We start from the raw sequence: 57,671 nt of genomic DNA, 5'->3' as shown, positions 1-57,671 counted from the left end.
CAACAAAATATAAAATGCATTAAAACACATCTCATACAAACCGTCAAGCGCTACCCCCGAAATAAATCCAAAAAAACCAAACTTTTTACAAAAGAATAATAGTTTATTTCCAAATTAATATAGCATCGTATTTCACCTCTATTAGGAACAGCACCTTTTCATAAAAAAATAAAGATTAACTTTATTCAAGTAAAATTGAAAACGGGTTATCTAAAATGAGCAATATTCTATCCATAATAAAAGATATCATTATATATGCCGTTATTGCCGTTATTGCCGTTTTAACTTCGGGGCTTTTTGAGGTTTCCAACATGGTTTATCAATCCATTATTACCGTTCTTATTTTGGTCATTTTTTTTTGGTTTTAAGGCGTATTGATAAAAAGGCGAAACGGCTAGAAATCCTCTCCATACATTATGTTGAGCAATTTTTAATGCCGTTTACCAAATCCATAGAAAATGTGGGAAACATTACGTCCAATAACAACGAAAAGTTTTCAAAAGTTAAGGTGTTTATTATGTTGCCCACAAGTATTGTCGAAATTGAGGATATAAAAGAGAGCATGACCTATTTGGATAAATTTTCAGTTAATAATCCGGTAAACAAGTTTCGTTCTTACTATGTTTCGGGTAAGTCAATAGGGCAAAACCAACTTTTACTTTTCGATACGCCAAGTGCTTGAGTGGCTGGTTTAGAGCATTTAAAGCAAGTGAAAGGCATGAACAACAAAAAAATTTCGCAACTGTTGGTAAAAATGACGGATGACATTAAAACATATGCTAAAAAAATAACGAAGGAAACCAATGCGCTACAAAATTTAAACTTCATTTCTTTCGCTGATTTTAAAAACTACTATAATTGAGTAAAACGGAATGCATTCGGTTAATAAGAAACGTGGTTATTTGTAATAACAATTCCCAACCCAATATTTGAATGCTTGACGCAAAACTTTATCTTTGCGCTTTTATAAGAATATCTATTCATGAAAATTTCATATAACTGGTTAAAGCAATTTTTAAAAACAGATTGGACACCAGAACAAACCAGCGAATTACTTACCGATTTAGGCCTTGAAGTTGAGGGCTTGGAAACCTACCAATCGGTAAAAGGCGGTTTGCAAGGCGTGGTTATTGGCGAGGTACTAACCTGCACCCAACACCCAAATGCCGATAAGTTAAAAATAACCACCGTAAACATTGGTGTTGACAAACCGTTGCAAATTGTATGTGGCGCACCCAACGTTGCTGCGGGCCAAAAAGTGCCCGTGGCCACTATTGGCACAACCCTTTATACTGCAGAAGGCGAAGCATGGACCATTAAAAAAGGAAAGATTAGAGGCGAGGAAAGCCACGGTATGATTTGTGCCGAGGATGAACTTGGTTTGGGCACATCGCACGATGGCATCATGGTTTTGGATGAAGATATTAAGGTCGGCACATTGGCGGCCGATATCTTTGATGTTGAAGATGACCATGTTTTTGAAATCGGCCTAACTCCAAACCGCGCCGATGCCATGAGCCATTTGGGAACGGCCCGCGATTTAAAAGCGGGGCTTATCCAAAAAGACATCAATTTGGAGTTAATTACACCATCTGTGAGTGCATTTCGTGTGGATAACCGCACCCTAAAAATAGATGTGGATGTAAAAAATAAAGATTTGGCCCCACGCTATTGCGGGGTTACCATTTCTAAATTAAAGGTTAAGGAATCACCAGCTTGGTTGCAACACCGCTTAAAAGCTATTGGTTTAAGCCCAATAAACAATATTGTGGATGCCACAAATTACGTGTTGCACGATTTAGGCCAGCCATTACACGCCTTTGATGCCGTTAAAATTGCAGGCAACAAAATAGAAGTTAAAACCTTGAAAGCGGGTACAAAGTTCACCACTTTAGATGGTGTTGAACGCGAACTCCACGAAGACGATTTAATGATTTGTGATGCTGAAAAACCGATGTGCATTGCTGGGGTTTTTGGTGGTATTCACTCCGGAGTTACCGAAAACACAACGAGCATTTTCTTAGAGAGTGCCTATTTCAATCCTGTAAGTGTGCGCAAAACAGCCAAACGCCACGCCCTTAATACCGATGCATCCTTTAGGTTTGAACGTGGTATTGACCCGAGCATTACAGAATATGCTTTAAAACGTGCTGCCTTATTGATTCAGGAAATTGCCGGAGGCGAAATCACGAGTGATATTATTGATGTTTACTCAACTAAGATTAAGGATTTTGAGATTCGTTTAAGTTTTGAAAATGCCAAAAAGCTGATTGGAGAAGAAATCCCCAGGGAAATCATCAAGCGTATTTTAACATCATTGGAAATAAAAGTGAACAACGTTACTGAGGCTGGTGTTGGTTTAACCGTGCCTGCTTACAGAAACGATGTGCAACGCGAAGCTGATGTGATTGAGGAAATTTTGCGTGTGTACGGTTATAACAACATTAAAACCACCGAAAAGCTAAACGCTTCCATTTCGGCAACCACTCGTTTTGAGGATTATAAAATCCAAAACATTGTGGGCAACCAATTGGTGGCACAAGGTTTTTTCGAAATGCTTTCAAACTCCCTAACAACACCAAATTATTTAAAGTTAAGCGAGCAATTAAAGGACGAGCATAACATTACCATGCTCAACCCTTTGAGCAACGATTTGTCCGTTTTAAGACAATCTTTATTGTTCTCTGGTTTAGAAGCTGTGTCTTTTAACATTAATAGAAAACGTTCCGATTTAAAATTGTTTGAATTCGGAAAAACCTATCATGGTTACAACGACAAAAGAGAGGAATTTAAGCATTTATCGGTCTTTATAACAGGAAATAAAACCATAGAAAACTGGTATTCGGCCAACGGAAAAAGTGATTTCTTTTTAATGAAAGGAACCATTATTTCCATTCTTGAACGCTTGGGTATCTCAAGATTTAATGAAACCCCAATTGTGAACGATTTGTTTTCGGAAGGCTTAACCTTAAGTTTAGGAAAAAACAAACTTGTGGATTTCGGTTTGGTTAAAAAACCGATTTTAAAGTATTTTGACATTGCCCAAGAAGTGATTTATGCCGATTTTAATTGGGATACCGTTTTGGATATGGTAAAACACAACAAGATTAAATTCAAGGATATTCCGAAATACCCTGAGGTACGTCGGGATTTTGCCCTTTTATTGGATGATAATGTAACCTTTGAATCCATTTATAAAATAGCCAGACAAAGCGAAAAGCAATTGTTGAAAGACGTTAATCTTTTTGACGTGTACCAAGGTAAAAATCTGCCAAAAGGCAAAAAGAGCTATGCGGTTAGCTTTACACTTCAAGACGAAAACAAAACGCTTAACGACAAGCAAATTGATAAAATAATGAGTAAGCTGCAAAGCAATTTTGAACAGCAGCTTGGCGCTGAATTGAGATAGAAAAAGACTAAAAAAAGTAAGAGGTTGAATTGTTGGCAAAAGCCATATAATTCAACCTTTTTTATTTTACCAAAATCTTGAGAATAGTAACAATCCCGATGAACAGGATTAATATGAGTGAAAATCTTTTAAAATTTTCGTGTGAAATTTTCTTCAAAAGAAGCTTGCCCAAATAGCTTCCAAAAATTCCAATAAAAAAGAGAAAAGGGATATAAATCAAGATGTCCTTGGTTATAAATCCGTTGAGGAAATACACCACGGTTCGGCTAAAATCAACACCAAAATCGATAACTGCCGACGTAGCTATAAACACATTTTTCTCTAGGTTGAATGCTGCCATGGTCAATCCACGAATGGCACCACCTGTTCCCAAAATCCCAGCAATAAACCCTGACAAAGATCCACCAAGTAAGGCTTCTTTTTTTTCTGGTTTTACAATTAAGTTCTTCTTGATTAAAAAGAGCAAACTCAGTGATATTAAAAAGACACCCAAAATAGTTTCCAGAAATTGGGTATTGAGGTACTTACTTAAAATACCACCTACAATCACAAATAATACCGCGGGAATGCCAATATAGAGAATGAGTTTTTTATCAATTCCCTTTCTAAAAAGAGCTATTTTGCTCAAATTACTCACCACATGAAAAAGCGCTGTAATTCCCAAAACCGTTTGAAAATTAAAGTAAAAATTAGCAATAGGAACAAAAAACACCGAAGAACCAAAGCCCCCAACTGTGCCAATAATTTCGGCCAAAAGGGCAAGAATTAAAAAAATGGGCTCGACATTCTTCAAAACAGGAATTATAGAATAAAGATACTGAAATCTGCAACGGAAATAACCACTTAAAAGCACTTTTACTTCCCTTAAACTTTATAAAAAATTAATTTTTTTCGTAAATTTAGAAGACTTAACTTCAAAATTCAAAGCTATGCCACACTCAAACTACACTAAGGTTTATACAGGAGATTATATATCGGCTCAGCGTATTGTCGCCGCATTGGAAAATGAAGACATTATTGCCGTGGTTAAAGAACAAACCGATTCTGGTTTAACATCACTATTTGGAGGTGAAAGTGGAGGTATTCAGCAAGTCTTGGTTCACAATGATGAACTCGAAAAAGCCTTGCCAATAGTAGAAAATATTAGTTCTGAATTGGAAATTTAATTAAGCCGTAACGGCATACATTTTATCACGTAGCTCCTTAATTTTTTTATCCTGCATGTACTCGTCAAAAGTGGTATAGCGATCTATGACGCCATTTGGTGTTAGCTCCACTACTCTATTGGCAACGGTTTGTGCAAACTCATGGTCATGTGTTGTAAACAAAACGGTGCCTTTAAAATTTTTCAATGAGTTATTGAACGCCGTAATACTTTCCAAGTCCAAATGGTTTGTTGGCTCGTCTAATTGCAATACATTAGCACGCATCATCATCATACGTGAAAGCATGCACCTCACCTTTTCACCACCAGATAGCACAGACGATTTTTTAAAGGCCTCTTCCCCGCTAAAAATCATTTTACCTAAGAATCCACGAATATTTACTTCTTCGCGCTCTTCTTCGGTTTTTGCCCATTGGCGCAACCAATCAATTAAGTTCAGGTTGTTATTAAAAAACTCACTGTTATCCAATGGCAAATAAGATTGGGTGGTCGTAACACCCCAAGCAAATTTTCCAGCATCCGCTTTTTCTTTACCGTTTAAGATTTGATAAAAAGCAGTTGTTGCTCTTGAATCGCGTGAAAACACAACCACTTTATCGCCTTTAGCCAGGTTTAAATCAATATCCTTAAACAGAACATCGCCATCAATGGAAGCTGCCAAACCTTCAATATTCAATATTTGGTCACCCGCTTCTCGCTCACGCTCAAAAATAATGGCCGGATAACGACGGCTGGTTGGCCTGATATCTGCAATATTAAGCTTGTCAATCATTTTCTTTCTACTAGTAGCCTGCTTACTTTTAGCCACGTTAGCAGAGAAACGACGAATAAATTCTTCAAGTTCCTTTTTCTTTTCCTCAGCTTTTTTGTTTTGCTGTGCACGTTGCTTGGCAGCTAGTTGAGATGACTCGTACCAAAACGAATAGTTCCCTGAATAATGGTTTATTTTTCCAAAGTCGATATCTGAAACGTGCGTACAAACAGCATCTAAAAAGTGGCGGTCGTGAGATACCACAATTACACAATTATCATAATTGGCCAAGAAATTTTCCAACCATGAAATGGTTTCGTAATCCAAATCGTTAGTAGGCTCATCCATAATCAATACATCAGGGTTTCCAAACAAGGCCTGCGCCAAAAGGACACGTACTTTTTGTTTCCCGTCCAAATCGGCCATCATGGTATAATGCAACTCTTCCTTTATGCCCAAATTTGACAGTAAAGCCGCAGCATCACTATCGGCATTCCATCCGTTCATTTCTTCAAACTCTACTTGAAGCTCACCAATTTTTTCGGCGTTTTCATCTGTATAATCAGCGTAAAGTGCATCAATCTCCGTTTTAATTTTATACAAGGGCTTGTTTCCCATCAACACGGTTTCCAAAACTGTATACTCATCGTAAAGGTTGTGGTTCTGCTCAAGAACAGACATACGCTTACCACTTTCCAGAGACACATGGCCTGAGGTTGGCTCTTGTTTTCCTGAAAGAATTTTTAAAAACGTTGATTTTCCTGAACCGTTGGCACCAATGATACCATAACAGTTCCCATTATTAAAGGTGGTATTTACTTCATCAAAAAGAACTCGTTTTCCGAACTGAACTGAAAGATTTGATACAGATAACATAAAGGGTCTTTAAATTTTTTGCAAAAGTAGACAATTACATTGGTTACACGAAAAATCTTTGGTCAAATAATCTAGAAAGGATATGCAAAGTTGTTCATTTTTAATTTATTTACTTCTATTAAGCTATTATTTGATTAGGAAACATTTAACAGCGCATTAACAGGATTTGATAAATACATGGTATACTTTTGCTTAAGAAACACTCTCAGGAAGGATTTATGAAGATATTCTATGCCTTAATATTTGTGCTTTTCACATTTTTAGGTTGTAAAAAAGAAAATAATGAAGCCATCAATTATGCCTATGTTGGTGGTGAAATTATAAACCCCAATACAAATTACGTTGTTCTATCTAAAAATGAAGCCATAATTGATACCATCAAACTTGATGGTAGAAATAGGTTTTTATATAAAGTCAACGACCTTCAACAGGGGTTGTATACATTTCGCCATGGCGGAGAATATCAAATGGTTTTGCTTGAACCGAAAGATAGTTTACTTTTTAGGCTAAATACTCTAGATTTTGATGAATCATTGGTGTTTACCGGAAATGGAGACAAAAAAAACAACTACCTCATCAATGACTTTTTGGAAAGTGAAAAAGAAGAAAAGCAAATTGTTCGTCTTTGCCAGTTAAACCCCAATACCTACCAACATCTTATTGATTCTCTAAAAAACATGAAAGCTGAAGCTTTGGAAAGTTTTAATGAAAAGTATAAACCTTCCGACCTTTTCAAAAAAATTGCTCAAGCAAACATCAATTATAATTATTATTCCGCGAAAGAAGTTTACCCGTTTGTACATTACGGCAAGGACAAAGCTGCCATTTTAAAAACTTTGCCAGACGATTTTTATGATTATAGAAAAGACGTCAATTACAACGACGAATTTCTGAGCTCTTATTACAATTACAATACTTTTTTGAGACATAATGTTAGCAATATGTCTTTAAAAATGCACGATAACCATTCGGAAGACAAATCGTTTGACAGAAAATCTTTGTGTTATAATTTAGACAGATTATATCTTATTGACAGCTTGGTTAAAAACACCACAATCAAAGATGATTTGCTGTATTATTTTACCATGGCTTATATCTCAAAAGGTAAAAATCAGGATGATAATGATGCTATTTTGAAATCCTACTTAGCCAAATGTGGCAATGAAAACTATAAAAATGTTATGGTAAGTTATGCCAAATCTTTAAACAACTTAAGAGATGGTTTAAAACTGCCAGAAATTAATGTCGTTAACTATAACAATCAGGAGCTCAACATAAATTCATTGGTGAATAAGCCCACAGCTATTAGTTTTTGGTCAAGAATTTATTACGAACACTTTAAAGAGAGCCATTTTAAGCTCAGGGAATTGAAGAAAAAATATCCTGAGGTAAACTTTATAACCATTAACATTGATGAATGTGGTATTGATAAATCCAAAAAGATGTTGGATGCCCATAAATTTGATATTGCCAACGAATATCAATTTAAAAATGCCAAGGAAGCCAAAGAAATTTTAGCGGTACACCCTATGACAAAAACCATTATTTTGGACAAGCATTCCAAAATAGTTGATAGCAACACCAATTTATTTTCTTCTTATTTTGAAGACCAACTTTTAGGTCTAATCAATAAATAGCCTGTTACAATTTATAATGGTTCATCAAAAGTTTTTCATAAACTTTATCAGGTAAAATTCGTTTCAAAACAATAGAAAACCTCTGCATAAACTCCCCGACTTTATAATGCACTTTAGGATTTGGGGTATTAATTATTTTATAAACAGCATGGGCCATTAAATTAGGATTGCTTCCGCTATCTACATGAGCATTCATTAATTTAAGGGTTTTTCCATATATCTTATTGTATGGCGAATCTTCCAAAAGCGGCGCATGATATCTACCGGCAGCAATATTGGTGGCAAAATCACCCGGAGCAACGTTGGTCATTTTTATGTTAAAATCTTTCAGTTCCATTCTAAACGCTTCTGTTAAAAGTTCCAACGCACCTTTACTCGCACTATAAATACCTCTGTAAGGCAATCCCATATAACCTGCAATAGAGGTGACATTAATAATCAAACCCGAATTTTGCTTTCGCATTTGTGGCAACACAGCTTTTATCACATTAATAGGACCAAAAAAATTGGTTTCGAAATTGTTTTTAATTTCCGCCTCAGGTAATTCTTCAATAGGGCCGGTAATTCCAGCACCAGCGTTGTTAATCAAAACATCTAATTTGGCTTCTTTCTCAATAATGGTGGCTACGGTCTTCTTTATACTGGTGTTATCCTTTACATCCATAGCTAAAATTGGAAACTTGCTCTCTTTATAATTTTCTGGTTTTCTGCTGGTTCCATAGACAAAAAACCCTTTTTCGGATAAAAACTCGCCAATAGATTTACCAATACCCGAAGAACCACCAGTGATTAAAACAACTTTAGACATAAGATTGAAATTATATATATATAGCGCCAAATTACAACATTGTAAAGTGATAAGAAAACTTAAATTTAGCGCATAAAAAAAGGCAAGCTACCTACATCACACCGCTACGACCATTTACCTTTGCTTCGTTCCCGACCTGGAGGATTCAACAGGAGCTGGTTGTGTAGGACTTGCCGGGTGCAAAGATACAACCTTTTAAAATTATCACAATGATTTTTTAAACTGATTTTAAATAAATATCTTGCTCCAAATTACAGTTACGCCATACTTATGTTCAAATACCTAACAATCGTTTTTTTAAGTAGTTTTATAGCCTCGTGCGGTTCAAATTCAGGTCAGAATAAAAATTATTTCACCATAAAAACCAATGCCGAAAAAGGCAATATTTCCAATTCAGAAACCTTAAAACTTTCTATTGAAAACAAAAAAAACTATACGATTGATTCGGTTAGTTATATGCTTTCGGGTAAAAAAGTAGAAGATGCAGTACCACTAAAAAACTTAAAATTAGGAAAACAAATGCTTGAAGCTACGGTTTATTTCAACAATGAAAAGCAATCTGTTATATCACAGGTTACTATTTTAAACAGTGAGTTGCCTAAAGTGTATGGTTTTGAGATTTTAAACGAATATCCGCACGACATAACCTCTTATACCCAAGGTCTTGAGTTTTTTAATGACACGCTTTATGAAAGCACAGGCCAATACAAAGAATCTAAGCTTAGAAAAGTAGATTACAAAACTGGGGATATCCTAAAAAACATCAATCTGGCGGATGAATATTTTGGTGAAGGACTTACAATTTTGAACAATAAAATATACCAGCTAACTTGGCAAAAAGGAACTGGGTTTGTATATGACGTAAATACCTTTGAAAAGTTGAACAGCTTCAAGTACGGAAACAGTAAAGAAGGCTGGGGCTTATGCAACGACACAAATGAGATTTACAAAAGTGATGGCACTGAAAATATTTGGCTTCTTAACCCAGAAACCTTAGTTGAGGAAGATTTTATCCAAGTTTGTACCAATAAGGGAAAAATTGTGGGCATTAATGAACTGGAGTGGATTGAAGGTAAGATCTATGCGAACCGTTACCAAAAAAATGGCGTGGCCATAATAAATCCTAAGAACGGAGCTGTAGAGAGCGTTATTGATTTTACGGCATTAAAAAATAAAGTAACCCAACACGCAGGTTTAGATGTTTTAAATGGCATTGCTTATAACCCAAAAACTAAAACCATTTTTGTAACAGGAAAACACTGGGATAAATTATTTGAAGTACGAGTTATTGAAAAATAGGCTTTTTTATTTATTCCCAATAATTCCAAATATGCTCTTAACCATTAATTGTGCACAGGGCTTTGTGTACAAGGGCAATTGCTGATGCCTTGTAAAAATTCCAAACCAATGGTAACCACATGGGTGCCAGAATTGTATCCGGCCAAGTCGTTGGTGGTGACCTGATAGGCATACCCAAAATAGAAAATGGACTTTTTAAAACCTACCATCGGCCCAATGTTCAAGGGCTTAAAAAACTGGTCATTCAAAAAACGATAGGAAATTCCTGCCCAATAATAATCCTCGTCCCTATTGTACTTTCTGAACTTAAAGTTCACGTCGGTGCTTGAACGCTTGTCACTGGTAAACATTTGGAAAAACATGGAAGGCTCAAACTCCAAACCACTTTTTTTAGGCCCCCTGAACGTATACCCTGAATAAATCTGATAGTTCAAAAGTAGGTTTGGCTCAAATACTCGTGCAGAGCTATCAAAGTCTTTATCCAATACGTTGTTTACGTTGAAACTCAAGAAATATCCCTTTAGCCTAAACAATGCACCAACATCAAAGTTATGGTTAGTCGTCCTTCTATCGTCCGTTACATAGGGGTCTATGGTTGGGTTTTCGTATGTTGTATTGAAATTATTGATGTCAAGCCTAAAATTGTTGATGTTATAAGAAATACCAAAAGACAGGTACATTTTGGAATAATAGTCCAAAATTAGATGGTGCGCGAACGAAAATTTTGCACCTGTTTGAATGGTGTTACCATTTCTATCGTTATAGAACGACAGCCCAACACCCGTACGATCGGCAATCCTGACATCACCATAAAAAGATTGGTTGTCCGGGGCTCCTTTTATTCCCACCCATTGGGTCAAGCCATTTGCCCTGAGCTTTAGGTTATCACCAATACCCGCATAGGTTGGAGAGACAACAAAATTATTGTCTGCCAAATATTGTGTAAAAACAGGCAGGTTCAATTCTTGTCCATAGCTTATTGCCATGACCAAAAGTAGTATGTTTAATATTAAAGCTCTAGTTCGCATAATTTTCCATTTAGTGGTTTATACCTCTAATTACCTATCTGTACAATGTAAAATGTCCCACAAAATCACGTTTGTCCTTGGTGTCGTTCAACTTAACAACGTACCAGTAGTCACCTGTCGGCAACTCTTTACCATTGTATTTGCCATCCCATTTTTCGTCAACACCCAATGTGGCTATTTTGCGTCCATATCTATCAAAAATATCAAAGGTTAAATTTCTGTACTGGTTGGTACATCCAGGTCCCCATCCTCCATTTTGTGGCACAAAATAGTTAGGGATACAAACATCTATATATTCAAAATATCCTGAAGCTGTTGCCACACAACCATAGGCATCTGTTACCGTTACCATATAGTTGCCCGATTCGTAGATTATGAAGGTGTCTTCACTACCATAGGATACCCCGTTCAAAGTATACTCATAAGGTTCTGCCCCACCAGTTGTTATGGCCTTAATTATATTCAGTTCTGTACCATCCAATGCCATTTGAAGAGGCTCAAACACTTCGATATCAAAAGATTCTGTTCTTTGAATACATCCGTTGGTATGCCTTACATCAATGTAGTGTCCTAAACCAGCAGGAACATCCATGAAAATATTACTAGCTTGATACGGACCACCATCCAAGGAATAGTCTAAATCTACAGGATTAACGCTATCGTCAGTGGTTACCGTAACCATGTTCGTGGATAAATTATTGGTACAACCGTACTCAACAACAGCTACCGGGTCTATATTTATAAATTCGGGGAATGGGATGTTCCATTCTGTTTCACAGCCAAGGTTATCACGAACATAAACAATATGGTCTCCTCCACCCAATCCTGTAAAATCAAAAAACGTTTGTGTCGCTGCTCCAGTAGTATAACCATCAGGGTCATCCAAAGCTACACTATATGGCATTTGGCCTCCTGAAATCTCAATACTAAACGCACCGTTGTTATCGCCATCACAATCTTCAGGCACCACAGAGCCCGGAACAATGGTAAGCACCACTGGAATGGCATCATTAATGGTAAAATCAAAAAGTACAAAACAACCTAATTCATCTTGTGCCATAGCCTGATAATTTCCTGGAGCCAATTCATCAAAAATTGGATCGTCAAAAAACTGATCCATGCGTGGCGAAATGGCATATTTAATAATACCTGTTCCGCCTGAAGCAAATATTTCAATCATACCATCATTTTCTGCCGCACAAGTTACTGGAGTTACAATATGTGTTTCTGTTAAAGGTGCAGAAGGTTCAGTTATGGTAACTTGCCCAGATACTTCTAAACAATCGCCACTTTCAACCTGTACTTGATATGTTCCTATTGGTAAATCTGTAAATTCACCAGGATTATTTTGAATTGCTCCTGTAATATCATTGCCTGCTCCATCCTGTAAGGTATAAACATAATTACCTAATCCACCTTGGGCCTCTGCAATAATAACCCCCGTACTGTCTCCAGCACAATTAATGGTGGCATTGGTTGTATCTAAAACTACAGTTAAATCAGGTAATGGATCAATAGTAATAGAGTTAGAAACATTAGACATACAGTTATTGGCATCTCGTACATAGTAACTATGTATTCCTGTACCCACACCAAAAGTAACACTACTAGTAAATGACCCTAATATATTTGTAAAGCTCATGGTGTCACTATATTGATAAGGTCCTGTACCACCTGTAGCACTTAAGGTTAGCTGTGAGTTTGTTGCACAAGTTTGGGCATTGGCCAACACAAGATCAACATCCATAGGAGTAGGTTCAGTAATGACAATGTTACCAGAAATAAATTCACAGTTATACCCATCATTAACTACAATTTGATAGGTTCCAGCACCCAAGCCAATAAACACATTAGACGTCTGCGGTCCAGAAGAACCCACTACTGGATCTAAAATATTAAGCGTATAAGTATAGTTGGTTCCTTGTCCACCAGAAACACCAGTAACCGTAATAGTGGCATTATTATCACTAAAACAGCTCAAAGCCGTAGTAGATGGTGTAGCGGTCGCCGTAATTGGAGGTGGTACCACTAAAGTAGTATTGTTGGAAACGATACAACCACCGGAATCCCGAACATTTATGACATACGAACCCGCTGATAGACCTGTGAATGATCCGTTGGAAGAGTAAGGCACTGTTGCATCTCCTGTTAATTCATATTCATAATTGCCCCATCCACCACTAGCAACAGCGTTAATAGTTCCACTGTCGTTATCACAGGTTACGTTGGAAGTTTCACTTACTGTTAGTGTTAAAGCACTATTTGGAGAATCTATGGTTACAAAATTAGATGTTGTACTACAGAATGGACTATCTGTTTCAGTAACCTCAACATAATAATTGCCTCCTGACAAACCAGAAATTACCAACGGATTTGCAGAGGTATTTGCTGCAGTTGATGCAATAACAGAAATGTTATTACTATCAAATACTTCATAAGTATAAGCTCCACTATATCCAGTGATATTTATTTCCAAAGCTCCATCCGAATCACCAAAACATGTTACTGCTGTAGTTGCTGTAGCATCAACGTCAATAGTATCAAATGGTGCAACGGTAAACACAGATGTAGCAATAGTACAATCAGTATCTAAATCATTCACTTGGAAATAAAAATCTCCAGGCTCAGTAATACTGAAAGTATTTGAGGCTTGTGGACTTCCACTTGGTAACATTTGATAACTAAAATTACCCGATCCTCCAGTAACATTTATAGTAATTGTACCTGTACCATTACAATCTATCGGTGTAGCTGTTGCTACAGAAGCAGCATCCAGACTTGGTAAAGGATTTATAGTTACAGTATTTGTTGCCATACATCCGTTAGCATCTACAACATAGATATCAATATTTTGAACACTACCCGTGTCAATAATATCAAAAGTATTGGAAGAGAAATAGCTTGTCCCATTAATACTATAGCTATATGGCTCTGTGCCTCCCACTTCTGTAATAGTTAAAACTGAAGTATTTACCGAATTATCGGCAGCACAACTAAAATCGGTTGCAACACCTGATACGGTAAGCATCATAGGCTCTCCAATAACAGCATCGTTAGTTGTTGAACATCCTCTACCAGAATTAACTTGAACGGTATAAGTTCCAGCCACCAAGCCTGTAAATATATTTGATGTTTGAGGAGCTACCACAATCGGTGCAATAATTTCATAGGTGTATGGTGGATTGTCATTACTTACTGGTAAATTAACGGTAATAGTTCCATCATTAACGCCGTTACAAACTACATCACTTGTAGTGGTTGTAAAAGTTACTGGCGTTGCAGGATTTAATGTTATTGGAGCACTATCTGAACAACCAGTTACGCCATCGGTAATGGTTATTGTGTAGGCTCCTGACGGAACTCCAGAGAATACATTACCAGCTAAAATGACAGTCCCAGGATTTGGACTGATACTATAATTATAGGTGCCAGAACCACCAAATCCCTCTACGGTAATTTCACCATCATTGTCGGGACAAGTTGGCAATGCTGTTACTGTAGAGCTTAGGGATAATGGAGGATAAATCAGAATTGTATCCGTTGCCGTACAACCATTTCCATCCCTAATTGTTACTGTATAAGTACCATCTGATGATACAACAAAAGTTGGATTTGACTGGAAATTCACTCCATCAATACTATAAGTTACTGGTGTTACTTCTCCACCTCCTGGTATAGCGGTAAATGTAAAAGAGGATCCATCACTTGTACATTGATTATCAGCAAAAGGCGGCAATGAAACTATAGGAATTGGATCAGCAGTAATGCTAACATTCAATGGAGAAGCAACATCACAACCATTGGCATCTCTCACATATACATCCCAATTGATATTAATAGAAATATCTAAATTAGCTAAATTATTACTTGTCCAATCTCCAGGATTTGGAATATTACCATCTTCGACAAAAGCATATTCATAAGGAGGTGTTCCTCCACTTCCTTGAACTACGACTTGAGCTGGTTGATTACAATTAGCAGGTGTGTTTACAACCTCAGATAATAATATTTCTGTTGGTTGAACAATTTGGAAATTTACCAGAGCTGTACACTGAGTAGATGCAATATCTGTTTCTGAAACTAATAAATAATAGTCTCCAGGGGCAAGACCTGTGACGCTATCATTATAATTTGCGCCTGTTAAACCTGTTGTATTTCCAGTAATACCCGTTGTGGTATTTGATAAATTATTAAATACTTCCCATGATAAATCAGTTCCACTATAAGTAGAAACCGTGAAATCAAAAATACCATCATCCAATCCAGGTATTTCATAACAAGTAATATCTGTTGCTGCACCAGTTACTGAAATACTTGACGGACTTGAAATAGCTGGTACTTGTTCAATGTAGGTACATCCAGTACTAGTATCTAATACTTCAAAAGTATAGCTTACATCAAATTGTAAACCAGAAAATTGATGGTTTCTTTCATTAGGCGAAATATCGGATGTTGGTAATCCGTTTGGAGCAACACCATCCGCAGGGGTAAATGTAGTTGTGCCATCATAAATGCGCACTCTAAAAGGTCCTATACCGTTAACAATATTGATGTTATAATTCACACCACCGATACATGTACCACTAGCATTTGTGGTAATATCCAACTCATCTACATCTGTAGCTATTAAATAAGGTCCGAAATTATAGATACATCCATTGGTATCAACAATTCTTAAATAATAATTTCCAAAATTCAAATCGCTGAATGTAACACTTGTACTAGCTGTTGGGCCACTAGGATTGGTTGAGGAAGTACTCGCCAAATTACCAGAAGCATTTAATAAAGTGTAAGTGTAATTTGGAGTGCCTCCAGTTATATTGATAAACTGAATTGCGCCTAAAACATTGCCACCAACTCCACATGTAATTGGAGTTATTATTTCACTTCCAACTGATATTGCTGTAGGTTCATTTATGGTTGCAACACCATTAAATTCACATGAATTACTATCTCTAACCGTGTAATTGTAGTTTCCTGAAGCAAGTCCATTATAAACTGTTTGGGATGTAAAGCCTGATCCATTGAAACTGATTTGGTATGGAGGTACACCAAGATTTTCATCAATATCAATAACAGCTACGCCACTACTATCTCCATTACAGAAAACATCTGTAGTAACAGCTATGGCAGAAGGATTATTTATATTATTTATAGAAATTATATTAGTTAATGCTGAACAACCTAAAGAGTCCGTAATCCTATATTGGTAATTTCCTGTTTGTGTGTTGTTATAAGAATATGGCGGATTACCTGTAGGCACAAAAGCCCCAGCATTAAAAGATACTTCATAGGTATATGGAGAAGTACCACCAGACAATGTAACATCAACAATCGCATCTGGTGAAGCCGTACAATCTAAACCTTTCGTTAAGTTTGCCGTTGCCGTTAATTGACCTGCGATTGTTTGACTAGGAACATTGAAAACGCAACCATACGAATCACGAACAGTAATTATATAATTACTGGGAGCTAAATTAGCAAAGGTATTATTGGAAGTATAAGTTCCCCCGTTAATATTATATTCGTAAGGAGCTTGTCCCCCAGTAGCATTAACAATTAGTGTTGCTCCATTTGAACCATCATAACAGTAATCTGAAGCTACATCGATTGTCGCTGTAGGATTTGTTGGTGTGTTTAAATCAAAAGTATCGGTGACCATACATCCATTTGCATCCGCAACAGTAACTGTATAAGTACCTATTTGAGTTAGGTTAGTAAAAATATTATTTCCTTGAGGCCCAATGACAGTGGTATCAGGCTGAGTAATTTCATAACTATAACTACCCCAACCGCCTGAAGCATTTATAGTTACGCTGCCATTTGTTGTACAAGTTACTGGTGTACTAGTTGCAGCGACTACCAGAGTTGTTGGAGGACCATCAATAGTAACTGTATCTGTAGCTGTACAATTAGTGTTGGTATCCGTTATGATAATAGTATATGTTCCGGCAGATAATCCAGTAAGGCTAATTGGAGATGACCCTGCTGTGGAAGTCCCTCCATTAATTGTATAAGTAAAAGCTGTAGTATCTGAAACAGTAAAATTGGCGGTTCCATCTGAAGCTCCAAAACAAGTAACATTATTTACAACTTGACCTACCACTGTAATAGCTGGAAGCGGATCAATTGTATAGGATTCACTATAAGTACAATCATTAGCATCTCGGACTTGGAATGTATAAGTACCAGAGGCAAATCCTGAAAATACATTTGACGATTGATAAACCGTAGCAGACCCTGCCGGTGCTATTATTTGGAATTCCAAAGGTGTCACACCGCCAGTGGCCGTAATCGTGACATCTGAAGTGTTAGTAGAACAAGTTAATGGTGTACTACTAAAACTTAAATCCGTTGGAGGATTAAGGGAATCAATTGTAATTGGTGCTGTTACAGCCGTACAATCATTGGTATCTCTAATTGTAACAGTATAGGTTCCATCTGTTAAACCAGCAAAAACAGTCCCCAATTGAAAATTAACACCATCTATGCTATACATATAAGGGGGCGTACCACCTGAAACTCCTGAAACTGTGATTTCTCCGTTAGCAGTACATGTATAAGGACCGGTTAACGTTGCTGCACCTGAAATTGCAGTTGCTGTATTTATTGTAACAGATTGTGGATTTGTAACACATACAGCAGATGCAATAGAATATTGTACTACAACATTGTAATTACCCGAAGTTAAACCAGTAAAAACATTGGAACTTGTAAAAGTAGCTCCATTGTCAATACTAAATTCTAAAGTGTTACCATTAGCATTCGTAACATTCACAGTAATAGATCCGCTATTAGAATCATCATTACATAATATGTCGGTTTGTGATATGTTATATTCAGGAGGTAAAATGGCATCAACCGTAATAGAAGTTGAGGCAGAACATCCATTAAAATCCAAAACCGTAATATCATAGGTTCCAGAAGCAGTTACAACATAAGTTGGAAAATTTTGTGAAACCGTTGTACTATTAATATAATAATTATATGGTGGGGTTCCTCCATCAGGATAAATAGTTATCTCACCATCTTCACAAGTTAATGGTACTGTAAGGGTTGCAGTCACATCAAGTAATGGCGGTTCTACAATAACAAAATCTTCTGAATAAGAACAACCATCATCCGTTGTTACAATAACAGTATAATTACCAGCATTCAATGATGCAAAAGTATGGTCATTATTTGGTACCGGTCCAACACTATTTACCAGTACTCCACCTTCATAAAGACTGAAATAATATTGCGGCAATACATTATTGGCCGCAATACTTACGCTACCAAAACCTCCAAAACATGTTGGTTGTGTAATATTGACAGTAGTTGTAAAGTCACGATCCCTTACGTAAATTTCTGGAGTTGAAAATATACATGGATTAGTAGTGATCCCTACTTGTCTAATATAAACTTCATAATAACCAGGTGTAGTTATCGGAAAAGTATTTGAAGATTGCCATGGCCCATTTGGATCTAAACTATATTCATAACCAGATGGAACTCCACCAACAGTTACAGAACCTGGAGTTGTACAAACGATATCTTCCGCAGAAATTGTAGGCGTTAATAGGTTTTGATAAACATTGAAATAGAAAACACTAAAGCAGCCTCCTGGAAAATTAATAACTACTCTAAATTCACCTGAAGTATTAACAGTATAATTTGGGCCCGAAGCCACTTGATTCCACGTACAGGCATCATCTTCATTAGCACAATGATCCACTCCAACTGGAGCACAACTTGTATCATCTAATTGTTCCCAAATAATGGAAACAGAATCGCTAATATTGGTAAGAATATCTCTAGTTTCATTTCCGCCACATAAGAAAATATATGGCAATACTTTACCGTCATTAGGGCATACAGGCAATAAATCTGCATATGGTATTACTGGATTCGTTAATGAACTTCCATAGGTTTGAACATTAAATGTTTCATTAATTGAAATACAAGTCGCAGTAGTTGTGTTCGTAACATAATACGTTCCTGTTGAAGTTGCCGTATATGTTTGACCTGTTCCAATTACAGGAGTACCACTAGGATCAGTAGACCATGAATAACTATCGTAACCAGGTGCAGCAATCAATTCTACACTAGGCCCACAAAGAATTTCATTTTTAGTAAAATCACAATTAGAAATATCTACAATAAAGTTTGTAGATCCTGGAATACCTAGACATTGTGTAGTTGCAAAACTTCCTTCCTCTTCAATAATTGTTGGATTAATTACACCTCTATAAGTAGCGAAGGCTTGGTTTTTAATTTCATTTGAGCAAGCCTGAGCTAAATCATAACAATTTGGTACGACTTGAATCGCCAAACGAATTACAAACGCAGGATCCCCAACTTCAACAGAGCCATCAGGAATACTAAAAATCAATTCTCTAGTCACAGGATCCCATGATTGAAGCGTAGCACCGCCTGCATTGCTTAAATCAATATCCGTTGCTGGATTAAAAATGATATTATCGGGTAATATATCCTTTATGGTAAATTGGGTGACATTATCATTACCGACACTTTGATAAGTAATTTCGTAAAACAATCTATCACCTAAATAAACGCCAGTTCCATCAATGTCATTACCAAACTCATCTAGTACGATTTTGGTAAGATCAATGTCCGGGGCAATGATATCGACACCAAATGCGCTCATAAACGCAAAAATAGGATCAGCTTGACCTCTAGCAACCTGAAGTCTAAAATCAGCAGAAGTATCATCATTTCTTATAAATTCTGGTTCTGAATTAATAATTTCCAAAAGACCTGTATCATATCCCAATGTGTTATCACTTAAAGGATTTCTTGGATAAATATAACTGGGAGGGTTAGGATTGCCATCATACCCAAGGTTTTCTATTACAGAACCAAAGAATTTATTGGCTGATCTTAATTGTGTTGTTACTTCTTTACCATTTATTTCAAGTTTTGTTGCTCTTTTGGTACGGTCACCATCTAATGCTCCATATGCAAATTGCAAATCAATATTACCTACTGGAGGAGTTCGAAAACCAGTAACATTAATGGTTTCCTGGTGCCCATCATAAATATGGCTAAAACCATCAAAAATTGTAAACGATTTTGTATGAAGTTCAGGATCCTCATATATTATAAGAAGTGTCCATCCTGCAGATAATCCTGTTGAAAAGTTAAATCCTTCACTTGAAGTAACATTAGCAACAGTATAATTACCTTCTATATCTGTTATCCCACTGAATAAATTTGTTACATCAGCATAACAAGCATATGGGGTATTTCCAGGCTCTCCAGTCTCAGCCACAATTGGGGTGGTGATTGCATCATAAATAATTTCTCCTGTAATATCGATATAAGTTGAACTTCCCGCCAACTTAAATTTTACTTTATCTATATCACTCCTATCTCCAGATTGAAGTGATGCGGCCCAATAAAGACCAGCATAAACAACCCTATAACAATCTGTTGCACTTCCATCTTCGTGAGGTGGTAATTGTATTTCTGCACTACTGGAGCTAAACGTTGATGCATCACCATCTATATCAATATATTGCATATCGACATCTTGATTGTCTCTTGTAAGGTCATTAAAAGGTAAATTGTCTTGGCCAATAATTGAATTACCAATAACCAACATACTTCCCCTTACATCAATTTTTTCTCTCTCAGTAAATGGATCATAAGTCTGTGTGATACCATAAAGTGGGAACAATAAAAATAAAACAACAAGAACTATTGCTTTACAATAAGTAGTTTTTTTCATGGCGGCTATTTTATAATTCTCCTCTAAACTGGGGTTATTTAAAGTAGAAAGTTCTGTAATTTTCTATTTCACAATTCAATTTTTTTAGAAACAAAACTGACAACCGGTGTCACTTTATCTAAAATATCTGTATTTAAACGGTATAAATATCGTAATTTTTTTTTAAAAAAAATGATTTTACAAGATATTTATGCCTTTTATCGATTTTAATTAGCTTTTTATCTTGATTAATAAATTATTTTGTAAGATAAATCTTTTATTTTATTAAAATTATATGGTTAAATAAAAAAAATGATAAAACTTTATGTTATTTAACTATTCAAAACATTAGGTTTTTAACAAAAAAAATCCCAGAACATAACATTCTGAGATTAAAAACTTAACGGTCTTTTAGCTACTAAAATCTTATTCCTAATAGAATAATTGAGGATTCATTTAATTTTCAACTTTTACAATTGACATATTGCTATTATAAGGTTTGCTACCTTTAGAACCCATTATAGTATTTGCAGTATCTAAAGAATCAAACTTGTTATTATATATATAGTATTTATTGGTGTTTACATCAAAGAAGAAATCAATGTTCTCTTCACCAGATGCAATAGCTTTTGTCAAGAATTCATCTCTCTTTTCTTTGTTACTATGTACAGCCACCACCATATAATATCCATTCTCAATATTCGCTATTCCTTTAACAATTTGAATGTTGGTCAACTCTTCTCCACTATCAAAATCGGCTGATGTTAAAGGCTCTGTGCTCGGCTCAGTAAACTTTTTAATACGTTCCAAACTCGCTCTATCCTTGTTATATTGGTCTTCCTGATTATCATAAAGCGCTCGCTTGATTCTACGTTTTCTCTCAATTTCTGTTGCCACTTTAATTTCTGCCAACGTTGAATAAAGTTCTTCTTTAGACTGAACTATTTGCGACTGCTCGTCTTTTAAAGATTCAATAGTTTCCAAATAAGCCAAATTAGCGGCATCATTTTTATTTTTAACTTTTTTCAGTCTGGCTTGATATAAGTTTTCAAGTTCCGCTATTTTTTCACTTTGTTCATTTATAGCGTCATCTATTTCTGTTTTTAATGATTCTAAAACAGCATTTTCTGCTGAAACGCTCTTAAACGCTTTTGGTTCCTGATAAATGCCTTGCTCGCTCAAATCGTTTTCCTCTTTAAGGTCATCTAGATCTTTTTGCTTGCTGGCTACTTTTTCGGTTAATTTCAACAGTAAATCACGCTGTTGTTTATTGGTTTCCTCAGATGATTTTGCCAAATCATTCATTTTTTGAACAAAACCAGACACTATGTTATTTTCTGAAACTTGAGTTTCTTCAACAAGCTTTTGTTTAGCTTCTTCTTCAGCTTGAATTCTAGCTTCTTCAGCCAATCTTAACTGTTCTTTTTGTTCGGCCTTAACTCTGGCTGTTTCTGCTATTCTCGCCTTTTCCTCTGTCTCAGCCTTGATTTTGGCTTCCTCGGCCAATCTTGCTTCTTTTTCTTGCTCGGCTTTAACTCTAGCTAATTCGGCTATTCTTGCTTGTTCCTCTTGCTCGGTTTTGATTCTAGCTGCTTCTGCTATTCTCGCCTTTTCCTCTGTCTCAGCCTTGATTCTGGCTTCCTCGGCCAATCTTGCTTCTTTTTCTTTCTCTGCTTTAACTCTAGCTAATTTGGCTATTCTTGCTTGTTCCTCTTGCTCGGCTTTGATTCTAGCTGCTTCCGCTATTCTCACCTTTTCCTCTGTCTCAGCCTTGATTCTGGCTTCCTCGGCCAATCTTGCTTCTTTTTCTTGCTCGGCTTTGATTCTAGCTTCCTCAAATAGTCTTACTTGTTCTTCTTGCTCGGCTTTAATTCTACCTGCTTCTGCTATTCTCGACCTTTCCTCTGTCTCAGCCTTGATTCTGGCTTCCTCGGCCAATCTTGCTTCTTTTTCTTGCTCGGCTTTAACTCTAGCCAATTCCGCTATTCTTGCTTGTTCCTCTTTTTCAGCTTTTACACTGGCTTCTTCAGCTAATCTAGTTTGCTCTTGTTGTCCCTTTTCTAAAGTTTCTGCTTGGGCAACTTCTATTTTGGTTTCTTCAACACCATTTGTTGATGCTCCATTTGTACCCAAATATTTTGTTTGGGCAACTTTAGTTTCTGACTTTTTACGTGGTTTTGGACTTGAGGAAGTTCTTCGTTTTGCTACCCTAGTATTTTTACGCTTTGAGGGGATTAATAAAGCCTCCTCTTCATCATCACCACTATAATTATATCTAAATGAATTATTAAATTTAAACGCCAAAGTAATGTCATGTGAATTGCCAAAGGCAGACAAGTTACCCATAGCCTTTTCGTAATTATACTCTATGGCAAGTTGCTCACTAATATTTAATCCGATACCAGCCGACATACCATATAATGTATTATACCCAACTTGTCCCCAAATTCCTTTTGGCACGGTTAACATCATAATTCCAGAAATTAAGGTTTCATCTTTTTGAAATTCCGATCTAAGCAAACCAGAAAATTTACTTTCGTCAAAAAAACCACGACTATTAACATATCCGGTATACATGATGTGTGCTTGCAATGCCTGAGCTGGGTTATCTTCAATCATAGCTGAATTAGTTAGATTGTAAGACACCAAATTGTTTACAGATAATCCAAAATCAAAAAATGCCGTACCGTAATTAATTGCAGGATTAATGGAAATAACAGAGTTGGATGGTATATTGTTTAATGACGGGTCCGGAAAGTTTGCAATGACATTTCCGTCGTTGATGCCACTTTTATTGAATCCTAAATTCAATCCAAACGTTAAATTGCTTTCTCTATCCAAAACCGCGTTGTATGCAAAATTTAATATACCTCCAAAATTGGTTAACACCCCATAATTTTGCTGGAACAAACCAGCACCGATACCTATATTCTCTCTAAATCTACCTGAATAACTAAATAAATAGGTTTGTGGTGCGTCATCAAATTGAACCCACTCACGCTTGTTATTAAAGCTTATATATCGATTTTGTTCCCTAACAAAACTGAAGGTTGGGTTAATAATATACCTGTTAAATTTTAGAGAATTTCTGGCTGGTATGTCAAACGCAACAACTCCATCGTCATTTTGAGGATAGAGTTGCTGTATAAAACAGAGTAACAAAATAATATGTACAATATGTTTTGTCATGCTATTTGACCACAGTAATGGAGCCTTTTTTGGTCTTGCCGTTTTGGGGTTTTATGATATAGTAATATACTGGGTTTATACTCTTAAAATCAATTTGATTTTCTGGCCAGTTATTTTGATAGTTATTTGTTTGAAGTTCCACTTTTCCTGATGAATTTAATATGGTAACTTCTGTATTGGTGCCACTAACATATTCTTGGGGAATAATCCAAGTATCATTAGCTCCATCATTGTTCGGACTAATTAAATTCGGGATTTCAACAACATTGGGAAAGGTGTTTTGAACAAGAAAACTAAATTCACTTGACGCCGTGCAGCCTGAAGTTTGGTTGACCACAACTTTGTAGCTACCTGTTTGATTGACCTCATAGGTATTTGTAACTGCACTTGCTATTAATGATTCATTTAAAAACCACTTGAATTGCGGACCAACGGCATCTGTTGTAACAATGACCTCTAAAGTTTCATTTTCATCAATCATGTTAACTTTTTCAACGTTAATATCACTTGTAAATCCTGTGCTTTCCAAATCTATAGATGCACTTGTAGTGCAATCACCCAAATTAATGGATACAGAATATGTTCCCGATTCGCTTGTTTCATACATTTGTCCAGATGCACCAGAAATTACCTCGCCATCTTTATACCATTGGTAACTATTCCCGTTAATGGCACTTAGAATTGTAGCGCCTTCACCAGAGCAAAATGGATTTCCTTTACTTGAGCTGATACTTGAAGTACTTTGTGAAGTTACTTGACTAACAGTAACTCTATTTGAATATGAATTAGAAGTACATGTGCCATAATTCGTTTCAACAAAATAAGTTCCTGGCTCACTAACACTAAAGGTTTCGCCTTCAGCTACAAAAACGGACGTGGTTTGGCTTGTTTCCTTATACCAATTAAATGTGAGAGATGGATACTGCAATGGAGAATCATTGTCCTCTCCACCAGGGTTATCAATGGTCAACAAATAACTTCCTCCAGAACAATAAGAACCGGTTGCAATTAAATTGTTAATAGAAAACGGTGTGTCTTGGGCCTTATAGTAAGCCGCAAACGTGTTAGATGGTGTACTGGATGATACTGGAGCAGTACTTTTAATTTTTATTTTATAAGCTTCACCAGATATTGATATAGGAACTGAAAAAGTTAAAGTAGCCGGAGATGTTGTTACAGCACCAGCGTTAGATGAATATATGATTGTTGCGTCTGAAAAATCCCCTGTTTCATCAGATAATTCTATCATGAACTGATTGGTTGGCAATAAAGCTGTGTCTGGCGAAAAACTAAAGGTTACGTTATAAGTATTGAATGAAGGACTGGCACACGCCTGTGTAAAACCTAAACTAGGCTTACCAATAACCATTTGCGCAAAGCTATTCTCCGAGACAGAGAAAACAAGGCAAATTAAAATGTTAGTTAGAGTAAAATTCTTCATTCGATATTATTTTATTCAGCAAACAATACTCCCAAAAACAATTATCGCCTAACATTCTATGTGTTAGGTTTTTAAAGAATTCCCTAAATTCATGAACATATCAAAATAAGGAAAATAAACAATAGGATTTGGGGCTTATTCAATTGGTTTTCTTTTAATCCATTCTTAAATCTGGGTCTACTTCATTTGAAGCTATAATCTTGTTAATGCGCAACCTAAAATCTGGTCTTCTTTCATTATAAAAATCAATGAATGTCTCTGCATTTGGACTCTTAGAGTACACATTAAAAAACGCACTGTTGCCGTACCAGTTCTCTAAATCTTCATTGTTTGCATTGTTTTCAACAAATATGTTTCCGTTACAATTGTTGAAATACATTGACTTAAACTTAATCTTTTCTAAGTTTTGTTGATTTACAGAAATCTTGTCTTCCAAAATAACTGCTGGGTTAAAGCCAGAAATAACACTCTTGTTCATGTCCAAAGATGCATAATCACCAACATATACTGCGGCCTTTACAAGTCCCATTTTTATATCGGTTTCCAAATCTGGACTATCATTTACAAAAGTTATATTCTTAGCCACAATGGAAGTTGCTTTCTTTGAAAAATCTATATTTTCTTTTCTGTCATAAGACATAACCCTTAAGCACCTCGAACCCGTACTGTTAGACACATAAGGTGACCTTACAGCCAAAGAGTTAGTTAAGTGACACTGGGCACCAAAATTGAATTCATAATCGTTATTATTGGCTCTAAACGATACCATATTGACCATATCCAAACGTCCACCCCAAACATCAAAGGCGTTTCCACCAGAATAGGAAACCATAATATTTTCGAGGGTAGTTGAATTCCCAATTCCAGCCAATAAAAGGCCACTAAAGTAAGAACCATTTTTGAGACGCTTGCCCGCGTACTCAATTCTAACAAATTTTAGAATGCCCGAGTCATCTTGGCCATTTTCACCACCATAGTTTGCCAATGCATAATTTGATGGGGGCAAATCTGGAAAAAAGGAGGAAGCAGAACCATTGCCAAATCTATTTGATGCCGCATTACCAAGCATAATGATACCTCCCCAATCTCCTGCTCTTTTTACCGTGCGATTAGAAGTAAACACTATAGGATCTGTTGGAAGTCCAGAGGCTTCAATTTTAGCACCTTTGGTTATGGTAAGTGAGCCATTTGTTTTTTGGTCACCCATGATAACCGTTCCAGGCTCAATGGTCAAGGTTGCTCCGTTAGTTACAAACACACTACCAAGCAATAAGTAAACTTGACTTTTCTTCAAGATGGTGTTTTCGGTAATATTTCCGGCTAATATTTTTGTAGGCTCTCCGTAGTCTGATTGGTTGGGTCTAAATTCCGTCCAATTATTTAGCCAATTCTCAGAACCCAATATTCCCTTTTCCTGTTGGGAAAAAAGTTGGCCCGTTGCAAAAAGAAATATGAAAATGATTTGGGTAAAGTTTTTCATTGTCATTCATTTTATGATTAAAAACTCGTTATGTTTTTTCTTTAATATTATAAACCAAAAATACAAAAAATTCTATGAAATACCAATTATTTCGTTGAAATACATCTTTTTGAAATTTTTATAAGCAAAATCACTCGATGAAATACATCAAACCGCTATACAAACCTATTTAGGGTTTAAAATTTTTGGAAAAGAAAATGATTGTGTTGTATTTCTACTATTTTAAGATTTGATATTCTTTGATGAAAATTGCAAGAATAATTGACTATGAAGTAAATTGATATCTTGAATTTCACACTTAAATTATTCAAATTAAAACAGAATCTAAATCTTAAAATAGACAAATTTACTACTGACGAAATTCGCTATATTGATGTAATGATTTCATGATTTCTTCATAAAATAATATTGCCGCAATCAAATTCTTAGTATCTGAATAGGGTAAATACACTTTATGAAACTCAGTTGACTTTTCAAGATAGTCATCAGTAGTATCAAATTGGTCTTCTAAAGCTTTTCTGTTATCGCTATCATTTGGAATACCTAAAGTAGACATGGTAATTCCTGGCTTTGTAGCAAAAGCAATATATGGCAAGGTATTTATCAAGACTTGATTTCTTTCCGTGTAAAGTTCTATCAACTCACCTTTTTGCATACGGTCAAGTTCCTCCTTGTTATGATATTTTTTTATGGAAATTTTTTCGCTAATAATACTTTTAGGGTCCTTTTTGCCTTGAGCAAAACTAACACTAGCTACCAGTAGGAAGGCAAAACTGCAAATGAAAATCTTTAGTTTCATGGTTTAGATTTAAGGGATTAAAGCACAAATCTATGTAATTTATCGTAAAAAAAAAGCGTTTTGTCGATTTTTTTCAAAAAATTACATATTTAGATGTTGTATGTCAGGCCTAAATGTCATCAACAGGCCATCAATGCATGAAAAACTCAATAATCTTAAACTTGGAATAAAATATTTAAAATGAATTTGCGAAGCTTACTAAGTACAAATTTGAGGCTTAACCCAAAAGAACAAATATAAATTGCTAATAAATCTTATTGATTAGATAGAAATCTGCCAAAACAAGTGCGGCCATAGCCTCAACAATAGGCACGGCCCTTGGAACAACGCAAGGGTCATGACGTCCTTTACCATGCATTTTAACAACTTTACCTTCTTTATCAATAGTTTCGTATTCTTGAATAAGTGTAGCAACTGGTTTAAAGGCAACATTAAAATAAATGTCCATACCATTGCTTATCCCACCCTGAATACCACCAGAATAATTAGTTTTTGTTGAGCCATCACTATTAAAGGCATCATTATGGTCACTACCATACATGGTACTACCGTGGAATCCACTACCATATTCAAACCCCTTTACGGCATTTATAGATAACATGGCCTTGCCCAATTCCGCATGAAGCTTGTCAAAAACGGGTTCACCTAAACCAACCGGCACGTTTTTTATCACACAGGTTACAACGCCACCAACGGTATCGCCTTTACTACGCACTTCTTTAATAAAAGTTTCCATTTTTTTTGCCATTTCCTGATCCGGACAACGCACAATATTAGATTCTATTTTTGTCAAATCTAAGTCCGTATAAGGCTTATCAAGCTTCATCGTGCCAACCGCTGAAACATAGGCATTGATTTCAACATCACCTAACATCTGTTTTGCTATGGCTCCAGCCACTACTCTACATGCAGTTTCTCGGGCAGAACTTCGTCCACCACCTCTATAATCGCGCAAACCATATTTTTTATCATAAGTATAATCTGCATGACTAGGTCTGTAGCTATCCTTTATATGTGAATAATCATGGGATTTCTGATTTGTGTTTTCAATAACAAAACCTATTGGAGTTCCTGTGGTCTTACCTTCAAAAATTCCCGAATGAAACTTAACCCCATCTGGTTCTTTACGTTGGGTAACAATGGCAGACTGCCCTGGTTTACGTCTATCCAATTCATCTTGAATCGCGTCAAAATCCAGTTCAATTCCCGGTGGACAACCATCAATAACACCGCCCAAAGCAGGCCCATGAGATTCACCATAAGTCATAAGCGTAAACAGTTTTCCAAAGGAATTACCAGCCATAAGTTTCAATTTTGGGCTAAAATAACGCTAATCCTATAAATTAGGAAAAGAAAACGCACTAAGTTATTGCCTTATAGAAAATAGTGTCCGTAACAATTAATTAACAATAGCCTCATAAACAAATAATTATCAGATAATATCCACATAATACTAAAACTTGTTATTTGTACCAAATAAACCTACACCTGAATTGGAAATAAGAAGAAAAGTAGAAATTGCTGTGATATCTGATGTTCACTTAGGAACTTACGGTTGTCACGCCAAACATTTGTTGAATTACCTTAACAGCATTGCTCCAAAAAAGCTTATTCTTAATGGAGATATTATTGATATTTGGCAATTTAGTAAACAATATTTTCCGAAATCACATTTAAAAGTCATCAAAAAAATAATGACGATGGCTTCTAATGGTGTTGAAATTATCTACATTACAGGAAACCATGACGAAATGCTGAGAAAATTTAGTGACACAACAATTGGCAATATTTCTATATTAGACAAAGCAGTTTTAGAGCTTGACGGAAAAAAAGCTTGGTTTTTTCATGGTGATGTTTTTGATATCTCCATTCAAAACGCCAAATGGTTTGCAAAACTGGGTGGTTACGGCTACGACCTTTTAACACTAATAAACAGACTTGTAAATTGGATTTTAGAAAAACGCGGTAAGGAACGTTATTCTTTTTCCAAAAAAATAAAAAACAGTGTGAAAAGTGCCGTAAAATACATTAGCGATTTTGAGACCGTAATTTCAGATTTGGCCATTGAAAATGGTTACGATTATGTTGTTTGTGGTCATATACATCAGCCCAAAGTGGTTTACAAGGAAAATAGACAAGGAAAAACCATGTACTTAAACTCTGGTGATTGGGTGGAAAATTTTACGGCTCTAGAATATCAATTTAAACGTTGGAAAATTTACAATTACAATAAAGATAAATTATTGCCCTTTGCTGTAGAGGACGAAGACGAAGCCTTTAATATGGAAACTAAAGACCTCATTGCTGCTATTACCATAGTTGAACAATACAGCAAAAAAACAAAATAAAACTCATCAATTGAGCAAGGCTTCCCTTAAAATGGTAATGGGGTGTTTTGCCAAACGTTGCGTGCCGTCCTTAATTTGGTGCCTACAGCTCGTGCCGTTTGCTGCAATAATAGTATCTTTTGAAGCCTTTCTCACCGTTGGAAATAGAGTCTGTTCACCAATATTCATGCTTACCTCATAATGCTCTTTTTCATAGCCAAAACTACCAGCCATACCACAACAACCACTTGGAATGATAGTAACTTTGTAGTTTTTTGGCAGATTTAAAACGGCGAAACTAGATAATTGATTGCCTAAGGATTTTTGATGGCAATGCCCATGGAATTTTATAGTTCTTGTCTCTAAAGTAAATTGTTCCGGTTTTATGTTACCCAATTCAATTTCCTGTTGAATAAATTCCTCTATTAAAAACGTATTTTTCGATAGGGCTTCTGCCGAAGTTTTATCATCTGTCAATTTCAAATATTCATCCCTAAATGTTAAAATTGCTGAAGGCTCAATCCCTATCAAAGGCGTTTCTGCTGAAACCAAATTTCTAAAAATGGAAACATTTTTGTTTGCCATATCTTTTGCTTGTTCCAATAAACCCTTTGATAAAAATGAACGGCCAGATTCAGCATTATCAATTATTTCAACAAAATAATTTAAACTTTTTAAAAGTTCTAAAACATCAATTCCTATAGAAGCATCTAAATAATTGGTAAACTCATCATTAAAAAAATATACCTTTTTTATATAATTACCTCTGTTCCATGTTGTTTTGAAACTGCTATAGTATTTATACAAACTTTTATTCGAAATCAACGGTAAACTTCTTTCCTTGGCAACGTTTAATGATTTTTTTAAAATTGAAGACGTAAAACCATTTGAAAACACAAAATTTGAAATATTAGGAAACAAGCTTCCATAACGATTTAAACTATTGTTATAAGCGAATGCCTTTGTACGCAAACTAATCCCATTTGCCTTTTGGTATTGAAATTGAAATTCGGCTTTTAAAGAAGCTACATCCACACTACTTGGGCATTCACTGGCACAGGCTTTACAACTTAAGCACAGATCAAAAACCTCTTTCAATTCTTTATGGTTGAATCGATTGGATTTACTAGAATTTGTCAAAAATTCACGAAGCGCATTAGCCCTTGCTCGCGTCGTATCTTTTTCATTTCGGGTAGCTCTATAGCTTGGGCACATTGTACCTCCAAACTCGGGTAGTTTTCTGCAATCACCTGAACCATTGCACTTTTCGGCTTCCCTTAAAATTCCTTGAGACTTTGAAAAATCCAACAACGTTTCTATTTCTGGCTCTAACCTATCTGCTTTATACCTTAAAGATTGATCCATTTTAAAAGCATCAACTATCTTTCCAGGATTGAAAATATTATCCGCATCAAAAGCCGTTTTAATCTCTTTTAAAATAGCATAATTTTTATCCCCAATCATCATTGGAATGAACTCAGCACGCACAATGCCATCACCATGTTCCCCGCTCATGGAGCCTTTATACTTTTTAACCAAACGGGCAACATCAGTAGTTATTTTTCTGAACAATACAACGTCCTCGGCTTTCTTTAAATTTAAAATTGGTCGCAAATGCAACTCACCAGCTCCAGCATGGGCATAATAAATGGCATCTTGGTTATAACCTTTCATCAATGCTGAAAACTCCTTAATATAATTCGCCAGATCTGGCAGGGCCACAGCCGTATCCTCAATACATGCTGCGGATTTTTTATCTCCAATTATATTGCCTAGCAAGCCTAAACCTGCACTTCTTAAATTGTTAGCTTTATTTACATCCTCACCAACAAGTTTAGGGTTGGCATAACTTAAATTTGAAGCTTTAATATCTTCAATCAATTTATCGGCCAAAACCATAACTTCACTGGAGGTATTAGCTCTAACCTCGCACATCAAAATAGCCTTGGGGTCTTTAACGATAAACTGCCTGTTTTCAAGTTGGGTTTTGTTGTGTTTTGTACAATCCAAAATGGTTTTATCCATCATTTCGCAGGCATACAAATTGTGTTTCATGGTCAATGCCACAGCGTTCATACAACTTTGAATGCTTTCAAAATGCACAGCAACCACAATAGCCTCGAGCGGCGGCAACTTGTCCAATTTTAAAGTGATTTGCGTGGTGAATGCCAACGTACCTTCACTTCCCGAAAGCAGCTTGCACATATTGAATTTGTCATCCGATTTAGAAAAAACATCAGTTTTAATTAATTCATCTATGGCGTAACCCGTGTTTCTTCGGTGTATTTCCGGTTTAGGAAAGTTTTCAAAAATTTGGTTTCGAACTACTCTAGAATTTAATTCTTCAAAAACAGTTCTGTAAACATGTCCTTCTAAATCTGTTTGCTTCGTTTTGGCTTGAAATTCTTCAACGGTGGTTTCATTAAAAACAACCTCACTTCCATCGCTCAAAATAGCATGGATTTCTTGAACTTTATCCCGTGTAACACCATATTGAATTGAGGTCGTTCCCGAAGAATTATTACCCACCATACCACCAATCATGCAACGGTTTGAAGTTGAAGTGTTTGGTGCAAAAAATAAGCCATATGGCCTTAAATGGTTGTTTAAAGCATCGCGAACCACACCTGGTTGTACCGTTACCGTTTGGGCCTTTTCATCAACTTCAATTATTTTTGTAAAGTATTTGGAAACATCAACCACAATGCCCTCACCCACGCATTGCCCAGCAAGCGAAGTTCCAGCTGTTCTGGGAATCAATGAGGTTTTATGGGTTTTAGCAAATCTGATTAGTTCTTTTATATCTTCTTCATTTTTTGGATACGCCACCGCCAGTGGCAACATTCTGTAAACTGAGGCATCTGTTGCATAAATTGATTTTATCAAATCATCATAAAAAAGTTCACCAGAAAACTTTTTTCTTAATGCCTGTAAATGTGACGTTAATGTCATTAAATTGAAAAATTATTTACAAAACTATACAGCTCATAAAGATAATTACATTTTTGGCGTTATTTTTGTAAAATAATTCGAAGAACAAAAAAAATGATCTTTTTCTTAAAAAGGGTCGTATATACTACTAACAATAAAACTTTTAATTTATGAAGAAATTATTTTTATTATCAATTACCTTACTCGGATTTACATTTGCATCTAACGCCCAAGACATTTCGGACAATGCCATTGGATTGCGTTTAGGAGATAGCGATGGCTTTGGAGCCGAGATTTCTTATCAACGTGCTTTGGGTGAAAACAACAGACTAGAATTAGACTTAGGCCTTAGAAGTGGAAATGGTTACGACGGATACAAACTAGCTGGAATTTACCAGTGGGTTTGGATTCTGGAGGGCAATTTTAATTGGTACGCAGGTGTTGGTGGTGGACTTGGCTCTTACAGCTTTGATAATGTTCCTCCTGGATTTGATGATAGCGAGACATTCGCTTTTGTTGCTGGAGATATAGGAATCGAATATAATTTTGATATTCCACTACAATTATCTATTGACGCAAGGCCAGAATTAGGTTTTGGTGATTATAGAGACGATTTAGATTTTGATATCGCTTTAGGTATTCGTTACCGTTTCTAAAGCTAACACCATAATATATCCAAAAAGCACCTTACTAAAGGTGCTTTTTCTTTTTAACGTTAAACGAACAACATGCAATCATCACAACTTTTAACTTCACCATAATAGGTTCTTCTGTATTTGTGAAGCGTTTTAACTGGTAGTCCCAGCAAATATTTTTTAATGTATGTAACCCTAGTTGTTAATTCGCCCATTTTTACGCTGTGTCGTTTTTCGTATTTTGTTTTTCTTCTGATATATAATATTTTCATATATAGTATTATTTTAAACTTACTATTGATCTAATGCTTTTATTAATTAGTGACGCGTTAATCTCATTTCTATATTTCGCGGCTTAAACCCTTTATTTTTGAACATGTTAACGGCAGGATTATCCTTATTTATATGAATGGCAATATCTCCCTTACAATAGTTAATGGTGTGCTCAATCAATTTTTTGCCAATTCCTTTTCCACGAAACTCCTTCTTAACAACAACATAAACCAATATGTTCTCAGAAAGATATTCGTTCATTCCCGTTCTATTTACCACAACAGCACCTGCAATTTCGTCTTTATGCTCAAGTAAAAATACATAACCGCCTAACCCCGGAATCTCTTTTGCAGCGTACATTAAGGACTTTCTAATGGCGCTCTTCGAGTCGCGAAACTGGTCGAAATTCTGAAACAAAAAATTGGTAATGCGGTTTATGTTAATGATTGACAGCCTAGTAAAGGCATCATAGGTTTTTATGGTCATGTATAGAAAATTATTTGCAGTCTTTTCTAATTTTAAAAAAGATTAAACTTAAAAAATGGAATGAGGTTAATGTATCGCTGAGAACGGTACTTTTTTATTCAAAAACAGGATTTACCTGAAATCAATTAAAAACTAGATTGCTGGAGGGATAAATTTATCTGATTGATTTCTAAAAACCAAAAAATTAAAGTTGAAGACTCTGTAATTTTGTTCTTTACCTATTCCTTTTTTCATATTTGCAAAATTACAAAAACAGAGCGCTAATCGCAAACGGATAGGCCCGAGAGAATCACAAGACTATGTTAAATAAAAAAGCTTCCAAAATATTGGAAGCTTTTTTATTGTGCAGTAAATAGATTTCTATTCCTTAGCGGGTGCGTTGAGCTTTGTGCTCATTTCCATAGAAATTGCTGATTTATCAAACTTAAGTTTTCCAGCCATAGTTTCAATAATACAACTGTTGTCTTTGTCGTTTAAATCTGCCACTTTTCCATGTAACCCACTTTTGGTTACTATTTTATCGCCGCGTTTTAATTCGGCAGCAAATTTCTTTTCTTTCTTTGCACGTTTCATTTGTGGTGCTATCATAAAGAAATACACTACCACAAACATTAATACGAATGGCAATAAACTGCCAATTCCTCCTTCTCCCATTTTAAATATAATTAGTGAGCCGCAGCTGGTGTTGGTTTATTTGGATCTGGCTTTACAAAAGCGGTTATTTTAACCACTTCGCTGCCTTTTTCTGTATTTGCTGTAACGGTAATGGTTTTCGAAACTTTATTGGAACCACTTCCATTAAACTTTACTGTAAATTGACCGGTGTCGCCTGGGTTCAAAGGATCTCTGCTCCAATCTTGGGGAACAGTACAGCCGCATGAGCTTTTAATATCGGTTATAACCAAAGGGGCATCACCGGTATTTTTGTATGTAAATACGGTTTCAACTGGTGTTTTGGCTTCAATTTCACCAAAATCATGTTCGGTTTTATCGAACTCAATTACAGGAAATTGCGATGCCACGGCATCTCTTTCTGCTGCAGCTGCCACATTGCTTTCTTCAATTTTTTTGGCGGCATTCTCTTTACATGATGTAAAAGCCACCAAACATAAGGCACTAAGGCTTAAAATTATTTTTTTCATAATAGATATATTAATTTTTAAGGTGAACAAAAATAACAATTATTTAACCGATTAAAAATTTTAAACAGTTTCTTAACAGAAATTTACATCAATCCCCTACCCACTTTTTTCAATTTACTGTTAGCCTCGTATTCCTTAACCAGTTTATCTAAAATACCGTTGATAAATATGCTACTTTTTGGTGTTGAATATTCCTTAGATATTTCCAAATACTCATTGATGGTAACCTTTACTGGAATGGACGGGAAATTTTTTAACTCACAAATAGCCATTTGAAGCAACACATAATCTACATTGGCAATCCTATCGGCATCCCAGTTTTGTGTTTTAAGGTCAATTTCCTCGTTTATTACCGTTCTATTCAAAAGTGTTTTTTTGAACAAATCGATGGCAAACTGTTTATCCTCAATATCTTTATACAATTGTGGCACAAAAAAGCCTTCTGCTACATTTGCTTTTGATTTTCGCAACAGTTTTAAAATAGTTGTGTTTACCGTAGGAAGATCGTCCAACCAGGTTAAGTTTTTATCCTCCAAATAATCATAAAGCTTCTCGTTGGGGGCGATTATTTCCTTGAAAACATCTACAATAAACTCTTTGTCCTCATGAAAATCAGATACTCGAGTTTTCATGTATTCCTTATATAAATCACTAGAAGTTATGGCTTTAAAAACAACATCTACATATTCGCCATCAAGTTCCCAATAATTTATTTTATTCGCTTCTAACTGGTTATTAAGTTGAAGGTTTTCGCATAAATTTTTCAATAGATGGTTGTTAACAAACTTTCGATTTGGGTCTTTGTCTTCTTTTGTGGCAAGGTGCTTATTTTGCTTCTTTTGCAAGTCATCTTCAGCTCTTTTTTGAACTTCAATCAACAGCGAAATTAAAAGCAAGTAAAGATTGTACATATTATCAATACTATACAGCAAAAACTTTTGGTCTTTACTAAAATCATCACTTTCACTGCCCTTAAAAGCATATAGTGTTTGCATTACTTTTACACGAATATGTCTCCTGGTTAACATCATTGCAAAGAACTTTAATTAAAAAGATGAAAATTTATCACGGTTTTTACGCTGCAAAAATAAAACTATATTTAAAAACAAACACTTTAAATTTACTTTAATTACAGTAATTGCTTTAAGTCTTTTTTAACAACTTCGTAATTGTTACAACAGGATTTATTGGCATTTAAACCATATATTTGCCCTGCTATCTCTTATTGCAATAATGAAAGAATTACAGCATCTAAACAAATATTTTATAAAATATAGAACGCACTTTATAATTGGTATTCTTATTACCATTTTAGCACGTATATTTCTGGTTTACACACCCAGGTATGTAAAAAAAATATTCATAGCTATTGAAAAATATGCGGATGGAGGGGTTGCTGAAAGTGCATTCAAATCCGAATTAACCGAAGCCATTCTTTATATTATTGGAGCGGCCATTATTGGTGGCATCCTAACGTTTTTTATGCGGCAAACCATCATTAACGTGTCACGCTTCATAGAATTCGATTTAAAAAATGAAGTTTACGAACACTACCAAAAACTATCCTTAAATTTCTACAAGAAAAATAGAACTGGGGATTTGATGAACCGTATTACTGAAGATGTCGGTCGGGTTAGGATGTATGTTGGCCCAGCACTTATGTATAGCATCAACACAATTACACTGTTTGTTATTGTAATAATTTATATGCTGAATGCCTCACCAAAGCTTACCCTGTATACTATTTTGCCTTTGCCTATTTTATCGGTAATCATTTATAAACTAAGTCGCGAAATCCATAAACGCAGTACCATAGTTCAGGAATATTTGTCTAAGCTTTCTACGTTTACACAAGAGTCTTTTAGTGGTATTTCTGTTATAAAAGCTTATGGCATTGAGCCCCAAACCTCATTTAACTTTAAAACTTTAGCCGAAGAAAGCAAAGTCAAGCAAATTGACTTGGCAAAAGTACAAGCTTGGTTTTTCCCTATGATGATTTTACTTATTGGTACCAGTAACCTTATGGTTATTTATATTGGTGGCATGCAATATATAAATGGTGAAATAAACAGCATAGGCACCATTGCAGAGTTTATTATTTATGTAAATATGCTTACATGGCCGGTAGCAACTGTGGGTTGGGTTACCTCAATTGTACAACAAGCCGAAGCTTCCCAAAACCGCATTAATGAGTTTTTAAAAATTGAACCAGAAATTAAGAATTTAGTTATCGCTGAAACAGAAATTACTGGCGATATTTTTTTCGATAATGTTTCATTCACCTATGACGACACCAATATTCAAGCCTTAAAAGGAGTAAGCTTTAGCCTAAAAGAAGGCGAAACATTAGCCATTTTGGGGAAAACCGGTGCCGGAAAATCTACAATTCTGGATTTGATTGGAAGACTTTATGATATAGATGAAGGCTCCATAAAAATTAACGGTACAGAAATCAAAGAGCATAATTTAAATGGCTTAAGAAATAGTATTGGTTATGTGCCACAAGATGCCTTTCTGTTTTCCGATAGTATAAAAAACAATATAAAATTTGGAAAACAGGATGCCACCGAAGAGGATGTTATTGAGGCAGCCAAAAATGCCCAAGTTCATAAAAACATTGTGAAATTCAACAAAGGATACGATACGGTATTGGGGGAACGTGGCATTACGCTTTCTGGGGGACAAAAGCAACGTGTTTCCATTGCAAGGGCCATTATTAGATCACCCAAAATATTATTATTTGATGATTGTTTATCTGCCGTAGATACTGAAACCGAAGAAAAAATATTGAAAACATTGGGTAAAATATCTAAAGCGAAAACGGCAGTTATTGTTAGCCACAGAGTTTCTTCTGCGAAAAACGCCGATAAAATTATTGTTTTAGATAACGGCAAAATTGTTCAAGAAGGTACACATGACTCGCTTATAAATATTGATGGTTATTACAAACACCTCTATCTAAAACAATTGAGCCAACCTATGGGTCACTAAATCTCAACCTGTTCACTGTTAATTAATTAGGTGCATTTTATTCAATTAAATTCAATAAAAGATTGAATTCTAAAAAGAAACTTTAAAAAATGTTGGTTAGTATCGGTTTTTTTTAGATTTTTGGTAAACTATTGATTAATAAAAAATTTAATTCAACTATGAAGAACAACGATATGATGGAGAAAGAGGAAATTTTTTCGAAAGTATTAAGGGCAGGAAGACGCACTTATTTTTTTGACGTAAGGGCAACTAAAGCAGAGGATTACTACTTAACAATTACTGAGAGTAAAAAGTTCACAAACGACGACGGGTCTTTTCATTACAAAAAACACAAAATATACATATACAAAGAGGACTTTGAAGAATTTAAGGAAATATTGTCTGAAATGACGGATTTTATTATTGATGAGAAAGGTGATGAAGTAATTAGCGAAAGACACCAAAAAGATTTCAAAAAGGATTACGACGATAGCCCGCGAGTTACCGAAGACCAATTAAAAACTCCAGGAAGTTTTACCGATATCGACTTTGATGATATATAATCGGAATATCCTTTAAAATATTACAAAAACCGTTGTATTAGAATATAACGGTTTTTTTATGATTTAACCACAACCAAAGTCGTACCCAAAACACCAATAAAATACGCCAAAGCAATTGGCCAGCCAAAAATTGTGGCCAACATAAAAAATAATGCCAAAACCCAAATAGGCACCAATGTATTGGCAACTGTAAACCTAAATGTAGAAAGAAACTCAATTTCGGTAACCTTGGGTTGAACCATAAGTTTCCAAATGGCGTAGGGAACAATTAACAAAACAATTAAAACAACGTAAAAAAACGACTTGATAAATTGATTTTTCTTTTTCTCGACGCTCTCAACAACCTTAAAATTGCTGGATATGGTTTTATTAACGCTTACAGGGTTTAAAAAATCGACTTGTAATTCGTTAAGCTTAACCAATATTTCCGTATAGTTTTCGGATGGAATATGGGTTGCTAGTTTTGACATTTCCGATTGAATTTTGTTCTTCAAAAGAATCACAGATTTATTTTTATCTTTTAATACAAAATCTTTCGCAGGTATTGGATTTCCAAAAAACAACGAAGCACTATCTGGAAATTTTTCTGCATGTTCATAATTAATTCCAGTAGGAATCAATTGTAAATCTGTTTTGGGAAATTGTTCAAGCGTTTCAAAAACTATTCGCGTAAAACCCTTGCTCAAAGGCCTCACAGTACGGTTTAAACAGTGGTTTCCCTCAGGAAAAATAACAACAGCCTCCTTTTCCTTTAACAATTTGGAGCATGCTTTAAAAATAGCCGAATTGTTATTCAAATTGGCCCAACCGTCTCTTATCCTAAACACCGGAACCATTTGCAATGTTCCTAAAATTTTTGCTATAAGAGGACTCTTGAATACGGCCGCTCGGGTTAAAAAATATAAAAATCGCTTGTTTTTAATTGCTATAATCAACGGATCTAACAACGCGTTATGGTGATTACACAGGAATAAAACAGGCTTTTCCTTTGGAATTAAATGGGCGCCATTAACCTCAATTCTTTTAAAATAAAAAAACATGGCCAAATTTAGATAAGCACGTACACTATAGAGCCAAATTGTTTTTACCATGCTATACTTTTGATGCTTTATATGACCAATAAAAGGCCAAGGTTAACCCGGAAATTATATGCCAAATACCCCAAAATGCCGCTAAAATGGCCATTCCACCCAATCCGTCAAAAAAGGTGAATATCAACAAAAGACCTAAACCAGAATTTTGAATTCCAGTTTCAATGGTCAAGGTCTTCTGATTAGCAAATGAAAGCCTGAATAGCCTAGCCACTAAAAAACCCAAAATCAAAGCCAAAATATTATGTCCAATTCCTAAAAGCATAACATGGTGGATGTAACTTTTGAAAACATAAATATTTTTTAAAAATGCCAAAACAACAATCAAGGCAAATACAATAATTGAAAATGGTTTTAAAATTTTAGATAATTTGTCCGCCAATAACCCATTCCTATATTTTAATGCCATGCCCAAAACTAACGGAATTCCAAGTATTAGAAGTACCAATACTATCAATTCAAAAGGGCTCAATGCAACTTCTTTTAAAATTTGTGCCGTTGGTTGATACAAACTTCCATAAAACTGAAAATTAAACGGTGTCATAAAAACAGCCATGAACGTAGCAAAAGCAGTTAAGCTAACAGATAATGCCGAATTCCCTTTTGCCAGATGCGTCATGAAGTTAGAAATATTACCTCCAGGACAAGCAGCTACCATAACCATACCCAAAGCAATACTAGGCTGTGGTTTAAATAGAATTACCAAAATAAAAGTTAACAATGGCAACAGTATAAACTGTGACAAAACCCCAACAATCAATAACTTGGGCGTTTTAAGCAATTGTTTAAAGTCATCAATGGTAATACCAAGGGCCACTCCAAACATAACAATCGCCAAAGCAATATTTAACGCCCACAACCCAGTACTATCAAAGTTAATTTTTGCTTGGTCTAGTTCTTGCATATTTTTAAGATACGGTAGTGCCGTTTTTAACTTTATTTTCTGGATTTAACAGTATAACATCGTTATCGTTTACAGCCCCTAAAACCAAACATTCACTCATAAATCTGGAAATTTGCTTTTTGGGAAAATTAATAACCGCCACAATCTGCTTGTTCATCAAGTCTTCTTTTTTGTAAAGGGTTGTTATCTGAGCAGAAGATTTTTTAATCCCTAAATCTCCAAAATCAATGGTAAGTTGATAGGCAGGTTTTCTTGCCTGAGGAAAATCGTTCACTTCAATAATGGTGCCTATCCTTAAATCAACTTTACTGAAATCTTCAAAAGTTATGTGCTTGTTCATTTTTTAAAAATACAATTTATCACGAACTTTGGAAAAACTAAAATTATGGCCCGTACATCCTCAAATATGCTTCCGTTAGGCACCGAAGCTCCTTATTTTGAACTTCCCGATACTGTTAGCGAAAAACTCGTAAATCTTGATAGAGAAAAGGGCAAAGTAGGCACCGTAATCATGTTTATTTGCAATCATTGCCCATTTGTAATACATGTGAATTCTAAAATTGTTGATATAGCCAATGTGTACGCCAAACTAGGGATTAGCTTTATTGCTATATCAAGTAACGACGTGGAAAACTATCCTCAGGATTCCCCAGAAAACATGAAAGTTCATGCCGTGAATGAACATTACCCTTTTCCTTATTTATATGATGAAAGCCAAGAAGTAGCCAAAGCTTACGATGCTGCTTGTACACCAGATTTTTATGTTTTCAATGCCGGTTTAAAATTGGTTTACCGTGGACAACTTGATGATTCACGACCAGAAAACGGCATAGCCTTAACAGGCAAAGATTTAAAACATGCTCTGGATTGTTTGATTTTGGATAAGGAAAATACTCAATTACAAAAACCTAGCATTGGCTGTAATATAAAATGGAAAAAACCATTTTGAGCTTTTCTTTTTGGATTTAAAGATTTAACTGATAAACGCCAACATCAAGCCATTTTCCAAATTTAAAGCCAACTTCTTTAAAATGGCCGACCAACATAAAATTAAATTTTTCATGTAGTTTAACACTTGCATCATTTGGAAGGGTTAAAACGCCCAAAGCCGCATGCAGATTTTGCTTTTTAAGAAGCTGAAGCAACTCCTTGTATAATTTTGTACCAACCTGTTTTCCATGCAATCCATTTTTCACATAAACCGTAGTTTCAACTGTATTTTTGTAGGCTGGTTTCGGCCTGAATCTGCTTCCATATGCATAACCCAAAAGTTCGTTGTTTTCTTCAAAAACAAGGAAAGGATATTCGGCAATAATTTTAGCCATTTTATTCTCAAAAGCACCTAAAGATAAAGGTTCAATATCAAAAGTCACCACAGAATTTAACACATAATAATTGTAAATCTCTAATAACGATTTAGCATCATCAATATGTACTTGCCTTATCATTTAAAGCCAGCCTTTTCGTTTTAATAAATTTTCAATATGTACATAATGATGGCTACTGTGCCATGCATAATTACCAATATTACATTTTAACGTGACCTTACTATTTGTTTCAGGATGAATGAAATATTTGTTCAACTCTTCATTCGAAAGTGTTTTAATCAAATAAACTAATTTAAAATGAACAATTTTAATGTGATTTAAAGACATTTCAATTGGAGCAGTTTTAGAATCTACAAGTTCTGCCCAACGGTCTTCAAAATAAGCCTTTATAACTGGAGAATCTTCCGTTAACGCCCATTTAAAACGCGAATAACTATGATGATGACTATCTGAAATATGGTGCACAACTTGCCGTATCGTCCAACCATTTGGCCTGTATGGGGTATCCAATTGTTGGTCTGAAAGGTTTTCAACCAACTTCTTCAATCTTTTGGGAAAATGCTCTAAAATAGAAATCCAACTTTCTATTTGCTCCTTTGAAATATTCGTCGGACAGTCAAATTTTCCAATTGGGTATCTAAGCTGCAGAAGTTCTTGCTCTGTCATAAACAAATATAAAAATTTACGCCAAATAAAGTAATCAATTTATATTACCTTATTTGGCGTAATCAATAGTTTTATTTACCCTTGATTAAAGCAGAGCAAAATAGTTTAAAGCTTGATTAATTACCAGCTTCAAGCATATCCACCTTTTCTTTTAAGCTTTTAAATTTATCTGTTTCACCTAAAATACTATATATATTCATTAATGTTCTCGCAGCCTCAACATTGTCCTCATTTATGTCTAAGGCCTTAGACAAGTAAGGAATAGCTTCCCTGTAAAGGTTTTTTCTCTTTTCTCTTAACTCATCATACCTTAAATTATCTGCTCTAGAAGTACCCAAGCCATTCATTTCTTCAATAAGCGGTCTTTCCTCACCTAAAATTAGAGCCGCAAGGTTTATATAAGCGTTTATGTAATTTGGATCTAACTCTATAGCCTTTTTATAATAACCCTTCGCCTCTTCAGGATGGTCCGATTCGGATGAAATAACCCCTAAGTTATATTGCAGTTCTGGATTTTGAGGATCTAGCTGAGTTGCTTTTTCAAGCAGTTCTTTGAACCTTTCTGTATTCCCCATTTTAAAATAAATGTTCGCTTCGTTCAATAACAAATTGATATCATCTGGACTTTCTTCCCTAGCAGCCTTCATTGCTTCAAGAGCCCCCTCATCATTACCTTGAGTAACATATATTAAGGCAATATTTTTAACAATTTCTGGTTTTTTTGATTCGGTAACACGTTCACCTGGATCTTTATGACTTTTGGCTTTTACATAAATATCACGAGTACTTTTATCCATAGTTTCTTCTTCTCCAGTCTCAACATTGGTTGCGTAATATTCTGTTTTAACTCCTGTAAATCCTAAATCTTTCAGTTCTTCGTAAAGTGACAAAGCTCTATCATATTCTTTAACGTTTACAGCAGCAGATGCTGCATAATAAAGAAATAATGTGTCTTTTGTTGAAGCCCTGTAAGATCTTTCGAAATACTTAGATGCCTTTAAATAATCTTTTGCTTCATAGGCATCGTTACCAGCAGTAAGCATTTCATTTAACATTTTTACCTTAAGCTCCTCAACCTCATTTTGGTAATCACCTTCAACTTTACTCAAACTTTCCAGTGAAGCATCAATATCGGCATCAGATCCTTTTCCATTTGCATATAAAGTTTGAGCTTGCAAGAAGTAATATTTGGCCTTAGTTTTATCGTCCATAGCAGACATTAAAGATTCAGCCTGTTTTAAAGCAGCTTTTGCTTCAGCAAAATTGCTAGATTTAATAGCCTTTTCAACAGCTTTCAGTTCCTTTTTTTGTGCAAATGAAAATGCACTAACCGAAATAGCTAAAGCTACAAGAATTCCTTTTTTCATTTTTTGTAATATTTAATTTAACTTTCAGTGTTATTGTTGTCTAAGTTGGTATCAAGAGTTGTGCCATCTTCACTAGCACCAGTAATATCTTGGCTTTCTGCATCATTTCCATCAACTTCTTCTTCATCACGCATTACTTTGGCTACAGCAGCAATAGAGTCAGTACCTTTAAGATTAATTAATTTAACCCCTTGAGTCGCTCTTCCCATAACTCTTAAATCGGCAACCACCATTCTAATGGCAATTCCTGATTTATTGATAATCATTAAATCGTCATTATCATTTACAGATTTAATAGCTACTAATTTACCTGTTTTTTCTGTAATAGAAATGGTTTTTACACCTTTTCCACCCCTGTTGGTGATTCTGTATACGGGTTCTCCATCTTCCGGGTCATCAATGTAGGTGCGCTTACCATAACCATTTTCCGAAACCACCAAAACAGACTCTTCTTGAGGGTTTTCAATAGTTACCATTCCTATTACTTCATCATTATCATGACCAAGGGTAATTCCCCTAACACCGGAGGCGCTACGTCCCATTGGCCTTGTTTTGGCTTCTTCAAACCGAATGGCTTTACCCGATTTCAATGCCAACATAACTTGGCTATTACCGGTTGTTAATTTAGCCTCTAGCAACTCATCATTATCCTTAATCGTAATGGCATTTATACCGTTTGTACGCGGACGGGAATACTGTTCCAATGAAGTTTTTTTAACCTGACCATTTTTAGTAGCCATAATGACATAATGGCTATTGATGTAATCTTCATCCTTTAAATCTTGGGTACAGATGAAGGCCATTACTTTATCATCCTGCTCAATATTTATCAGGTTTTGAATGGCTCTTCCTTTTGAAGTTTTGCTTCCTTCCGGAATTTCGTATACCCTCATCCAGAAACACTTCCCTTTTAAGGTGAAGAACAACATGTATTGATGATTGGTACCCACAAAAAGATGCTCCAAGAAATCTTCATTTCTAGTGGTTGAAGCCTTTTGTCCAACGCCTCCCCTGTTCTGCGTTTTGTATTCGGTAAGCGATGTACGCTTTATATAGCCTGCATGTGAAATGGTAATCACCACTTTTTCGTCAGGAATCATATCTTCAATACTTAAATCCCCACCAGCATACTCAATAGTCGAACGACGCTCATCACCATATTTATCTCTAACCTCTTCCAACTCTTGTTTAATGATATCCATTCTTCTTTCCTTTTTGTCAAGGATATCCTTTAAGTCTTCAATAGTTTTCATCAACTCCTCATACTCAGAGCGTAGTTTATCTTGCTCCAATCCGGTAAGCTGACGTAATCGCATTTCAACAATGGCCTTAGCTTGAATTTCTGTTAATTTAAAGCGTTCCATTAATTTTTCGCGCGCTTCATCAGCATTTGAAGATGCTCTAATCAATGCGATAACCTCATCGATGTTATCGGATGCAATGATTAAACCTTCTAAAATATGAGCGCGTTCTTCAGCTTTACGCAATTCAAAAGTTGTACGTCTAACAACAACTTCGTGCCTGTGCTCCACAAAATAATGAATGAGATCCTTTAAGTTCAATAATTGCGGACGACCATTAACCAACGCAATGTTATTAACACTAAATGAGGATTGTAGCGAAGTGTACTTAAATAATTTGTTTAATACAATGTTCGGAATCGCATCACGCTTTAAAACATAAACAATGCGCATTCCCTTTCTATCAGACTCATCTCGAATAGTGGCAATACCTTCAAGTTTTTTCTCATTTACCAAATCGGCAGTTTTCTTAATCATATCTGCCTTGTTGACCTGGTATGGAATTTCAGTCACCACTATACACTCGCGCCCGTTAACTTCCTCAACATTGGCTTTAGCACGAATCACGATACGTCCCCGCCCAGTTTGGAAAGCTTCTTTAACACCATCGTAACCGTAAATAGTTCCACCTGTTGGAAAATCAGGCGCTTTAACGTGCTGAATAAGCTCATCAACTTCAATAGCCGGGTTCTCAATATATGCTATGGTACCATTTACAACCTCTGTAATATTATGGGGAGGCATATTTGTCGCCATACCAACGGCAATACCTGAAGCTCCATTTACCAAAAGCCCGGGAATACGGGTTGGCAAAACTGTTGGCTCCTTTAATGTATCGTCAAAATTTAATTGGTGGTCTACTGTTTCCTTTTCAATATCTGCCAACATATCCTCAGATATTTTACGCATACGCGCTTCAGTATAACGCATTGCTGCTGGGCTATCACCATCAATAGAACCAAAATTTCCCTGCCCGTCAACTAGCATATAGCGCAAACTCCATTCTTGGGCCATTCGTACCATGGCATCGTAAACCGATGTATCACCATGGGGATGGTATTTTCCCAAAACTTCTCCAACTATTCTTGCTGATTTTTTATGTGCCGAATTTGCTCTAACCCCTAGTTCGTGCATGCCATAAAGTACACGTCTGTGAACTGGTTTTAAACCATCTCTTACATCTGGTAAAGCACGTGACACAATGACCGACATTGAATAGTCAATGTAAGCCGATTTCATCTCATCTTCAATGTTAATAGGGATCAATTTTTCTCCTTCTGCCATAAATAATTCAATTTAGTTTTACGAGTTTTTCAAAACATGCTAATATAAATATTTCATTAGTTTCAACTGGTGTTTCAATGGTAATTTTTAATGTTTTTATTAACAATTTTGGATGCTTTTTCGGTTGATAAGTAAACCTTTAATTATTTTGATTTTATAAAGTTTTTTTCGTCAATTAGCATTTTAGATACAATTTAAGGTATAGTTTTTGCCTTTAGTAAAATGTTTTACTATTTTTAATGCTGAAAGGACAAGAATATGGATGATAATTTTTCCCCAAGAGTAAAAGATGTTATTGCATACAGCAAGGAGGAAGCATTGCGTTTAGGCCATGATTTCATTGGTACTGAGCACTTAATGCTTGGCCTTTTGCGCGACGGCAATGGCAAGGCCATTAACATATTAAATGCCTTAGAAATTGATTTAAACCATTTAAGGCGAAAGGTTGAAATTTTAAGTCCTGCTAACCCCAATATTGCTGTAGCTTCAAACCAAAAGAAAAACCTACATCTTACAAGGCAAGCAGAACGTGCTTTAAAAACAACGTTTTTAGAGGCTAAATTATTTCAAAGCACCTCAATTAACACGGCGCATCTTTTGCTCTGTATCTTAAGAAACGAAAACGACCCCACTACCAAGCTTTTGAATAAGCTTAAAGTTGACTACGATAATGTTAAAGAACAATTTAAACTCATGATTACAAACGATAATAATTATATAGAACCCAAAGCCGAATCATTTCAGGATGACGACAACAATCCTGAGGATGAAGCCTCAAAAGACATTTTTAATGCTCCCGCTGGAAAAAGCAATAAAAAGTCCAAAACCCCTGTTTTGGATAACTTTGGACGTGATTTAACCGCTTTGGCCGAGGAAGGCAAACTTGACCCCGTTGTAGGTAGAGAAAAAGAAATTCAGCGTGTTTCCCAAGTTTTAAGCAGAAGGAAGAAAAACAACCCGCTTTTAATTGGTGAGCCCGGCGTAGGTAAATCTGCTATTGCAGAAGGTTTAGCGCTTAGGATTGTAAAAAGAAAAGTTTCGCGAATTCTTTTTAACAAGCGTGTGGTAACACTTGATTTAGCGAGTTTAGTGGCTGGAACTAAATACCGCGGGCAGTTTGAAGAGCGGATGAAAGCTGTGATGAACGAGCTTGAAAAAAATGATGATGTTATTTTATTCATAGACGAAATCCACACCATAGTTGGAGCAGGTGGTGCAACGGGAAGTTTAGATGCATCAAACATGTTCAAACCTGCTTTGGCACGTGGAGAAATTCAGTGCATTGGAGCTACTACCCTGGATGAATACAGACAGTATATAGAAAAAGATGGAGCTTTAGAGCGCCGTTTTCAAAAGGTAATTGTGGAGCCCACTTCTGTTGAGGAAACCATTGAAATCCTTAATAACATTAAGGCCAAATATGAAGACCATCACAATGTTGATTACACTCCAGATGCCATTGAAGCTTGTGTGAAATTGACAAACCGATACATGACCGAACGTTTCTTACCAGATAAGGCCATTGACGCTTTGGATGAGGCAGGTTCTCGCGTACACATCACAAATATAGATGTGCCTAAACAAATCATAGAGCTTGAAAAGCAACTTGAGGCCATTAAAGAGACTAAAAATGCCGTTGTTAGAAAGCAAAAATACGAGGAAGCCGCTAAATTGAGAGATGATGAAAAGCGACTTGAAAAAGAATTGGCCATTGCCCAAGAGAAATGGGAAGAAGACACCAAGCAACACCGTGAGGTTGTAACGGAAGATAATGTTGCAGATGTAGTTTCCATGATGACAGGTGTTCCCGTTAATAGAATTGCCCAAACTGAAATCAATAAACTTGCCCAACTACCAAACCTTATTAAAGGCAAAGTTATTGGTCAGGATGAAGCCGTCTCAAAGGTTGTTAAGGCCATACAGCGCAACCGTGCCGGACTTAAAGACCCCAATAAACCAATTGGTTCATTTATTTTCTTGGGGCAAACTGGTGTTGGAAAAACACAATTGGCAAAAGTATTGTCCCGTGAATTATTTGATAGTGAAGATTCTCTGATTAGAATAGACATGAGCGAATACATGGAAAAATTTGCCATTTCTAGATTAATTGGTGCACCTCCAGGATATGTTGGCTACGAAGAAGGCGGACAACTAACTGAAAAAGTTAGACGCAAACCTTATGCGGTTATTCTTTTAGATGAAATTGAAAAAGCGCATCCAGATGTATTTAATATGCTCTTGCAAGTGCTTGACGATGGATATTTAACAGATAGTTTGGGCAGAAAAATTGATTTTAGAAATACTATTATTATTATGACATCCAACATTGGAGCCAGAAAACTTAAAGATTTTGGAACAGGCATTGGATTTGGTACTGCATCGCAAAAGGCCCAGGAAGATGCCAATGCAAGAAGCGTTATTGAGAACGCACTCAAAAAGTCTTTTGCCCCTGAGTTTTTAAATAGAATTGATGATGTCGTAGTTTTCAACCCGTTAGAGAAAGAAGACATAAACAAAATCATTGATATTGAGCTAGAAAAGCTTTTGCTTAGAATTAATGGATTGGGCTATCAATTAACCTTGACCAAGTCAGCTAAAGATTTTATAGCTGAAAAAGGCTTTGACAAACAATATGGTGCACGGCCTTTAAAAAGAGCAATTCAAAAATATGTTGAAGACGCCCTAGCAGAGGAAATTGTGGCTTCAAATCTTCAAGAAGGTGATGAAATCAATATTGATTTAGATAATAAAACTGAAGAATTAAAAATTTCAATTAAAAAGGCCGAAAAGCCCACTGAATCTTAAATCTAATATTGAATAGAATAACAGCAAAGCCCGTGTTAGTGATAATACGGGCTTTTTTAATTCATCCCTAATAACTTGATTTTGGAACCCGAAACAACAATATAATCCCGGATAAAAAGAAGATAAATAAAAATAATATACCATTTCTCATACTGCCCGTTAACTGATCTATAAAGGCGAAAATGACCATGCCAATAACAATCCCAATCTTTTCGGCCACATCATAAAAACTAAAGTATGATGTAGTATCATCTGTTTCTGGTAAAAATTTAGAATATGTTGAACGTGCCAAAGATTGAATGCCCCCCATAACCAAACCAACAATTCCGGCTGCAATATAAAACTGCAAAGGTGTTACCATAAAATAGGCATAAAAACATAAGGACATCCAAATAAAATTAACGGCAATTAAGGCTTTAATGTTACCAAATTTAGCTGAAGCCCTTGAAGTCAATATAGCTCCCACAATAGCCACTAACTGAATAACCAATATACTAACAATTAATCCTGTGGTTTTTTCACCATCGCTGTCCCACGCAATTTCTTCTTCACCAAAATAGACTGCAACAAGCATAATGGTTTGCACAGCCATGCTAAACACAAAAAAAGCATACAAATAACGTTTTAAACGAAGGTTTTCTTTGAGTTGTTCCCATACTTGTTTCAACTCTTTCAGACCATTAAAAATAACCGAAGTAGTAACTTTATGTCCTGAAGAAGCTCCTTTTGGCAGATAATAAAATGTATATTGGCTAAATAAAGCCCACCAAATTCCAACGGTAATAAACGAATAACGCATCATTTGCATTTTTGCCACACCCTCGCTTTGCGTCATTACCATAATCAGGTTAACAATCAACAAAATAACACTACCTACATAACCCATTGAAAACCCTTTAGCACTAACACTATCTTGCTGTTCAGGAAATGCTATATCTGGAAGATACGAGTTGTAAAACACCAAACTGCCCCAATAACCTATAAGCCCCATAAAGTAAAACAGCAAACTTAAATGTATACCACTCGGGGAAATATCAAACCAATACAAGCCAATACAACCTGCGCTACCAACATAGCAGAAAAACTTTAAAAAGTTCTTTTTATTACCAACATAATCTGCGATTCCTGAAAGCACTGGGGACATTACAGAAACTACCAAAAAAGTAAATGCGGTTACAAACGTAATTAACGCGGTGCTTTTGAACTCATAACCAAAAGCCCAAACCGTTTTAATTTCCGAAGCACTTGATATAAATAAAGCTGAATAGAAAATGGGAAAAATAGATGAGGCTATGGTGAGTGTATAAACGGAATTTGCCCAATCGTAAAACGCCCAAGCATTAAGAAGTTTTTTACTTCCTTTTTTTAGCTGATCCATAAAAAAAAAGCTGCCTTTTATTAGCAGCTTCTAAAGTAACTAAAATTTTTATTTGAATAGCAGCAACTATTCCCTAAATGAAGTTATTCCGAATTTCTTCGCTTCGGCAATAGCTTTCGGAGCTATTGCCTCAAGATTTGCTATGCGCGAATCGTTGGAAGGGTGTGTGCTCAAAATTTCTGGTGGTGCTTGTCCCCCGCTATTAGCTTTCATACGTTTCCAAAGTTCTGCAGCCTCTGTCGGGTTATAACCAGCAATGGCCATTAAGTATACCCCAATGTTATCCGCCTCGGTTTCATGCGCCCTACTAAAAGGCAACATAACACCAACCGTAGAACCCACTCCATAATATTGATTAAACGCATTTCTTGATTTTTCATCTTGAATGGCAATATTGCCCGCTACGGCACCCAATTGTTGTAACATGCCTGCACTCATGCGCTGTTGCCCATGATTTGCCAAAGCGTGAGCCACCTCGTGTCCCATAATAGCTGCCAAACCGGTTTCGTTTTTTGCAATGGGCAAAATACCTGTATAAACAACTATTTTCCCCCCAGGCATACACCAAGCATTTACGGTTTTATCTTCAACTAAGTTATATTCCCATTTATAATCGTTAAGATAACCTTGATGCCCGTTAGCATTTAAATAACGTTCTGCCGCAACGGCAATGCGCTGACCAACTCGAGTTACCATAGCGGCTTCGGAAGTGCCAGTTACCACTTTATTTTCACTCAAAAACTGATTATATTGTGCAAAAGACGTTGGAAATAATTGAGAATTTGGCACCAAAGCCATGGTTTTTTTTCCGGTGAATGGATTTGTTGCACAGGATATTGCAACCAAGACCATGCCTAATATTAAAAATGCTTTTTTCAGCTTCATTATTTTAAATTTTTTATTGTTGTTAAAAATACAAAAATCATACCTTAATTTTATGACACAATTTGCATTTATTCGTCACAAGACCATAAATTAATTCTGACTTTTAATTTGTAAAGTTTTTAACTTATCAACGACTGTTATCAAAAACAAAAAATGAAGAAAATACTTTTACTTACCTTAGTTTTATTAGTCTTTAATTGCAAAGGAAACACACAAAAACCATCAAAAAAAGAATATACTGTAGTTAAAACTGAAGCGGAATGGAAAACCCAACTTACCGAAAAAGAGTTTTATGTTTTGAGAAAAGCTGGTACTGAACGTGCATTTAGCAGCCCGCTAAACAAAAACTATGAAGAAGGTGTTTACATATGCAAAGGTTGCGATACGCCTTTGTTTAAAAGTGAGCACAAATTTGATTCTGGCACCGGATGGCCCAGTTTTGACCAAGAAATTAAGGGTAATGTAGCTTATGCGAGTCCATCGCATTCCTTTTACGGAACCGAAGAACATTGCGCAACCTGTGGTGGCCATTTAGGCCACGTATTTAATGATGGCCCTAGGGAAACAACAGGAAAGCGTCACTGCATTAATGGAGTTGCGTTGAAATTCATTCGGAAAGACTAAACCATATTTATTTTTAAATGGAAAGTTATTTAACTAGCATCACAAAACAATTTGAATACTATAAAAGTTTGGGTGATAAAACCTTTAGCCAATTAACTTTTGACGAAATGTTATGGCAAAGCAATGAGGACGCCAATAGCATTTCGATAATTGTAAAACATATGGTTGGAAATATGTTGAGCAGATGGACCAACTTTTTAACTGAGGACGGTGAAAAAACTTGGAGAAAACGCGATGATGAATTTATTGACAGTTACCAAACAAAAGAAGAAATCATAGCTGCTTGGGAAAGCGGTTGGTATTGTTTGTTTAATGCAATCAATCCTTTAGAGAAAAAAGATTTAGAGCATATAATCTATATTAGAAATGGTGGACACACTGTTATTGAAGCCCTTAATAGACAATTGGCCCATTATTCCTATCATGTTGGTCAAATTGTGTTTTTAGGAAAATTAATAAAAGGTGATGAATGGAAATCACTTTCTATCCCAAAAGGAGATTCATCAAAATATAACCAAAACAAATTCAGTCAAGCAAAAAGTAAACGGCATTTTACAGATGACTTATAATTTAAGGCACTTTAAAAAGAAGCCTTCTGATGAGAAGGCTTCTTTTTAATTATAAAATTTTATTTGGCATCCAATGCTTTGGTGCTTATATAGGAAATTCCCCTTTCAATCTTGCCTTCATCATTAAAGTCATGTGTATACATGGCAGGTATAACAAATTTCTTTTTGTCAGATTTTCTGATTAATCTAAAATTCCACCATGACTGAACGGTATAACCATCACCCATTTCATAGTGTAATAAATCTGGATAACCCACTACATCAATGCTTTCAATCTCATATTTTTCGAGAAATTTTTTATTACGTTCCTTAAGTTCTTCCAAACCAATGCTCTCGCCTACAGGCATTTCAAGTCCTGTAAAACTGGCATCTTCAGCCATGTAACTATAGGCCTTTTCTAAATCATTATTTTCAAAGGCAGCGAACATTCTTCTAACTTTATTTATATACTCGTGTTCATTATAGAGTGTTCCATTTGTTCTTGTGGAAAATGCACTTCGGATATCTCTTCCAACTGGATAATTATAATATATGGCTAGTTCTATTTTACCCTCATCATTCAATCTATACAAATTATGAACAGGCATTTCAACTTTAACCCCTGTAGCATCATGCACGCCTTTTAAATAATCCCAAGTTTGCACCCAAGTTTTCCCGTCTTTATATTCTATCGCATCTGGATAAGCTTGGCCGTTTCTTGACAAACTCCTATACACTGTCCACTTACTTCTGTTTTCTACCCATTTTAAAAAATCTTCCTTATTCGTTCCTTTATCATTTTTGTTCCTGGTGATTCCGTTATAGCCTTTAAAATCATCAGACAGATAAGATGCTACTTTTTCTACATCTCCTGCGATATCAGCTTGTTGCATAGCCTCTACCGCTACAATTGCCGGGTGCTCTTTGTAAACTGTACCGTTCTTTTCTTTTTTTTGGGAATACATTAAAGCTACGGAAAGCAGCATGATAATTAAAACATGTTTTTTCATTTTTAATAAATTTTGGTTAGTTAATATTCTTAAATGTAACCAAAATAATTGAAAGACAAGTCATTAAATAGTTCCATTTTAACTAGTTCAGGATTTTAATTTCTTCTTAAACGGACGAATAATCAACCGTGCTTCTCGATCAAAGCGCACATAATTATACACCCAATTAATAAAAACCACCATTCGGTTTCTGAAGCCTATTAAGAAAAAGAGATGCACAAACATCCAAACATACCAAGCAAAAACACCTTGAAACTTAAATTTTGGCAGATCTACGACGGCCTTATTTCTACCAATCGTTGCCATAGCTCCTTTGTCTTTGTACTTAAATGGCCGCATGGGTTTCTCTTCTATAAGCCTTAACATATTATCGCCCAGTTGATGCCCTTGCTGAATGGCCGGTTGCGCCATCATGGGCAATCCGTTAGGGAATTCATCTGATTCCATACAAGCTATATCTCCAATAGCAAAAATGTGCTTAACCCCCTTAACTTGATTAAACTCGTTTACCAAAATTCGGTTGCCTTTGGTAATAAATTCATCAGCATCTAAACCTTTAATGGTAGCACCCTTAACTCCAGCCGCCCAAACTACCGTGGCGGTCTCGAAGGTTAAATCGGTGTTTGTAATAACGGTCTTTCCATCATAATTGGTCACACGAACGTTCTTCCAGATGTTTACCTCTAGTTTCTCTAAAAAGTCTTCAGCCTTTTGTGAGGCCTTGTCGCTCATTCCCTTTAAAATACAATCACTTGACTGTATAATATTTATCTGTACCATGCGCGTATCCAAATCGGGGTAATCCTTAGGCAAAATACCTTTTTTAATTTCAGCCAAAGCTCCTGCCAACTCCACTCCTGTTGGTCCGCCACCTACAATTACAAAGTTCATTAGGGCGTTCCGTTCGTTTAAATCTGAAGTTAAAAGTGCCGCTTCAAAATTCTCAAGAATTAAGCTCCTTAAATTCAAAGCTTGTGGTATGGTTTTCATGGCCATACTATTTTTTTCAATCTCAGAATTTCCAAAATAATTAGTCTCGGAGCCTGAAGCCACCACCAAATAATCAAATTTAAGTTTACCAATATCAGTAATTACGCAATTTCTTTGGGTATCGATTTCTTCAACGTTTGCCAGCCTAAAATAAAAATTGGGAAAATCCTTTAAAATCTTTCTTATGGGATATGCAATGGAATCTGGCTCTAACCCACCCGTTGAAACCTGATACAATAAGGGCTGAAAATTGTGATAATTATGCTTATCTAAAAGAACAACCTGAACTTCTTGTTTTGATAATTTTCTTGCTAGCGCAATTCCTGCAAAACCACCACCTATTATTACGATTCTGGGGAAGCTGGTTATTGGTATATTCATAAATTTTTTCTTGCTACACAAAGGTAAGGGAAAGATGTTGAATAAATAATTTCACACATCCAACAATAAATAAATTATAGTAATGGTTATTAAACACCTCAACTTAAATAGTCAATTTTACATGATTGAAAATTCTAATCCTCCGAGAATAAAAAGTCCCAGGATTTTTTTTCGATTTAAAAGCGTTCTAAATTCTTTATTAAAATTCGATTTCGTAAATTCGTAGCCTAAATTTTAACAAATGAGTAAATACGATATTATTGTTCTTGGAAGTGGTCCTGGTGGTTATGTTACGGCTATTAGAGCATCACAATTGGGGTTTAAAACCGCTATTGTTGAAAAAGAAAATCTTGGTGGTGTATGCTTGAATTGGGGCTGTATACCAACAAAAGCCCTATTGAAATCTGCTCAAGTTTTTGAATATCTGAAACATGCAGAGGATTACGGACTAACCGTTAAAGATGCAAAACACGATTTTGACGCGGTTGTAAAACGTAGCCGTGGGGTTGCTGAAGGCATGAGTAAAGGTGTTCAGTTTTTAATGAAGAAGAACAAAATAGACGTTATTGAAGGTTACGGAAAACTAAAACCAGGAAAAAAGGTGGATGTTGACGGAACAGAATACAGTGCGGACAACATAATAATTGCTACTGGAGCACGTTCTAGAGAATTACCAAGCCTGCCTCAAGATGGTGAAAAAGTGATAGGTTACCGTGAGGCCATGAGCTTAAAAAAGCAACCTAAAAAAATGATTGTGGTTGGTTCTGGAGCTATTGGTGTTGAGTTTGCCTATTTCTATAATTCGATGGGAACTGAGGTAACCATTGTTGAATTTTTGCCAAATGTAGTTCCTGTTGAGGATGAAGACGTTTCAAAACAATTGGAGCGTTCGTTCAAAAAGAGTGGTATCAATATTATGACTTCGGCTGAAGTTACCAAGGTTGATACTTCTGGTAAAGGCGTGAAAGCAACTGTAAAAACCAGCAAAGGCGAAGAAACACTTGAAGCCGATATCATTTTAAGCGCCGTAGGCATTAAAACAAATATTGAAAATATTGGATTGGAAGATGTCGGTATTGTGGTTGACAGAGATAAAATCATTGTAAACGACTTTTACCAAACCAATATTCCTGGATATTATGCCATAGGTGATGTTACACCTGGTCAAGCGTTGGCACACGTCGCCTCAGCCGAAGGTATTTTATGCGTTGAAAAACTTGCCGGTCATCATGTTGAACCCATTGACTATGGAAATATTCCAGGCTGCACCTACTGTACGCCGGAAATTGCAAGTGTGGGTTTAACTGAAAAAGCTGCCAAAGAAAAAGGCATTGATATAAAAGTTGGTAAATTTCCGTTTTCTGCATCAGGAAAAGCTAGTGCAGGTGGAAATAAAGATGGTTTCGTGAAAGTTATCTTTGATGCAAAATATGGTGAATGGTTAGGTTGCCATATGATTGGCGCTGGTGTAACCGATATGATTGCGGAGGCAGTTTTAGGTAGAAAACTTGAAACCACAGGTCACGAAGTATTAAAAGCCGTTCATCCTCACCCCACCATGAGTGAAGCGGTTATGGAAGCCGTTGCCGCTGCTTATGATGAAGTGATTCATATTTAAAAAAATAGAATTTTTTACAAAATGTCGGTTAGAATAAATTCTAATCGACATTTTTTTATGACTTAAGTACACCTTTAATTAAATTTTCCATCCCAGGCCAATAAACAGACCATTGGGCGTAACCTCTTGGAAACCTAAAGTATACTTCATATGAACATCAAATTCTGGGGTGATATTATAAGAGGTGGCAATATCAGCTCTAACCTTCAACTTATTGCTAAAAAACTCAAAAAAATAGTTGATACTTGGGCCAACTAAGAAACTGACCTTTTGAGCTACCTCATATTTTGCGTAAACGGGAGCATTAACAAAGTTAAAATCGTTCAGAACAATGTATAAAATTTCTGGTTGAATTGTAAAGTCGTCTTCAACATTAAAACCTGCAAAACCTCCACCGTAAAAACCAGTAAAAGTTTCAGGGCTAAAACCAAATTCCTCTTGTGAAGTCCTAAAAAAGGTCAGGTTCAAACCTCCCTTAACACCAAATTCCACTTGAGATTGCCCATTAATTGTTAAGAACAAAAATAAACATACAAAGAATAACCGTGAAATTATTTTCTCCACTTATAA

The 57,671-nt window shown here is 35.7% G+C and carries 43 protein-coding genes and 1 other RNA gene; 15 read left to right on the top strand and 29 right to left on the bottom strand.

Annotation, left to right across the window (positions count from 1 at the left end):
* Nucleotides 1–215: 215 nt before the first annotated feature.
* From ACB104_RS13810 to pheT, 3 genes are all read left to right on the top strand, one after another.
* On the top strand, nt 216–368 hold the full coding sequence (locus ACB104_RS13810) for a hypothetical protein (protein ID WP_370479643.1): 153 nt from the start codon (nt 216–218) through the stop codon (nt 366–368).
* Between the two features lie 65 nt (nt 369–433).
* The gene (locus ACB104_RS13805) at nt 434–682 is read left to right on the top strand and encodes a hypothetical protein (protein WP_370479641.1); all 249 of its coding nucleotides are present in this window, start codon (nt 434–436) and stop codon (nt 680–682) included.
* Nucleotides 683–982: 300 nt separating this feature from the next.
* Complete coding sequence (pheT, locus tag ACB104_RS13800; protein ID WP_370479640.1) at nt 983–3,409, top strand: phenylalanine--tRNA ligase subunit beta; 2,427 nt, start codon at nt 983–985, stop codon at nt 3,407–3,409.
* Between the two features lie 61 nt (nt 3,410–3,470).
* Here pheT and ACB104_RS13795 read toward each other — a convergent pair whose 3' ends face one another.
* Entirely contained in the window at nt 3,471–4,202 is a 732-nt protein-coding gene (locus tag ACB104_RS13795) for a sulfite exporter TauE/SafE family protein (RefSeq protein ID WP_370479638.1), read from the bottom strand.
* A gap of 136 nt (nt 4,203–4,338) precedes the next feature.
* Between ACB104_RS13795 and ACB104_RS13790 the strand changes: the two genes are divergently transcribed.
* Nucleotides 4,339–4,575 carry a putative signal transducing protein gene (locus ACB104_RS13790; RefSeq protein WP_370479637.1) on the top strand — a complete coding sequence of 79 codons (237 nt, stop codon included), beginning with the start codon at nt 4,339–4,341 and terminating at the stop codon, nt 4,573–4,575.
* On the opposite strand, the gene ACB104_RS13785 is transcribed toward ACB104_RS13790, so the two are convergent.
* Nucleotides 4,576–6,201 (bottom strand): ABC-F family ATP-binding cassette domain-containing protein, encoded by a 1,626-nt coding sequence (locus ACB104_RS13785; protein WP_370479635.1) that lies wholly within the window; start codon nt 6,199–6,201, stop codon nt 4,576–4,578.
* 218 nt (nt 6,202–6,419) lie between these two features.
* Here ACB104_RS13785 and ACB104_RS13780 point away from each other — a divergent pair, with 218 nt between their 5' ends.
* A complete protein-coding gene (locus ACB104_RS13780; RefSeq protein WP_370479634.1) occupies nt 6,420–7,838 on the top strand; it encodes a TlpA family protein disulfide reductase in 1,419 nt (472 codons plus the stop codon).
* 4 nt (nt 7,839–7,842) lie between these two features.
* Here the strand turns inward: ACB104_RS13780 and ACB104_RS13775 are convergent, their stop codons facing one another.
* Together ACB104_RS13775 and ffs are read right to left on the bottom strand one after the other, a co-directional pair.
* Entirely contained in the window at nt 7,843–8,646 is an 804-nt protein-coding gene (locus tag ACB104_RS13775) for an SDR family oxidoreductase (protein ID WP_370479632.1), read from the bottom strand.
* A gap of 77 nt (nt 8,647–8,723) precedes the next feature.
* Nucleotides 8,724–8,822, bottom strand: an RNA gene (ffs, locus tag ACB104_RS13770) — signal recognition particle sRNA small type.
* 88 nt (nt 8,823–8,910) lie between these two features.
* On the opposite strand from ffs, the gene ACB104_RS13765 reads away from it, so the two are divergent.
* Entirely contained in the window at nt 8,911–9,945 is a 1,035-nt protein-coding gene (locus tag ACB104_RS13765) for a glutaminyl-peptide cyclotransferase (RefSeq protein ID WP_370479816.1), read from the top strand.
* A gap of 44 nt (nt 9,946–9,989) precedes the next feature.
* Here the strand turns inward: ACB104_RS13765 and ACB104_RS13760 are convergent, their stop codons facing one another.
* The 7 genes from ACB104_RS13760 to aroC all read right to left on the bottom strand — a co-directional run bounded on the left by ACB104_RS13760 (nt 9,990) and on the right by aroC (nt 28,897).
* The gene (locus tag ACB104_RS13760; protein WP_370479630.1) at nt 9,990–10,973 is read right to left on the bottom strand and encodes a PorP/SprF family type IX secretion system membrane protein; all 984 of its coding nucleotides are present in this window, start codon (nt 10,971–10,973) and stop codon (nt 9,990–9,992) included.
* A gap of 34 nt (nt 10,974–11,007) precedes the next feature.
* Nucleotides 11,008–20,706 carry a T9SS type B sorting domain-containing protein gene (locus ACB104_RS13755; protein ID WP_370479629.1) on the bottom strand — a complete coding sequence of 3,233 codons (9,699 nt, stop codon included), beginning with the start codon at nt 20,704–20,706 and terminating at the stop codon, nt 11,008–11,010.
* 435 nt (nt 20,707–21,141) lie between these two features.
* Nucleotides 21,142–23,874 carry a PorP/SprF family type IX secretion system membrane protein gene (locus tag ACB104_RS13750; RefSeq protein WP_370479627.1) on the bottom strand — a complete coding sequence of 911 codons (2,733 nt, stop codon included), beginning with the start codon at nt 23,872–23,874 and terminating at the stop codon, nt 21,142–21,144.
* Between the two features lies 1 nt (nt 23,875).
* A complete protein-coding gene (locus tag ACB104_RS13745) occupies nt 23,876–25,315 on the bottom strand; it encodes a T9SS type B sorting domain-containing protein (protein ID WP_370479626.1) in 1,440 nt (479 codons plus the stop codon).
* 154 nt (nt 25,316–25,469) lie between these two features.
* Entirely contained in the window at nt 25,470–26,795 is a 1,326-nt protein-coding gene (locus ACB104_RS13740; RefSeq protein ID WP_370479624.1) for a beta-helix domain-containing protein, read from the bottom strand.
* Nucleotides 26,796–27,144: 349 nt separating this feature from the next.
* Nucleotides 27,145–27,594, bottom strand: coding sequence for a hypothetical protein (locus ACB104_RS13735; protein WP_370479623.1), 450 nt, complete (start codon nt 27,592–27,594; stop codon nt 27,145–27,147).
* Between the two features lie 244 nt (nt 27,595–27,838).
* Nucleotides 27,839–28,897 (bottom strand): chorismate synthase, encoded by a 1,059-nt coding sequence (aroC, locus tag ACB104_RS13730; protein ID WP_370479621.1) that lies wholly within the window; start codon nt 28,895–28,897, stop codon nt 27,839–27,841.
* A gap of 157 nt (nt 28,898–29,054) precedes the next feature.
* On the opposite strand from aroC, the gene ACB104_RS13725 reads away from it, so the two are divergent.
* A complete protein-coding gene (locus ACB104_RS13725; RefSeq protein ID WP_370479619.1) occupies nt 29,055–29,942 on the top strand; it encodes a UDP-2,3-diacylglucosamine diphosphatase in 888 nt (295 codons plus the stop codon).
* 6 nt (nt 29,943–29,948) lie between these two features.
* Here ACB104_RS13725 and ACB104_RS13720 read toward each other — a convergent pair whose 3' ends face one another.
* Nucleotides 29,949–32,873 carry an FAD-binding and (Fe-S)-binding domain-containing protein gene (locus ACB104_RS13720; RefSeq protein ID WP_370479618.1) on the bottom strand — a complete coding sequence of 975 codons (2,925 nt, stop codon included), beginning with the start codon at nt 32,871–32,873 and terminating at the stop codon, nt 29,949–29,951.
* Nucleotides 32,874–33,022: 149 nt separating this feature from the next.
* Here ACB104_RS13720 and ACB104_RS13715 point away from each other — a divergent pair, with 149 nt between their 5' ends.
* A complete protein-coding gene (locus tag ACB104_RS13715; protein WP_370479617.1) occupies nt 33,023–33,508 on the top strand; it encodes a hypothetical protein in 486 nt (161 codons plus the stop codon).
* Nucleotides 33,509–33,567: 59 nt separating this feature from the next.
* Here ACB104_RS13715 and ACB104_RS13710 read toward each other — a convergent pair whose 3' ends face one another.
* The 5 genes from ACB104_RS13710 to nusB all read right to left on the bottom strand — a co-directional run bounded on the left by ACB104_RS13710 (nt 33,568) and on the right by nusB (nt 36,419).
* On the bottom strand, nt 33,568–33,759 hold the full coding sequence (locus ACB104_RS13710) for a hypothetical protein (protein WP_370479616.1): 192 nt from the start codon (nt 33,757–33,759) through the stop codon (nt 33,568–33,570).
* Nucleotides 33,760–33,805: 46 nt separating this feature from the next.
* The gene (locus ACB104_RS13705) at nt 33,806–34,246 is read right to left on the bottom strand and encodes a GNAT family N-acetyltransferase (RefSeq protein ID WP_370479615.1); all 441 of its coding nucleotides are present in this window, start codon (nt 34,244–34,246) and stop codon (nt 33,806–33,808) included.
* 360 nt (nt 34,247–34,606) lie between these two features.
* Nucleotides 34,607–34,900, bottom strand: coding sequence for a preprotein translocase subunit YajC (yajC, locus tag ACB104_RS13700; RefSeq protein WP_370479613.1), 294 nt, complete (start codon nt 34,898–34,900; stop codon nt 34,607–34,609).
* Nucleotides 34,901–34,911: 11 nt separating this feature from the next.
* A complete protein-coding gene (locus tag ACB104_RS13695) occupies nt 34,912–35,388 on the bottom strand; it encodes a DUF1573 domain-containing protein (RefSeq protein WP_370479612.1) in 477 nt (158 codons plus the stop codon).
* An 83-nt stretch (nt 35,389–35,471) separates the two neighbouring features.
* Entirely contained in the window at nt 35,472–36,419 is a 948-nt protein-coding gene (gene nusB, locus ACB104_RS13690) for a transcription antitermination factor NusB (protein ID WP_370479611.1), read from the bottom strand.
* A 202-nt stretch (nt 36,420–36,621) separates the two neighbouring features.
* Here nusB and ACB104_RS13685 point away from each other — a divergent pair, with 202 nt between their 5' ends.
* Both ACB104_RS13685 and ACB104_RS13680 read left to right on the top strand, forming a co-directional pair.
* A complete protein-coding gene (locus ACB104_RS13685) occupies nt 36,622–38,379 on the top strand; it encodes an ABC transporter ATP-binding protein (RefSeq protein ID WP_370479609.1) in 1,758 nt (585 codons plus the stop codon).
* Nucleotides 38,380–38,537: 158 nt separating this feature from the next.
* The gene (locus ACB104_RS13680) at nt 38,538–38,921 is read left to right on the top strand and encodes a PUR family DNA/RNA-binding protein (protein ID WP_370479608.1); all 384 of its coding nucleotides are present in this window, start codon (nt 38,538–38,540) and stop codon (nt 38,919–38,921) included.
* Between the two features lie 56 nt (nt 38,922–38,977).
* Here ACB104_RS13680 and ACB104_RS13675 read toward each other — a convergent pair whose 3' ends face one another.
* From ACB104_RS13675 to ACB104_RS13665, 3 genes are read right to left on the bottom strand one after another with little or no spacing between them, the layout of a single operon-like run.
* Entirely contained in the window at nt 38,978–40,012 is a 1,035-nt protein-coding gene (locus ACB104_RS13675; protein WP_370479607.1) for a lysophospholipid acyltransferase family protein, read from the bottom strand.
* 1 nt (nt 40,013) lies between these two features.
* On the bottom strand, nt 40,014–40,916 hold the full coding sequence (locus ACB104_RS13670) for a bile acid:sodium symporter family protein (protein ID WP_370479605.1): 903 nt from the start codon (nt 40,914–40,916) through the stop codon (nt 40,014–40,016).
* A gap of 4 nt (nt 40,917–40,920) precedes the next feature.
* A complete protein-coding gene (locus tag ACB104_RS13665; RefSeq protein ID WP_370479604.1) occupies nt 40,921–41,256 on the bottom strand; it encodes a tRNA-binding protein in 336 nt (111 codons plus the stop codon).
* A gap of 45 nt (nt 41,257–41,301) precedes the next feature.
* Between ACB104_RS13665 and ACB104_RS13660 the strand changes: the two genes are divergently transcribed.
* Entirely contained in the window at nt 41,302–41,865 is a 564-nt protein-coding gene (locus ACB104_RS13660; protein WP_370479602.1) for a thioredoxin family protein, read from the top strand.
* A gap of 16 nt (nt 41,866–41,881) precedes the next feature.
* On the opposite strand, the gene ACB104_RS13655 is transcribed toward ACB104_RS13660, so the two are convergent.
* The 4 genes from ACB104_RS13655 to gyrA all read right to left on the bottom strand — a co-directional run bounded on the left by ACB104_RS13655 (nt 41,882) and on the right by gyrA (nt 46,862).
* The gene (locus ACB104_RS13655; RefSeq protein ID WP_370479600.1) at nt 41,882–42,364 is read right to left on the bottom strand and encodes a GNAT family N-acetyltransferase; all 483 of its coding nucleotides are present in this window, start codon (nt 42,362–42,364) and stop codon (nt 41,882–41,884) included.
* A complete protein-coding gene (locus tag ACB104_RS13650) occupies nt 42,365–42,910 on the bottom strand; it encodes a YfiT family bacillithiol transferase (RefSeq protein WP_370479598.1) in 546 nt (181 codons plus the stop codon). It abuts the gene before it with no gap.
* Nucleotides 42,911–43,026: 116 nt separating this feature from the next.
* On the bottom strand, nt 43,027–44,277 hold the full coding sequence (locus tag ACB104_RS13645) for a tetratricopeptide repeat protein (RefSeq protein WP_370479596.1): 1,251 nt from the start codon (nt 44,275–44,277) through the stop codon (nt 43,027–43,029).
* Nucleotides 44,278–44,294: 17 nt separating this feature from the next.
* Nucleotides 44,295–46,862, bottom strand: a complete 2,568-nt coding sequence (gyrA, locus tag ACB104_RS13640; RefSeq protein WP_370479595.1) for a DNA gyrase subunit A — start codon at nt 46,860–46,862, stop codon at nt 44,295–44,297.
* Between the two features lie 258 nt (nt 46,863–47,120).
* Here gyrA and ACB104_RS13635 point away from each other — a divergent pair, with 258 nt between their 5' ends.
* Complete coding sequence (locus ACB104_RS13635) at nt 47,121–49,667, top strand: ATP-dependent Clp protease ATP-binding subunit (protein WP_370479593.1); 2,547 nt, start codon at nt 47,121–47,123, stop codon at nt 49,665–49,667.
* Nucleotides 49,668–49,734: 67 nt separating this feature from the next.
* On the opposite strand, the gene ACB104_RS13630 is transcribed toward ACB104_RS13635, so the two are convergent.
* Nucleotides 49,735–51,045, bottom strand: coding sequence for an MFS transporter (locus tag ACB104_RS13630; protein WP_370479591.1), 1,311 nt, complete (start codon nt 51,043–51,045; stop codon nt 49,735–49,737).
* 66 nt (nt 51,046–51,111) lie between these two features.
* Nucleotides 51,112–51,930 carry a M48 family metallopeptidase gene (locus tag ACB104_RS13625; protein WP_370479590.1) on the bottom strand — a complete coding sequence of 273 codons (819 nt, stop codon included), beginning with the start codon at nt 51,928–51,930 and terminating at the stop codon, nt 51,112–51,114.
* A gap of 153 nt (nt 51,931–52,083) precedes the next feature.
* On the opposite strand from ACB104_RS13625, the gene msrB reads away from it, so the two are divergent.
* Nucleotides 52,084–52,554: a peptide-methionine (R)-S-oxide reductase MsrB gene (msrB, locus tag ACB104_RS13620; RefSeq protein WP_370479588.1), complete on the top strand. Its 471-nt coding sequence runs from the start codon at nt 52,084–52,086 to the stop codon at nt 52,552–52,554.
* Nucleotides 52,555–52,571: 17 nt separating this feature from the next.
* Complete coding sequence (locus ACB104_RS13615; RefSeq protein WP_370479586.1) at nt 52,572–53,123, top strand: DUF1572 family protein; 552 nt, start codon at nt 52,572–52,574, stop codon at nt 53,121–53,123.
* Between the two features lie 59 nt (nt 53,124–53,182).
* Here the strand turns inward: ACB104_RS13615 and ACB104_RS13610 are convergent, their stop codons facing one another.
* Together ACB104_RS13610 and ACB104_RS13605 are read right to left on the bottom strand one after the other, a co-directional pair.
* Nucleotides 53,183–54,112: a nuclear transport factor 2 family protein gene (locus tag ACB104_RS13610; RefSeq protein ID WP_370479585.1), complete on the bottom strand. Its 930-nt coding sequence runs from the start codon at nt 54,110–54,112 to the stop codon at nt 53,183–53,185.
* Between the two features lie 87 nt (nt 54,113–54,199).
* On the bottom strand, nt 54,200–55,483 hold the full coding sequence (locus ACB104_RS13605; protein WP_370479583.1) for an NAD(P)/FAD-dependent oxidoreductase: 1,284 nt from the start codon (nt 55,481–55,483) through the stop codon (nt 54,200–54,202).
* 241 nt (nt 55,484–55,724) lie between these two features.
* On the opposite strand from ACB104_RS13605, the gene lpdA reads away from it, so the two are divergent.
* Complete coding sequence (lpdA, locus tag ACB104_RS13600; RefSeq protein ID WP_370479581.1) at nt 55,725–57,101, top strand: dihydrolipoyl dehydrogenase; 1,377 nt, start codon at nt 55,725–55,727, stop codon at nt 57,099–57,101.
* Nucleotides 57,102–57,179: 78 nt separating this feature from the next.
* On the opposite strand, the gene ACB104_RS13595 is transcribed toward lpdA, so the two are convergent.
* The gene (locus ACB104_RS13595; protein WP_370479580.1) at nt 57,180–57,623 is read right to left on the bottom strand and encodes a hypothetical protein; all 444 of its coding nucleotides are present in this window, start codon (nt 57,621–57,623) and stop codon (nt 57,180–57,182) included.
* Between the last annotated feature and the right edge of the window lie 48 nt (nt 57,624–57,671).

Origin of the sequence: Tamlana flava, assembly GCF_041287255.1 — a bacterium.
Taxonomy (GTDB): Bacteria; Bacteroidota; Bacteroidia; order Flavobacteriales; family Flavobacteriaceae; genus Tamlana; species Tamlana flava.
This window is presented reverse-complemented; position numbering and strand designations above follow the sequence as displayed.

Coding starts and splice junctions, on each gene's coding strand:
- ACB104_RS13810 (WP_370479643.1), top strand. CDS start 216: ATGAGCAATATTCTATCCATAATAAAAGATATCATTATATATGCCGTT.
- ACB104_RS13805 (WP_370479641.1), top strand. CDS start 434: ATGCCGTTTACCAAATCCATAGAAAATGTGGGAAACATTACGTCCAAT.
- pheT (WP_370479640.1), top strand. CDS start 983: ATGAAAATTTCATATAACTGGTTAAAGCAATTTTTAAAAACAGATTGG.
- ACB104_RS13790 (WP_370479637.1), top strand. CDS start 4,339: ATGCCACACTCAAACTACACTAAGGTTTATACAGGAGATTATATATCG.
- ACB104_RS13785 (WP_370479635.1), bottom strand. CDS start 6,201: ATGTTATCTGTATCAAATCTTTCAGTTCAGTTCGGAAAACGAGTTCTT.
- ACB104_RS13780 (WP_370479634.1), top strand. CDS start 6,420: ATGAAGATATTCTATGCCTTAATATTTGTGCTTTTCACATTTTTAGGT.
- ACB104_RS13775 (WP_370479632.1), bottom strand. CDS start 8,646: ATGTCTAAAGTTGTTTTAATCACTGGTGGTTCTTCGGGTATTGGTAAA.
- ACB104_RS13760 (WP_370479630.1), bottom strand. CDS start 10,973: ATGCGAACTAGAGCTTTAATATTAAACATACTACTTTTGGTCATGGCA.
- ACB104_RS13755 (WP_370479629.1), bottom strand. CDS start 20,706: ATGAAAAAAACTACTTATTGTAAAGCAATAGTTCTTGTTGTTTTATTT.
- ACB104_RS13750 (WP_370479627.1), bottom strand. CDS start 23,874: ATGACAAAACATATTGTACATATTATTTTGTTACTCTGTTTTATACAG.
- ACB104_RS13745 (WP_370479626.1), bottom strand. CDS start 25,315: ATGAAGAATTTTACTCTAACTAACATTTTAATTTGCCTTGTTTTCTCT.
- ACB104_RS13740 (WP_370479624.1), bottom strand. CDS start 26,795: ATGAAAAACTTTACCCAAATCATTTTCATATTTCTTTTTGCAACGGGC.
- ACB104_RS13735 (WP_370479623.1), bottom strand. CDS start 27,594: ATGAAACTAAAGATTTTCATTTGCAGTTTTGCCTTCCTACTGGTAGCT.
- aroC (WP_370479621.1), bottom strand. CDS start 28,897: ATGGCTGGTAATTCCTTTGGAAAACTGTTTACGCTTATGACTTATGGT.
- ACB104_RS13720 (WP_370479618.1), bottom strand. CDS start 32,873: ATGACATTAACGTCACATTTACAGGCATTAAGAAAAAAGTTTTCTGGT.
- ACB104_RS13715 (WP_370479617.1), top strand. CDS start 33,023: ATGAAGAAATTATTTTTATTATCAATTACCTTACTCGGATTTACATTT.
- ACB104_RS13710 (WP_370479616.1), bottom strand. CDS start 33,759: ATGAAAATATTATATATCAGAAGAAAAACAAAATACGAAAAACGACAC.
- ACB104_RS13705 (WP_370479615.1), bottom strand. CDS start 34,246: ATGACCATAAAAACCTATGATGCCTTTACTAGGCTGTCAATCATTAAC.
- yajC (WP_370479613.1), bottom strand. CDS start 34,900: ATGGGAGAAGGAGGAATTGGCAGTTTATTGCCATTCGTATTAATGTTT.
- ACB104_RS13695 (WP_370479612.1), bottom strand. CDS start 35,388: ATGAAAAAAATAATTTTAAGCCTTAGTGCCTTATGTTTGGTGGCTTTT.
- nusB (WP_370479611.1), bottom strand. CDS start 36,419: ATGATGTTAACCAGGAGACATATTCGTGTAAAAGTAATGCAAACACTA.
- ACB104_RS13685 (WP_370479609.1), top strand. CDS start 36,622: ATGAAAGAATTACAGCATCTAAACAAATATTTTATAAAATATAGAACG.
- ACB104_RS13680 (WP_370479608.1), top strand. CDS start 38,538: ATGAAGAACAACGATATGATGGAGAAAGAGGAAATTTTTTCGAAAGTA.
- ACB104_RS13675 (WP_370479607.1), bottom strand. CDS start 40,012: ATGGTAAAAACAATTTGGCTCTATAGTGTACGTGCTTATCTAAATTTG.
- ACB104_RS13670 (WP_370479605.1), bottom strand. CDS start 40,916: ATGCAAGAACTAGACCAAGCAAAAATTAACTTTGATAGTACTGGGTTG.
- ACB104_RS13665 (WP_370479604.1), bottom strand. CDS start 41,256: ATGAACAAGCACATAACTTTTGAAGATTTCAGTAAAGTTGATTTAAGG.
- ACB104_RS13660 (WP_370479602.1), top strand. CDS start 41,302: ATGGCCCGTACATCCTCAAATATGCTTCCGTTAGGCACCGAAGCTCCT.
- ACB104_RS13655 (WP_370479600.1), bottom strand. CDS start 42,364: ATGATAAGGCAAGTACATATTGATGATGCTAAATCGTTATTAGAGATT.
- ACB104_RS13650 (WP_370479598.1), bottom strand. CDS start 42,910: ATGACAGAGCAAGAACTTCTGCAGCTTAGATACCCAATTGGAAAATTT.
- ACB104_RS13645 (WP_370479596.1), bottom strand. CDS start 44,277: ATGAAAAAAGGAATTCTTGTAGCTTTAGCTATTTCGGTTAGTGCATTT.
- gyrA (WP_370479595.1), bottom strand. CDS start 46,862: ATGGCAGAAGGAGAAAAATTGATCCCTATTAACATTGAAGATGAGATG.
- ACB104_RS13635 (WP_370479593.1), top strand. CDS start 47,121: ATGGATGATAATTTTTCCCCAAGAGTAAAAGATGTTATTGCATACAGC.
- ACB104_RS13630 (WP_370479591.1), bottom strand. CDS start 51,045: ATGGATCAGCTAAAAAAAGGAAGTAAAAAACTTCTTAATGCTTGGGCG.
- ACB104_RS13625 (WP_370479590.1), bottom strand. CDS start 51,930: ATGAAGCTGAAAAAAGCATTTTTAATATTAGGCATGGTCTTGGTTGCA.
- msrB (WP_370479588.1), top strand. CDS start 52,084: ATGAAGAAAATACTTTTACTTACCTTAGTTTTATTAGTCTTTAATTGC.
- ACB104_RS13615 (WP_370479586.1), top strand. CDS start 52,572: ATGGAAAGTTATTTAACTAGCATCACAAAACAATTTGAATACTATAAA.
- ACB104_RS13610 (WP_370479585.1), bottom strand. CDS start 54,112: ATGAAAAAACATGTTTTAATTATCATGCTGCTTTCCGTAGCTTTAATG.
- ACB104_RS13605 (WP_370479583.1), bottom strand. CDS start 55,483: ATGAATATACCAATAACCAGCTTCCCCAGAATCGTAATAATAGGTGGT.
- lpdA (WP_370479581.1), top strand. CDS start 55,725: ATGAGTAAATACGATATTATTGTTCTTGGAAGTGGTCCTGGTGGTTAT.